The 54756-nt window shown below is 66.9% G+C and carries 58 protein-coding genes and 2 tRNA genes (1 of these 60 only partly in view); 15 read left to right on the top strand and 45 right to left on the bottom strand.

The window, feature by feature from the left end; all coding sequences use genetic code 11:
- The 6 genes in view from ACLD7X_RS04635 to ACLD7X_RS04610 are tightly spaced (at most 19 nt apart) and all read right to left on the bottom strand, a layout consistent with a single transcriptional unit that may run on beyond the window.
- A protein-coding gene (locus ACLD7X_RS04635; RefSeq protein WP_412006836.1) for a GMC oxidoreductase crosses the window boundary here: on the bottom strand, positions 1-762 show its 5' portion. Its footprint begins 759 nt before the window's first position; 762 of the gene's 1521 nt are visible here — the first part of the coding sequence; its start codon is at positions 760-762; its stop codon lies beyond the left edge, outside the window.
- 19 nt (positions 763-781) lie between these two features.
- A complete protein-coding gene (locus tag ACLD7X_RS04630) occupies positions 782-1381 on the bottom strand; it encodes a cytochrome c oxidase subunit 3 (protein WP_411422314.1) in 600 nt (199 codons plus the stop codon).
- A 4-nt stretch (positions 1382-1385) separates the two neighbouring features.
- A complete protein-coding gene (locus ACLD7X_RS04625; RefSeq protein ID WP_411422313.1) occupies positions 1386-3089 on the bottom strand; it encodes a cytochrome c oxidase subunit I in 1704 nt (567 codons plus the stop codon).
- Between the two features lie 2 nt (positions 3090-3091).
- The gene (locus ACLD7X_RS04620; protein ID WP_411422312.1) at positions 3092-4048 is read right to left on the bottom strand and encodes a cytochrome c oxidase subunit II; all 957 of its coding nucleotides are present in this window, start codon (positions 4046-4048) and stop codon (positions 3092-3094) included.
- Positions 4045-4659 carry a DUF2231 domain-containing protein gene (locus tag ACLD7X_RS04615; protein ID WP_411422311.1) on the bottom strand — a complete coding sequence of 205 codons (615 nt, stop codon included), beginning with the start codon at positions 4657-4659 and terminating at the stop codon, positions 4045-4047. The genes ACLD7X_RS04620 and ACLD7X_RS04615 overlap by 4 nt, the downstream gene beginning before the upstream one ends.
- Entirely contained in the window at positions 4659-5156 is a 498-nt protein-coding gene (locus tag ACLD7X_RS04610) for a DUF2231 domain-containing protein (protein ID WP_411422334.1), read from the bottom strand. Before ACLD7X_RS04610 ends, ACLD7X_RS04615 begins: the two co-directional genes overlap by 1 nt.
- A 189-nt stretch (positions 5157-5345) precedes the next feature.
- Here ACLD7X_RS04610 and ACLD7X_RS04605 point away from each other — a divergent pair, with 189 nt between their 5' ends.
- The gene (locus tag ACLD7X_RS04605) at positions 5346-5861 is read left to right on the top strand and encodes an HdeD family acid-resistance protein (RefSeq protein WP_412006835.1); all 516 of its coding nucleotides are present in this window, start codon (positions 5346-5348) and stop codon (positions 5859-5861) included.
- An 18-nt stretch (positions 5862-5879) separates the two neighbouring features.
- Here ACLD7X_RS04605 and ggt read toward each other — a convergent pair whose 3' ends face one another.
- The gene (gene ggt / locus ACLD7X_RS04600) at positions 5880-7712 is read right to left on the bottom strand and encodes a gamma-glutamyltransferase (protein WP_412006834.1); all 1833 of its coding nucleotides are present in this window, start codon (positions 7710-7712) and stop codon (positions 5880-5882) included.
- A 111-nt stretch (positions 7713-7823) separates the two neighbouring features.
- Between ggt and ACLD7X_RS04595 the strand changes: the two genes are divergently transcribed.
- The gene (locus ACLD7X_RS04595) at positions 7824-7997 is read left to right on the top strand and encodes a hypothetical protein (RefSeq protein ID WP_412006833.1); all 174 of its coding nucleotides are present in this window, start codon (positions 7824-7826) and stop codon (positions 7995-7997) included.
- Positions 7998-8177: 180 nt separating this feature from the next.
- The gene (locus tag ACLD7X_RS04590) at positions 8178-9086 is read left to right on the top strand and encodes a polyphosphate kinase 2 family protein (RefSeq protein ID WP_412006832.1); all 909 of its coding nucleotides are present in this window, start codon (positions 8178-8180) and stop codon (positions 9084-9086) included.
- Positions 9087-9148: 62 nt separating this feature from the next.
- Here the strand turns inward: ACLD7X_RS04590 and ACLD7X_RS04585 are convergent, their stop codons facing one another.
- The 11 genes from ACLD7X_RS04585 to ACLD7X_RS04535 all read right to left on the bottom strand — a co-directional run bounded on the left by ACLD7X_RS04585 (position 9149) and on the right by ACLD7X_RS04535 (position 23288).
- Positions 9149-11017 (bottom strand): V-type ATP synthase subunit A, encoded by a 1869-nt coding sequence (locus ACLD7X_RS04585; protein ID WP_411422306.1) that lies wholly within the window; start codon positions 11015-11017, stop codon positions 9149-9151.
- The gene (locus ACLD7X_RS04580; RefSeq protein ID WP_411422305.1) at positions 11014-11811 is read right to left on the bottom strand and encodes a DUF2764 family protein; all 798 of its coding nucleotides are present in this window, start codon (positions 11809-11811) and stop codon (positions 11014-11016) included. Before ACLD7X_RS04580 ends, ACLD7X_RS04585 begins: the two co-directional genes overlap by 4 nt.
- A complete protein-coding gene (locus tag ACLD7X_RS04575; protein ID WP_411422304.1) occupies positions 11808-12509 on the bottom strand; it encodes a hypothetical protein in 702 nt (233 codons plus the stop codon). Before ACLD7X_RS04575 ends, ACLD7X_RS04580 begins: the two co-directional genes overlap by 4 nt.
- Positions 12510-12559: 50 nt before the next feature.
- A complete protein-coding gene (locus tag ACLD7X_RS04570) occupies positions 12560-13015 on the bottom strand; it encodes an ATP synthase subunit C (RefSeq protein WP_411422303.1) in 456 nt (151 codons plus the stop codon).
- The gene (locus tag ACLD7X_RS04565; protein WP_411422302.1) at positions 13012-14829 is read right to left on the bottom strand and encodes a V-type ATP synthase subunit I; all 1818 of its coding nucleotides are present in this window, start codon (positions 14827-14829) and stop codon (positions 13012-13014) included. The genes ACLD7X_RS04570 and ACLD7X_RS04565 overlap by 4 nt, the downstream gene beginning before the upstream one ends.
- Complete coding sequence (locus ACLD7X_RS04560) at positions 14826-15461, bottom strand: V-type ATP synthase subunit D (RefSeq protein WP_411422301.1); 636 nt, start codon at positions 15459-15461, stop codon at positions 14826-14828. The genes ACLD7X_RS04565 and ACLD7X_RS04560 overlap by 4 nt, the downstream gene beginning before the upstream one ends.
- The gene (locus tag ACLD7X_RS04555) at positions 15458-16846 is read right to left on the bottom strand and encodes a V-type ATP synthase subunit B (RefSeq protein WP_411422300.1); all 1389 of its coding nucleotides are present in this window, start codon (positions 16844-16846) and stop codon (positions 15458-15460) included. Before ACLD7X_RS04555 ends, ACLD7X_RS04560 begins: the two co-directional genes overlap by 4 nt.
- A gap of 107 nt (positions 16847-16953) precedes the next feature.
- Positions 16954-20844 carry a hydantoinase B/oxoprolinase family protein gene (locus tag ACLD7X_RS04550; protein WP_411422299.1) on the bottom strand — a complete coding sequence of 1297 codons (3891 nt, stop codon included), beginning with the start codon at positions 20842-20844 and terminating at the stop codon, positions 16954-16956.
- Between the two features lie 84 nt (positions 20845-20928).
- Entirely contained in the window at positions 20929-21468 is a 540-nt protein-coding gene (locus ACLD7X_RS04545; protein WP_411422298.1) for a hypothetical protein, read from the bottom strand.
- 257 nt (positions 21469-21725) lie between these two features.
- Complete coding sequence (locus tag ACLD7X_RS04540; protein ID WP_411422297.1) at positions 21726-22217, bottom strand: YajQ family cyclic di-GMP-binding protein; 492 nt, start codon at positions 22215-22217, stop codon at positions 21726-21728.
- A gap of 45 nt (positions 22218-22262) precedes the next feature.
- Positions 22263-23288 carry a class I SAM-dependent methyltransferase gene (locus ACLD7X_RS04535; protein ID WP_412006831.1) on the bottom strand — a complete coding sequence of 342 codons (1026 nt, stop codon included), beginning with the start codon at positions 23286-23288 and terminating at the stop codon, positions 22263-22265.
- 64 nt (positions 23289-23352) lie between these two features.
- Between ACLD7X_RS04535 and ACLD7X_RS04530 the strand changes: the two genes are divergently transcribed.
- Positions 23353-23784, top strand: a complete 432-nt coding sequence (locus ACLD7X_RS04530) for an MAPEG family protein (RefSeq protein ID WP_412006830.1) — start codon at positions 23353-23355, stop codon at positions 23782-23784.
- A gap of 19 nt (positions 23785-23803) precedes the next feature.
- On the opposite strand, the gene ACLD7X_RS04525 is transcribed toward ACLD7X_RS04530, so the two are convergent.
- The 3 genes from ACLD7X_RS04525 to ebsA all read right to left on the bottom strand — a co-directional run bounded on the left by ACLD7X_RS04525 (position 23804) and on the right by ebsA (position 25944).
- Positions 23804-24316 carry a DNA-processing protein DprA gene (locus ACLD7X_RS04525; RefSeq protein WP_411422294.1) on the bottom strand — a complete coding sequence of 171 codons (513 nt, stop codon included), beginning with the start codon at positions 24314-24316 and terminating at the stop codon, positions 23804-23806.
- 36 nt (positions 24317-24352) lie between these two features.
- Positions 24353-25450, bottom strand: a complete 1098-nt coding sequence (locus ACLD7X_RS04520; protein ID WP_411422293.1) for a phosphotransacetylase family protein — start codon at positions 25448-25450, stop codon at positions 24353-24355.
- Between the two features lie 92 nt (positions 25451-25542).
- On the bottom strand, positions 25543-25944 hold the full coding sequence (gene ebsA, locus ACLD7X_RS04515; RefSeq protein ID WP_411422292.1) for a type IV pilus biogenesis protein EbsA: 402 nt from the start codon (positions 25942-25944) through the stop codon (positions 25543-25545).
- 190 nt (positions 25945-26134) lie between these two features.
- On the opposite strand from ebsA, the gene ACLD7X_RS04510 reads away from it, so the two are divergent.
- Positions 26135-26902, top strand: a complete 768-nt coding sequence (locus ACLD7X_RS04510) for an NAD-dependent epimerase/dehydratase family protein (protein WP_412006829.1) — start codon at positions 26135-26137, stop codon at positions 26900-26902.
- Here ACLD7X_RS04510 and map read toward each other — a convergent pair.
- On the bottom strand, positions 26883-27740 hold the full coding sequence (gene map / locus ACLD7X_RS04505; protein ID WP_411422290.1) for a type I methionyl aminopeptidase: 858 nt from the start codon (positions 27738-27740) through the stop codon (positions 26883-26885). The two genes, ACLD7X_RS04510 and map, sit on opposite strands and share 20 nt — an antisense overlap.
- 54 nt (positions 27741-27794) lie before the next feature.
- On the opposite strand from map, the gene ACLD7X_RS04500 reads away from it, so the two are divergent.
- The 6 genes from ACLD7X_RS04500 to gltX all read left to right on the top strand — a co-directional run bounded on the left by ACLD7X_RS04500 (position 27795) and on the right by gltX (position 30892).
- Positions 27795-28226 (top strand): hypothetical protein, encoded by a 432-nt coding sequence (locus ACLD7X_RS04500; protein WP_411422289.1) that lies wholly within the window; start codon positions 27795-27797, stop codon positions 28224-28226.
- Positions 28227-28445: 219 nt separating this feature from the next.
- Positions 28446-28802 (top strand): 50S ribosomal protein L19, encoded by a 357-nt coding sequence (gene rplS / locus ACLD7X_RS04495; RefSeq protein WP_411422333.1) that lies wholly within the window; start codon positions 28446-28448, stop codon positions 28800-28802.
- Between the two features lie 57 nt (positions 28803-28859).
- A tRNA-Trp gene (locus tag ACLD7X_RS04490) sits at positions 28860-28932 on the top strand.
- A gap of 36 nt (positions 28933-28968) precedes the next feature.
- Entirely contained in the window at positions 28969-29157 is a 189-nt protein-coding gene (locus tag ACLD7X_RS04485; protein ID WP_006043540.1) for an SH3 domain-containing protein, read from the top strand.
- A 156-nt stretch (positions 29158-29313) separates the two neighbouring features.
- Positions 29314-29387: transfer RNA gene (locus ACLD7X_RS04480), tRNA-Asp, on the top strand.
- 65 nt (positions 29388-29452) lie between these two features.
- The gene (gene gltX, locus ACLD7X_RS04475) at positions 29453-30892 is read left to right on the top strand and encodes a glutamate--tRNA ligase (protein ID WP_412006827.1); all 1440 of its coding nucleotides are present in this window, start codon (positions 29453-29455) and stop codon (positions 30890-30892) included.
- Here gltX and ACLD7X_RS04470 read toward each other — a convergent pair.
- The 3 genes from ACLD7X_RS04470 to ACLD7X_RS04460 are packed head-to-tail and all read right to left on the bottom strand — an operon-like array spanning position 30824 to position 32972.
- Positions 30824-32143 carry a cation:proton antiporter gene (locus ACLD7X_RS04470; RefSeq protein WP_411422287.1) on the bottom strand — a complete coding sequence of 440 codons (1320 nt, stop codon included), beginning with the start codon at positions 32141-32143 and terminating at the stop codon, positions 30824-30826. The two genes, gltX and ACLD7X_RS04470, sit on opposite strands and share 69 nt — an antisense overlap.
- Complete coding sequence (locus ACLD7X_RS04465; RefSeq protein WP_411422286.1) at positions 32140-32385, bottom strand: hypothetical protein; 246 nt, start codon at positions 32383-32385, stop codon at positions 32140-32142. Before ACLD7X_RS04465 ends, ACLD7X_RS04470 begins: the two co-directional genes overlap by 4 nt.
- Complete coding sequence (locus ACLD7X_RS04460) at positions 32343-32972, bottom strand: DUF1643 domain-containing protein (RefSeq protein ID WP_411422285.1); 630 nt, start codon at positions 32970-32972, stop codon at positions 32343-32345. The genes ACLD7X_RS04465 and ACLD7X_RS04460 overlap by 43 nt, the downstream gene beginning before the upstream one ends.
- A gap of 54 nt (positions 32973-33026) precedes the next feature.
- Between ACLD7X_RS04460 and ACLD7X_RS04455 the strand changes: the two genes are divergently transcribed.
- Complete coding sequence (locus tag ACLD7X_RS04455; RefSeq protein WP_411422284.1) at positions 33027-33485, top strand: hypothetical protein; 459 nt, start codon at positions 33027-33029, stop codon at positions 33483-33485.
- On the opposite strand, the gene ACLD7X_RS04450 is transcribed toward ACLD7X_RS04455, so the two are convergent.
- Together ACLD7X_RS04450 and ACLD7X_RS04445 are read right to left on the bottom strand one after the other, a co-directional pair.
- Positions 33474-34016 (bottom strand): pyocin knob domain-containing protein, encoded by a 543-nt coding sequence (locus ACLD7X_RS04450; RefSeq protein WP_411422283.1) that lies wholly within the window; start codon positions 34014-34016, stop codon positions 33474-33476. The genes ACLD7X_RS04455 and ACLD7X_RS04450 overlap by 12 nt on opposite strands.
- Positions 34013-34960, bottom strand: a complete 948-nt coding sequence (locus ACLD7X_RS04445; protein WP_411422282.1) for an archaeosortase/exosortase family protein — start codon at positions 34958-34960, stop codon at positions 34013-34015. The genes ACLD7X_RS04450 and ACLD7X_RS04445 overlap by 4 nt, the downstream gene beginning before the upstream one ends.
- 131 nt (positions 34961-35091) lie before the next feature.
- On the opposite strand from ACLD7X_RS04445, the gene ACLD7X_RS04440 reads away from it, so the two are divergent.
- Positions 35092-37482 (top strand): polysaccharide biosynthesis tyrosine autokinase, encoded by a 2391-nt coding sequence (locus tag ACLD7X_RS04440; protein ID WP_411422281.1) that lies wholly within the window; start codon positions 35092-35094, stop codon positions 37480-37482.
- Positions 37483-37489: 7 nt separating this feature from the next.
- On the opposite strand, the gene ACLD7X_RS04435 is transcribed toward ACLD7X_RS04440, so the two are convergent.
- Entirely contained in the window at positions 37490-38272 is a 783-nt protein-coding gene (locus ACLD7X_RS04435; RefSeq protein WP_411422280.1) for a hypothetical protein, read from the bottom strand.
- Between ACLD7X_RS04435 and ACLD7X_RS04430 the strand changes: the two genes are divergently transcribed.
- A complete protein-coding gene (locus ACLD7X_RS04430; protein ID WP_411422279.1) occupies positions 38262-38480 on the top strand; it encodes a hypothetical protein in 219 nt (72 codons plus the stop codon). The two genes, ACLD7X_RS04435 and ACLD7X_RS04430, sit on opposite strands and share 11 nt — an antisense overlap.
- A 380-nt stretch (positions 38481-38860) precedes the next feature.
- On the opposite strand, the gene ACLD7X_RS04425 is transcribed toward ACLD7X_RS04430, so the two are convergent.
- The 11 genes from ACLD7X_RS04425 to ACLD7X_RS04375 form a co-directional block, all read right to left on the bottom strand.
- On the bottom strand, positions 38861-39589 hold the full coding sequence (locus tag ACLD7X_RS04425; protein ID WP_411422278.1) for a hypothetical protein: 729 nt from the start codon (positions 39587-39589) through the stop codon (positions 38861-38863).
- A 130-nt stretch (positions 39590-39719) separates the two neighbouring features.
- Positions 39720-41060, bottom strand: a complete 1341-nt coding sequence (locus ACLD7X_RS04420; protein ID WP_412006826.1) for a glycosyltransferase family 4 protein — start codon at positions 41058-41060, stop codon at positions 39720-39722.
- Between the two features lie 478 nt (positions 41061-41538).
- Entirely contained in the window at positions 41539-42171 is a 633-nt protein-coding gene (locus ACLD7X_RS04415; RefSeq protein ID WP_411422276.1) for a class I SAM-dependent methyltransferase, read from the bottom strand.
- Positions 42164-42967 (bottom strand): glycosyltransferase family 2 protein, encoded by an 804-nt coding sequence (locus ACLD7X_RS04410; protein WP_411422275.1) that lies wholly within the window; start codon positions 42965-42967, stop codon positions 42164-42166. The genes ACLD7X_RS04415 and ACLD7X_RS04410 overlap by 8 nt, the downstream gene beginning before the upstream one ends.
- Before the next feature lie 230 nt (positions 42968-43197).
- Positions 43198-43389, bottom strand: a complete 192-nt coding sequence (locus ACLD7X_RS04405) for a PIN domain-containing protein (RefSeq protein ID WP_411422274.1) — start codon at positions 43387-43389, stop codon at positions 43198-43200.
- Between the two features lie 97 nt (positions 43390-43486).
- Positions 43487-43825, bottom strand: coding sequence for a PIN domain-containing protein (locus tag ACLD7X_RS04400; protein WP_411422273.1), 339 nt, complete (start codon positions 43823-43825; stop codon positions 43487-43489).
- A gap of 30 nt (positions 43826-43855) precedes the next feature.
- Positions 43856-44071: an AbrB/MazE/SpoVT family DNA-binding domain-containing protein gene (locus ACLD7X_RS04395; RefSeq protein ID WP_411422272.1), complete on the bottom strand. Its 216-nt coding sequence runs from the start codon at positions 44069-44071 to the stop codon at positions 43856-43858.
- Between the two features lie 88 nt (positions 44072-44159).
- On the bottom strand, positions 44160-44702 hold the full coding sequence (locus ACLD7X_RS04390) for an LbetaH domain-containing protein (RefSeq protein ID WP_412006825.1): 543 nt from the start codon (positions 44700-44702) through the stop codon (positions 44160-44162).
- A gap of 19 nt (positions 44703-44721) precedes the next feature.
- Positions 44722-46125, bottom strand: coding sequence for a hypothetical protein (locus ACLD7X_RS04385; protein WP_411422270.1), 1404 nt, complete (start codon positions 46123-46125; stop codon positions 44722-44724).
- A gap of 30 nt (positions 46126-46155) precedes the next feature.
- Positions 46156-47295: a glycosyltransferase gene (locus tag ACLD7X_RS04380; RefSeq protein ID WP_411422269.1), complete on the bottom strand. Its 1140-nt coding sequence runs from the start codon at positions 47293-47295 to the stop codon at positions 46156-46158.
- A gap of 123 nt (positions 47296-47418) precedes the next feature.
- Positions 47419-48474 (bottom strand): exostosin domain-containing protein, encoded by a 1056-nt coding sequence (locus ACLD7X_RS04375; RefSeq protein ID WP_425625091.1) that lies wholly within the window; start codon positions 48472-48474, stop codon positions 47419-47421.
- A gap of 64 nt (positions 48475-48538) precedes the next feature.
- On the opposite strand from ACLD7X_RS04375, the gene ACLD7X_RS04370 reads away from it, so the two are divergent.
- Positions 48539-48754, top strand: coding sequence for a hypothetical protein (locus tag ACLD7X_RS04370; RefSeq protein WP_411422267.1), 216 nt, complete (start codon positions 48539-48541; stop codon positions 48752-48754).
- 32 nt (positions 48755-48786) lie between these two features.
- On the opposite strand, the gene ACLD7X_RS04365 is transcribed toward ACLD7X_RS04370, so the two are convergent.
- The 6 genes from ACLD7X_RS04365 to ACLD7X_RS04340 form a co-directional block, all read right to left on the bottom strand.
- A complete protein-coding gene (locus ACLD7X_RS04365) occupies positions 48787-49824 on the bottom strand; it encodes a glycosyltransferase family 4 protein (protein WP_411422266.1) in 1038 nt (345 codons plus the stop codon).
- Positions 49825-49948: 124 nt separating this feature from the next.
- Positions 49949-50710, bottom strand: coding sequence for a class I SAM-dependent methyltransferase (locus tag ACLD7X_RS04360; protein ID WP_411422265.1), 762 nt, complete (start codon positions 50708-50710; stop codon positions 49949-49951).
- 373 nt (positions 50711-51083) lie between these two features.
- The gene (locus tag ACLD7X_RS04355) at positions 51084-52001 is read right to left on the bottom strand and encodes a hypothetical protein (protein ID WP_412006823.1); all 918 of its coding nucleotides are present in this window, start codon (positions 51999-52001) and stop codon (positions 51084-51086) included.
- Positions 51985-52911 (bottom strand): glycosyltransferase family 2 protein, encoded by a 927-nt coding sequence (locus tag ACLD7X_RS04350; RefSeq protein WP_411422263.1) that lies wholly within the window; start codon positions 52909-52911, stop codon positions 51985-51987. Before ACLD7X_RS04350 ends, ACLD7X_RS04355 begins: the two co-directional genes overlap by 17 nt.
- A 1-nt stretch (position 52912) precedes the next feature.
- Positions 52913-53869, bottom strand: coding sequence for an exostosin domain-containing protein (locus tag ACLD7X_RS04345; protein ID WP_411422262.1), 957 nt, complete (start codon positions 53867-53869; stop codon positions 52913-52915).
- A gap of 13 nt (positions 53870-53882) precedes the next feature.
- On the bottom strand, positions 53883-54656 hold the full coding sequence (locus tag ACLD7X_RS04340) for a class I SAM-dependent methyltransferase (protein WP_411422261.1): 774 nt from the start codon (positions 54654-54656) through the stop codon (positions 53883-53885).
- Positions 54657-54756 lie beyond the last annotated feature (100 nt).

Here is a 54756-nt window from a genome sequence, read left to right as displayed (position 1 = left end):
CGCCCCGGCCGCCAGCACCACCTGGTGCCCCTGGAACAGCCAGCGGTCGCCTGCGATCCGCGCCTCCACGCCCTTCACCTCACGGCCGCTGGGGTCCACATGCAGCGCCTCCACCACCGCGCCGCTGCGAACCGCCGCCGGGGTCACCGCCGCCAGGGCCCGCTCCACGCCGAACAGCTCCGCGTCGCCGATGGGATCGGCGCTGCTCTCGCTCCAGCTCAGCGGCAGGTGATAGGGCCGCAATCCCTGGCGCGACAGGTCGGCGTGCAGCTGCTCCAGCACCGGCTCCATCGGCCGCGGGCCATAGGGATAGGCCGCCGCGCGCGGCGGCGCCGTGGGATCCTCGCCGGCCTGACCGTGCACCCGGTAGAGGGCCTCGGCCCGGTCATACCAGGGGGCCAGATCGCCGTAGTGCAACCCCCAGGCCGGCGAGCGGCCGTCCTGCATCGCCACGCCCTCGAATTCCGCCTCCCGCAACCGCTCCAGCACCGCCGCCCAGATCTTGGTGTTGCCGCCCAGGGCGTACACCATCTGGGGGTTGAAGGGATCGCCGTCGCTGCCGAACCAGGGCTGCTCCGGGTGGTAGCGCGGCCTGCGGAACAGCTCCACATCGCCCACGTTCTGATCCACCAGCGGCAGCCGCTCGCCGCGCTCGAGCAGCAGCACCCGTCGGCCCGCCTGGGCCAGCTCGGCGGCCAGCGTGGCGCCGGCCGCGCCACTGCCGATCACCACCACGTCGTAGAGGGTGTCGTCAATGATCATCGCGATGGCCCCATCAGCATCAGCGCTGCCACACGTAAATCAGCACGAACAGCACCACCCAGATCACATCCACGAAGTGCCAGAACAGCGACACGGCCGTCACCCCCACCGAGCCGGCGTCGTAGTTGCCCGGGCGAAAGGAGCGGGCCAGCATCAGCCCCATCAGCAGCACGCCGGTGAGCACGTGCAGGCCGTGGAAGCCGGTGAGCAGATAGAAGCTGGCGCCGTACACCCCATCTCCCAGCCCGAAGGGCAGCCCGGCCCACTCGAGCCCCTGCCCCACCAGAAACACCACCCCCATCGCCATGGTGAGCAGCCACCAGGCGCGGAACTGCCGCAGCCGGCCCCGGTGCAGGGCGCGCTCGGCCAGCCAGATCACACCACTGCTGCTCACCAGCACCACGGTGAAGCGCAGCGGATCGGCCAGCTCCAGCCCCTCCACACCGGGCGGCAGCCACAGGGGTGAGGAGGTCTTGTAGATGGCGTAGCCGGCGAACAGCGCCAGGAAGATCACGCTCTCGGAGAGCAGGAAGATCACGAAGCCCGTGAGGGTGTGATCGCCGTGGCCATGGTCGGCGTGCACGGGGGCGTCGGCCGGGTTGGGGGTGATGGTGGTCATGGGGTCAACCTCCCTGGGCCGCCCTGGCCACGTAGCGCGCCTGATCGAGCACCAGCGGCCGCTCCAGCCCGTAGCCGTAGGGGCCGCTCACCACGGTGGGCACGTCGTGCTCGAAGTTCTCCGCCGGTGGCGGCGAGGGCAGCAGCCACTCCAGGCCGATGGCATGCCAGGGGTTGGGCGGTGCCTTCTCGCCCCGCACCCAGGAGCTCACCAGGTTGAGCAGAAACGGAATCGTGGCCACCCCCAGCAGGAAGGCGCCGAGGCTGGCGAGCACGTTGGCGAAGGCGAACTCCGGGTCGTAGGACGCCACCCGGCGCGGCATGCCCAGCAGGCCGGCCGCATGCATCGGCAGGAAGGTGAGCTGACTGCCGATGAAGGTGAGCACGAAGTGCAGCTTGCCCAGGCCTTCGTACATCATCCGGCCGGTGAACTTCGGGAACCAGTGGTAGATGCCGGCAAACACGCCGTAGGTGATGGTGGAGAAGATCACGGTGTGGAAATGGCCCACCACGAAGTAGGTGTTGCCCACGTGGATGTCCACCGGCACCGTGGCCAGCATGATGCCGGTGATGCCGGCGAAGATGAAGTTGAACACACCGCCGAGGCAGAACAGCATGGCCGTGGTGAGGCGCAGCTTGCCGCGCCACAGCGTGGCGATCCAGGCGAACACCTTGATGCCGGTGGGCACCGCGATCAGCATCGTGGTGACCATGAACAGGTTGCGCATCCACTGCGGTGTGCCGCTGTAGAACATGTGGTGCACCCACACGATCAGGCTGAGGAAGGTGATCCCGAACGAGGCGATCGCCACCACGTGGTAGCCGAACAGGGGTTTGCGGGCATAGACCGGAAACAGCTCGGAGAAGATGCCGAACACCGGCAGCGCCATCACGTACACCGCCGGATGGGAATAGAACCAGAAGAAGTGCTGATACAGCATCGGATCGCCGCCCCCCTCCGGCCGGTAGAAGCTGGTGCCGAAGCTGAGGTCGAACAGCAGCAGCACCGCCCCGGCGGTGAGCACCGGCAGGCCGATCAGCTGGATCGTCTGGGCGGCCACGGCCGTCCAGCAGAAGATCGGCATGCGGAACCAGCCCATGCCCGGCGCCCGCAGGCGGATCACCGTGGTGATGAAGTTCACCGCCCCCATGATCGAGGAGATGCCCGAGAGCGCCACCGCCAGGATCCACAGAAACTGGCCGTTGATGAAATGCCCGAGCGGGTTCTGGATGCTCTGGGGTGGGTAGGCCCACCAGCCGGAGCCGGAGGGGCCGCCTGGCACCAGGAAACTCGCCATCAGAATCACGCCGAACACCGGCACCATCCAGAAGGCGGCCGCGTTCAGGCGGGGGAAGGCCATGTCCGGCGCTCCGATCATCGGCGGGATCAGCAGGTTGTTGAAGCCGTTGAGGATCGGGAACAGAAACAGGAACAGCATCACCGTTCCGTGCATCGTGTAGAGCCCGTTGTAGACGGAGGGATCCACCAGATCTGCCGCCGGCGTGATCAGCTCGCCGCGCATGATCATCGACAGCAGGCCGCCCACCAGCAGGAAGAACAGCGCGGTGATCATGTACTGCAGGCCGATCACCTTGGCGTCGGTGTTGAAGCTCAGGAAGCGCCGCCAGTTGTTCGGCGCGCCGGGCACCGGATGGGGCGCCCGCAGCACGCGGGGATCGAAGGCCGGAGCGGGGGTGGTGCTGGTCATGGTCAGCCCTCGTGACTGGCGGTGGGATCGGCACTGACGTGCACCAGCGGCGGGGGCGCCGGCGGCACCGTCGCCCAGCCCCGGTCGCCGCGGGCCAGACGCTGGGCGTAGAGGTCGGTGGCGGCGTTGGCGGCCGGCTGCAGCGGCTGGCGCAGGGCCTGCTTGAGCCAGGCCGCGTAGGCCTCAGGCGGCTCCACCACCACATCGGTCTGGTTGGAGGAGAAGTAGCCGCCGCTGAACATCGAATCGCGCAGCCGGTAGCGGCCCGCGCGGGTGGGGATGAGGCTGTAATCGATCACGCTGCCGGGGATCAGGTCCTGCTTGAGCCGGAAGGCCGGCACGTAGAAGCCGTGGATCACATCGGTGGCGCTGAGGCGCAGGAAGCTGCGCTGGCCCTCGGGCAGGTGCAGCTCGCTGCTGTGCACGCCGTTGGGATAGATGAACTCCCAGCTCCACTGGCGGCCGATCACCTGAATGGGCATCGCGGCGGCCGGGTCGTCTGCGGCCAGCACCCTGGCCGCGGGGCCCTCGACGCCGTGCATGGCGGCATGGCCGCCGCTCACGCGGATCTTGCCGCCCAGGGTGGAGAGCGTGTCGCTCACGTCGATCGCCTTCCAGGCAATCAGCATCACGATCACCAGTGGGATCAGCGTCCAGATGATCTCGAGCTTGAGGTTGCCTTCGATCGGATCGCCGTTGTCCAGGTCGTACTTGGGGGCTCGGTTGAACAGCAGCGTCCAGAGGATCACGCCGCTGCAGCCCAGGAAGATGAAGCTGCCGATGCCCACCTCCAGGGCGAACAGGTCGTCCACGGGGCCAGCGGCCGCGGAGGCCGGCACCGGAAGCCAGCGGTGCGACTGGGCGGCCATCCAGAAGCTGGCGGCCAGGTCGCTGAGCACCGCAGCCAGCAGCAGCGCGACGGACCAGAGCCTTGGGGATCGCGCGGCAGAGCTGGTCATGGCAGGGCCTCCCGCAGGTTCAGGCCCGCCGCCAGCAGCTGGTCTGCCGTGACGTGCACGCCGAACTCACCGGCCAGCTGGGCACCGAGGGTGCCGTGCACCCCGATCAGCACGAACAGGCCCAGGCCGGCCAGCAGGTAGCTCCACTGCACCTCGCGGCCCAGGTCGCGGCGCCAGCGGAACCGCTGCAGGCCACGCCACACCACCATCGCCACGATCAACAGCAGCAGAACAACACCCCCCACGCCGTGCCAGAGCATGGTGGCGGCGCTGCCGAGGCCGAAGTCGCTGCGCCCCCCCGGGATCGGCACCGCCAGCAACATCTCGTAGAAGCCGGCCGCGACGGTGAAGAAGCTCACCACGACGCAGGCCAGCAGGTTGAACCAGCCCACATCGTGGAAGCTGCAGCGGGTCACCGGCAATGCCAGGAAGCGGAACAGCCGCTTCTCGAGCGGAAACAGGGCGCCGGCGATGTCGAAGACAATCGCGATCACGAACAACCCGATCGTGAAGTGCACCAGGTTGGGGTGCAGCGGCATGGCGTAGGGCAACTGGTTGGGGCCCAGCTGCTCGGCCACAGGGGCAGCGGCCAGGGGCACCAAGGCGTACATCACACCAGCCCCGCGCGCACGGCTTCGACCACGGGCACCGTGTGCAGCCCGTACACCCACACCAGCTGATTCCCCAGCAGCACCTGCACCACCACCAGCACGCTCAGCAGCGCTCCGGCGCCCAGGAAGGCCGGCGGCAGCTGCAGGGGGTCACGGCTGCGGATCACGTAGCGCCAGCCGGAGAGCAGGGCCAGCACCCCGGCCAGCGACCAGCCGAGGGTGCTGTGCAGGTTGAGGATCGTGCTGGCCTCGCCGTAGGGACTGGCCAGGCCGGCCTCGATCTGGCCGAAGATGATCGCCACGAAGATGGCCACCGTGGCCACCAGCAAATTCCAGAAACTCACTTCAAACAGGGCAGGTCGGCGGCCGAAGCGGCCGATCAGATCGAACACCACACTGATCAGCGCCATGGCGATGACGAAGTGCACCACGATCGGGTGGATGGTGTCCATCCACGGCAGGTTGCGGTCGTTGAGCGGGGGAAGCAGCTCAAACATGGAGACCGGAACGGCTGCGAAGCTGCCCATACCCTGGGGGATTCCATCCGGGCGCTGCGGGGGTTGTGATGGATTGCGACAGCCCTGTGGGCATTCGCCGATCAAAGGACAGGCAGAACGAGCTGCACTTCCTGCTGGTGAGTCCCTGCTGGTGAGTCTGCGTAGGGTGATGGCCATTGCATGCACTCCGTGGCCGCTCCCTCCTCCCCCGCGCTGCGCTGGCTCACCGCCGGCCTGCTGCTGGCTGCGGCGGGCCTGGCCATCGCCCTGCCGTTCGTGTCGGCCACCCTGCTCACGATCGCCATCGGCGGCGTGGCCATCGCTGCCGGCCTCTCCCAGGGGCTGCGCCTCACCGGTGAAGCCGATCTGAAGGGCAAGCTGTTCCGCCTGCTCTCCGCCCTCCTCTATGCCGGCGGCGGGATCTACATCCTGCTCTACCCCCTCGCCAGTGAGGTGAGCCTCACCCTGTTCGTGGGCTTCCTGCTGGCCTTCCAGGGCGTGATGGAGCTGGCCGCCGCGGCCGCCGGCCAGGGCCCCGCCCGCAGCCTGGTGCTGCTCGATGGAATCGTCACCACCGTGCTGGGCGGGATGCTGATCGCCGAATGGCCCAGCGACAGCCTCTGGGCGATCGGCACCCTGCTGGGCATCGGCCTGGCCTTCTCGGCCATCAACCTGCTCACCACCCCGAGCCCCCAGGCGGGCTGAGGACCGGGCCGGGCGGCGTCACTCCCCCGCCGCGAACCCCTCGGCCTTGCGGGGATCCACCACACCGAGCGTGCCCTCGGCCGTGATCTCCACGCTGTTGGCCGCTCCCATGGCGGGGCTGCGCACCAGCTGGTGGCCCTTCGCCTCCAGCAGCCGGCGGGTGTCGGGGCTGAGGCCTTCCTCATGGAAGAAGCGATCGGGCAGCAGCTGGGCATGGATGCGTGGAGCCGCCACGGCACCGGCCAGGTTGAGGCCGTGCTCGATGCGGTTGAGCAGCACCTGCAGCACGGTGGTGAGGATGCGGCTGCCGCCGGGGCTGCCGGTGGCGAACCAGGGCCGGCCGTCGGCGTGGAACACCAGGGTGGGGCTCATCGAGCTGAGCGGCCGCCGGCCCGGGGCGATGGCATTGGAGGCGCCCTGCACCAGCCCGAAGGCGTTCGGGCTGCCCAGCTGGGCGGTGAAATCGTCCATCTCGTTGTTGAGCAGGAAGCCCGCCCCGGGCACGGCGATGCCGCTGCCGAAGGGGAAGTTGAGCGTGGTGGTGAGGGCCACCATGCCCCCCTGGCGATCGGCGGCGGAGAGGTGGATCGTGTCCTCGCTCTCGGGCAGGGGCGGCGGCCCCTGCTGCACCTGCGCGGCGGGCCGGTGCCGCTGCAGATCGAGGGAGCGGCCCATCGCCGCCACGTAGGCGGGGGCCAGCATCCGGGCCAGGGGGATCGCCACCTGGTCGGGATCACCCAGCAGGGCGTTGCGGTCGCGGTAGGCCAGGTTCATGGCCTCGGCCATGCGGTGCAGGGTCGCGGCTCCGTTGGCCCCCAGGCTGGCCAGCGGCATGGGCTCCAGCAGGGCCAGCAGCTGCAGGATCGTCACGGCGCTGCTGGGTGGCGGCGGCACCAGCACGGTGGTGCCACGGAAGCGGCCCGTCAGGGGTCGCACCAGCTGGGCCCGGTAGTCCGCAAGATCGGCGGGGGTGATCAGCCCGCCGCCCCGCCGCATCAACCCCGTGAGAGCCACGGCCGTTGGGCCCGCGTAGAAGCCGCGCTCGCCCTGCTCCGCGATCCGGCGCAGGGTGGCCGCCAACGCCCGCTGACGCAGCAGGGCGCCGGGCCGGGCCGCCGCCAGGAACAAGGCCCGGGCGGTGGGGTCGGCCGCCAGCCGCGGGCGGGCGCGGCGCAGATCTTCCGCCAGCACCCGACTCACCGGGAACCCCCGCTCGGCCAGGGCGATGGCGGGGCGGAGCACCTGGCGCAGCGGCAGGCGGCCATAGCAGCGCTGGGCCAGCACCAGCCCCGCCACCGAGCCGGGCACGGCCGTGCTCAGCAGGCTGCCGGTGGCCAGCTTGCGATCCACGCGTCCATCCGGCCCCACGAACAGATCACCGCGGGCGGCGGCCGGCGCCGTCTCACGGAAGTTCACCGCCACGGCCGTGCCCCGGCCGATCCTCAGCTCAGGGCTGCCGGCCCTGCCCTGGGTGCCGGCCTCCGGCAGACAGCCGCGGGAGCGGGCCGGCGAGGCGCCGGGCAACCACAGCATCAGGAAGCCGCCGCCGCCCAGGTTGCCGGCCTGGGGGTGGCTCACCGCCAGGGCGAAGGCGGTGCCGACCGCCGCATCCACCGCATTGCCGCCCTGCCGCAGCAGCTCCACCCCGGCGACCGCGGCCAATGGCTCCTGCACCGCCACCATGCCCCCAGGCGACCACACCGGATGGGAGCGCTGCTCCCGCTCCTGCAGCACATCGGCGCGCAGGGGGCCGGGGAGTGCCAGCAGGGCGGGAGCGAGCAGCACCGGCAGCAGCCGCCTCAGGCCCGGAGCAGGGCCCTGGAGGGATCGTCGCCGGACCAGGGAGGACATGGGGATGGGCAGGGTCTGCGTTGATCCCATGGTGGAGGTCCATACGAAGTCGGCGGCGTGATCGCCAAGGAGCTCGGCGTGTAGGGCACCACCTAGCTCAAGCGCGCCGTGGTGGCCGCCTTCGGCTGGCCGGCCAACCTGCAGGGCGAGGCGTTGTATCCCTTCACCAAGCTGGACAGCAAGGGTGAAACGCTGACAGGAGCCAACAACGACACCCTCAGCTTCACCAAGGGGGCAACACCCCCCGATGCCGAAGCGGCCCGTGCAGCACGCTCAGAACCCTGAAACGCCCCCTGCCTCGCCCGGAGACAGGCCTGCGCCAGTCCCCCCGCTGATCGCACGGACCACTCCCTTGCTGCAATGTCGTCGCGCGCGATGGGAGGCATCGCAACGATCATGAAGCGGATGATCCGATGCACCAACCATGCTTACAGTGCACCCAGAAAGAGGATCCTGAAGACCAGCATGAATCAACAGCAGAAAGCCCTGATTGAACGAGCACGGGAACTGGCCAGGCCCTTTCGCATCGAGGATGGCGAATCGTTTCGCCTCAAGGATGTGGACCCTGGCGATACGCTCCACTTCGACCAGGAAGACAAACCCCAGGCCAAGGAAGCCCTGGCGTTGGGTGTGGAGCTGCTGGCGGAATTTCAGGACATGCTCTATGCCCAGGATCGCTGGGCCGTGCTCTTGGCCTTCCAGGCCATGGATGCCGCCGGCAAGGATGGCACCATCAAGCATGTGATGAGCGGGGTCAATCCCCAGGGCTGCCAGGTGAGCAGTTTCAAGGCACCTTCCGGCATCGCCCTGGATCACGACTATCTCTGGCGCTGCAACATCGCCCTGCCCGAGCGGGGGCGGATCGGCATCTTCAACCGCAGCTACTACGAGGAGACCCTGGTGGTGCGTGTTCACCCCGAGTTTCTGCACAAGCAGACACTCCCGGACGAACTGATGGGCAAGGACATCTGGGAGAAGCGCTTCAAGGATATCCGCAACTACGAGAAGTACCTCAGCAACAACGGAACAGTGGTACGAAAATTCTTCCTGCATGTCTCCAAGAAAGAGCAGAAGAGGCGCTTCCTTGAACGGCTGAACAATCCTGAGAAGAACTGGAAGTTCTCCGCCAACGACATCAAGGAGCGGGCCTACTGGGACGACTACATGCAGGCCTACGAGGACATGATCCGGAATACGGCCACCAAGCGCGCGCCCTGGTATGTGGTTCCGGCCGACAACAAGTGGTTCACGCGCATCGTGGTGGCGGCCGCCGTTGTGGAAACCCTCGACTCCCTCAACCTCCGCTATCCCACCGTCAGCGACGAGGACCGGGCCAGGCTGGAGCAGGCGAAGCAGGAGCTCCTGAACGAGTGACCGCATCCACCCATGCATCCACCTGAGCCCAAACTGCCGCCTTGGCCCGAGCCCGCCTCGGACTAGGCGGCTTTGGCGGTTGCTTCCGACGACGAGGGCGACGCCGCGGAGGCTGGCGCGCCAGTCTGGCCTGCAGCCAGATCCTGAATCTGCTTCAGATAACCCGCATAGGTGGGTGATTCACCAGGGGCGTAATTGAGGTTCTTGAACAGACCCGTGAGACGGGTGAAGAACTCCCGCACCGCCCCCTTGTCAGCGAAGTGATAAGGGCGGTTCAGCAGATCGCAGACCAGATCAAAGGATGTTTTCTGGCGTTCAATCGAGCAGCTGGAATCCACCGCATCAAAGGCATCCTGCTGCAGATACACCATATCGAGGAAAAGCGCCTTCTGATGCAGGATGAAATCCTCGATGGTGACGCCTTCCTCACCAGTCACCTGGATCATCTGATTCACGGCATCACCACGGCGCAGCAGGTCGTTCATCGACTGAACCCGTTGCACCCAATCTGGCGCAACATGCTTGGCGAACCAGTCTTCCAGCTGGCCGAAGTAGCGCGACCAGGAAAGCAGAATGTCCACGGCGGGATAGAAGCGCTTGTAAGCCCGATCGGCACTCAGCCCCAGGAAGGCCTTCACCGTGCTCAGGGTCGACTGGGTGACCGGCTCCTCGAAGTTGCCGCCAGCCGGCGACACCGTGCCGATCATCGTGAGACTGCCCACACTGCCGTCGTTGGTGCGGATGATGCCGGCCCGCTCGTACACACTCTTGATCGAGGAGTCGAGATAGGCCGGGAAGGCTTCCTCCCCGGGAATCTCCTCAAGCCGGCCGGAGGTTTCGCGCATCGCCTGGGCCCAGCGGGAGGTGGAATCGGCGATCAGCAGCACGTTGTAGCCCATCTGGCGGTAATACTCACCCAGGGTGAGACCGGTGTAGATCGAGGCCTCCCGCGCCGCCACCGGCATCGAGGAGGTGTTGCAGATGATGATCGTGCGATCCATCAGCGATCCACCGGTCTTGGGATCGGAGAGCTTGGGGAACTCGGTGATGGTTTCCACCACCTCGCCGGCCCGCTCGCCGCAGGCCACCACGATCACCACGTCCACATCCGAGTGGCGCGAGATCATGTTCTGCAGCACCGTCTTCCCGGCACCGAACGGTCCGGGGATGCAGCCGGTGCCCCCACGGGCAATCGGGAGGAACGTGTCCACGATGCGCTGGGTGGTGATCATCGGCTCCTCGGGATAGAGCCGCTCGCACAGGCGCCGCTCCAGCAGGCCCTGGGGCAGGGGACGCCGCACCGGCCACTCCTGGGTGAGGGTGAGGGAGCGGGTGTTGCCTCGGGCATCCTGAATGCGGGCGACCGCCGTGTCGACGGTGAAGCTGCCCTGCTGGATCCACTCGAGTGTGACCTCCCCGGGTTCGGCGAAGGGCACCATGATCTTGTGGGTGAAGCGGCCCTCCTGGACGGTGCCGATCACATCGCCGGCCTTGAGGCGATCGCCCATGCGGGCCGTGGACTGGAACGACCACTTGCGCTCGGTGTCGAGCGGAGCCACGGTCGCTCCGCGGGGGAGGAAGGTGCCGTACCCAGCCGCCAGGCCGGCCAGGGGATTCTGCAGGCCGTCGTACACCTGGCTGAGCAGGCCGGGGCCGAGGGTCACCGAAAGCAACTCACCTGTCTGCTCCACCGCATCGCCCACCCCGACGCCCTTGGTGCTCTCGTACACCTGGGCATCGGCGGTGGTCCCATGCACCCGCAGCACCTCGGCCTTGAGCCGCTCCTGGCGGTCCCCCTGCCGGCGGCTCGGCAGGATGTAGATCACCTCGTTCTTGAGGATCGGCCGCGGATCGGTGTCGGCCATGGCGATGGTCACCAGGTCGTCCTGAACGGCGACCACGCGGGCGGGATTGAAGGAGGCGTCGGTCATCGGCCGGCTGCGACGGGTTGTTGGGCTGACTCAGGGGCGGAAGCAGGGACTGGAGGAGGAGGCTGCTGGGGCGAGGCCACCGGAGAGGGGACACCGGCGCCGATGGCGACGCCCTCCAGCGCGGCCTTCACCAGTTCACCGAAGCGCTGCTGCGCCTCCTGGGCGTCGTAGTGCGACCAGCGGTCCACCAGAGCCCAGCGGGCCACGTAGATCACCACGGCTTCGAAGTCGAAGCGGTGGCCGAAGGAGAGTCGCTCGAGCCCGTTCCAGATCACCTGAAACAGGGAGCGTTCGAGCGCCACCAGATCGCCGGACTCCAGCAGGCGGCTCACCTCCGGGATCCAGGGGAACACCACCTCGAGCCCGAAGGCCGGTTGCTTCCAGCGACGTTCGATCGTGGCCACCCAGGGACCGAAGCCCCAGGCCTGCCCGATGGGTGGCTCCTCCTCACCGCGGTGGCGGCGGCGCAGGGCCGCCAGGATCGTGCGCAGATCGAGCCGCTGCGCCACCAGCTCCCGCAGGGTGGGATTCGACACCTCCTGGAAGAACCCCTGCGCCGCCTGCAGCACCCGCGCATCCGCAGGACCCGCCAGGCTGTCGTCATCCCGAACCGACTGGGCGAGCAGGCCGACGATCAGATCCAGGGTGTGCCGATCGTCCGGATGCAGCAGGGACAGCCGACTCTGCAGCTTCAGCAGCGAGATGGCTGGCGTGCCGGCCTCGAACAGTCCCCCCAGGGGGGGCAGGCTGGCCATCAGCACCGTGTAGCGCGGAGCTGTGAAGCGGGGGCTCATTTCACGACACCCTCCAGGAGGGCGCGGAAGCGAGGTTGCAGGTGCTGCAGGATCGCCTCGGCGACAGACTGGTCGCTGAGATCGAGCACCACGTCGCGATCCACGAGCCGCAGGCGGAGCCCGGCCTGCTGATCGCTGCCGATGCCGAAGCTCACCCCCTCCCGCAGCATGCCGCGGGAAACCAGCTGCACGAAGCGGGTGAGCACCCCGTGTTCGAGTTCCTCGGGGTTCTGACTGAGCTCCTCGAGGCCGGCGATGTGACGGGGCAGCAGCACCTCGGTGTGGTCGGAGCGGTCGGCCTGCTCCCGCACGCGACCCACCACCTCCAGGATCATCTTCTCGATCAGCTCCTGCTTCTGCTGTTCCTCGCCCACCAGCTGGCGGACCTCCCCGCGAAAACGCTCCATCAGCTGGGACTTCAGGGCCAGAACCGCATCCCGCAACGCCAGTTCGAGGGCCTGCTTGCCGGAACTCTCCAGGGTCTCGGCTTCGGTGCGGGCCTGCTGCACGATCTGGTCGGCCTGCTGGCGGGCCTGGGCGAGGGTGCGCTGGGCCTCGGCCCTGGCCTCGGCCACGATCTGGTCGGCCTGGCTGCGGCCGGCGGTCACCCCCTGATCACGCAGGCGGGCGATCAGCTCCTCCACCCCCGAGGCCACCTGAGCCGGGGTGTCGTCACGGTTGGCGCGGGACTTGGGCATCGCGGGGAGGGGGCGAGGGGAGAATCAAACGGTGGGATCGAGGGAAGGGTTCACGGTTTGGGGATCCCCCCCGCCGCCACGAGGGCGAACACGAAGGCGAACACGGCGAAGCCCTCCACGATCGCGGCAGGGGCCAGGGCCAGACCGAAGATCTCGGGCTTCGCCTTCGAGCCCGAGATGGCCGAGGCACAGCAGAGGCCCTGATAAATGGCCGCCAGCAGGAAGGTGAGTCCGGAGAGCACACCCAGACCGAAGAGGGCGCCGGAGTTCTCCGGCGACACCGGCCTGTTGAGGATGAACATCACCACGATGCCGTAGATCGACATCGAGGAGGGAAGGGCGGAGAGGCCAACGAAACGGCCATAGCCGCTGTTGACTTCCATCATGGCGCCGATCGCCGCCTGGCCGGCAATCGTGCAGCCGATCGCCGCCCCGATGGCCCCGAGGGCGACCGGGGCGTAGATCCCGATCCAGCCCAGCCCGAGAAGAGAAAAATGGTCGTTCAAGAGGCAAGCTCCTTTTTGATGAAAGGCCTGAAGGGGACACCTTCCCCGGAAAGTCCCCAGTTGAAGAACTCGATATAGTTCAACCGGAGACCATGCACAAAGCCACTGATGATGGCCAGCAGCAGATTGATGCCATGGCCCAGCACCAGAATCAGCAGGGCGATCGGAACTCCAAGAGCCAGACCCGATCCTGACACCTGACTGGCCAGCTGATTGAAGGTGATGGCCAGGGACGCACTCGCCAGCCCGAGGGCAAAGAGGCGCAAATAGCTCATCACATCACCGAACAGTTTGGAGATGGCGGTGAGCGATCCAGCACCATCGAGAAGACGCAGCAGGAGATCGGCCGGGTGGCGGATGGGGCGTTCACTGCTCAGCAGCAGAACGGTGATCAGTCCGCCGGCGATCAGGCCAATCCCCAGATGGAGGTAAGGCGCGGCGGCATTGCCGAGATAGAGCGTCAGCCCCCCCAGAATCACCGCCATCCAGCCGATCGGTGACGCCCTGCTGGCCACGGAATGGCCCCGCAGGGCCACCACGGTGTTGGCCAGCAGCAGGTGGGCGCAGCCGACCAGCAGGGAGAGTTTCATCATCGCCGCGAAATCATTGAGATCGAGCAGCTTGAGATGCCCCAACAGGGAACCCTCCGGAGGCTCCACACCGAAATAGCTGCCGGCGAGGATTCCATAGAGGAGCGCCATCAGCAGGCCGAAGGACGCCAGGATGCGGAAATGACGTCCGCCTGGCGAGCGTCCCATCGCCTTCCACTTCAGCCCGAGCAGCAGACCCAGCACCAGGGCATAGCCGGCATCGGCCATGATCATGGCGAAGAACAAGGCGAACGAGAAAAACACCACGACCGAAGGATCCCAGTCGCGATAGGCCGGGGTTTCGTAGAAGGTGACCAGGTCCTGACCTCCGCTGAGGACGGAGGGATTGCGCAAGAGGGTGGGGGGACTGTCCTTCGGGGTCGGCACCTCGGCCAGGTAGGCGAGGCCCTGCTGGGCCGCGAACGCCTCCAGGCGCGGCAGAAGGGGGCGGGGGATCCAACCCTGAAGCTGCACCAGGGTGCTGTCGTCGTGGGCGAGGCCCGCGGCCTGCTCCCGCGCCTGGGCATCCTCGGCCCGGTTCAGGTGCTTGGAGAGGAGAAAGATCCAGCGGCTGAGCGATTCGTGCTCCGCCTCCACATCCTCCAGGGCCGTGCGCGCGACATCGAGCTCCTGCTGCACATCCCGGTGGGACTGGGACCCCACATGGGAGCGAGGCACCGGCAGAAGGGCGGGATCCGGCTCCTGCTCGGCGATCAGCACGACATAGGCATTGCGGGCGCTCTGATACAACAGCTGCCAGGGCAGATCGAGCGTGGCGAGAGCCTGGCGGAAGGCCCGTCCCTTGGCATGGGGCACGCGGTAGAACCAGAGGCGACACCCTCCCAGAACCTCGAGATCGGGAAGCTCGAAATCTCCCCAGGGTCTGAGCTCCTCGAGCCGCTTGCTGAGGGCCAGCACCTGATCCTCCGCCTCCTGCTTCTGGTGGCGATTGGCCAGGGCCTCGGCCACGATGCGCTCGAAGTCGAAGTCGGCATCCACCCGGCTCTGGTGGCGCCGTCGCCGCACATCCATCAGATAGCGCAGGGCCTGGCGGGCGTCCTCGCTGGGCTTTGACACCACGAAGCCCTGGTCGTCGGCCGTGGCGGTGTCGCCCTCCAGTGCAATCAGGTGCAGACAGCCGAGGCCCTGCAGACCATCCAGCAGGGCCTCCCGATCGGCGGACAGGCCCAGCAGGGTCACCTTGGCGAGCGGAATGATCGTCATGCCGCCACCAGGCTCGAAGGGTTCGGGTTCTGGCTCGAAGGGTTCTGCTTCTTGCGCTTGGCGATCTTCGAATTCACCACGGCGGCACGCTCAGCATCCGCCAGGTAGATCGTGATCTTCTTGATGTTGTGGCGGGTTCGCGGGATCAGCACCTTGTCAAAGAGATTGAAGCGCTGGGTCACCTTGCGCTCAGCCTGCCGCAGCAGCTCAAGCCGTTGTTCGGCCACGCGGAGCTGCAGCTGGTTGCGCAGCGCCTGCTGCAGCCACACCACCACGGCATCCACCCAGAAGGGACGGGTGAGCAGGCCGTAGTCGGCGACCTGGAAATCCACCCCCTCGAGCTTCGGCAGGCGCGTTCCCATCAGGTTCTCCTCCACCTGATGGACGGCCGCAATCGTCACCAGGCCCGAAAGATCGATCCGCTCATGGGCCAGCATCGGGCAGGACTGGCCCACCTCCGCAGCGATCGCGGCGGCACGGGCCCTGGCCTCCTCCAGCTGGCGTCGGGCCGCTTCGCGCTCGGCCCCAAGCTGACGACGCTTGAGATCCAGGGACGGCAGCACGTCGTGGTAGGTCTTCAGCAGACCCTTCTGCCGGCTCAGCGAAGCCTTGGTGAGCGGCAGCCGGCTCATGCCACGGCCTCCTGCTTAGGTGCCTCCTGCTGGGGGGCCTCCTGCCCAGCTTTGCGGGGAAAGTACTTGTCGATCAGCTCCTGCTTCATCAGCAGTTCCTGTGGCTCGAAGCACTCGGCAAGGGTCTGCCAGGCGAGATCCAGAGCGGCCTCCAGTGGCAGGTCCACGTTGATGTCCATGAACCGCTGGCGGAAGAGATCGCCAAAGCGGATCAGCTTGCGGTCGTAGTCGGAGAGTTCGAAGGCCATGGCCAGCTTCTGCTGGGCATCCCGGGCGCCCGCATACAGCCGGATCGTGGTGTTCATGATCTGGTTGTGGTCCTCGCGGGTCACCTTGCCGATCACGTTCTGCTTCAGACGCGACAGCGAACCGAAGGGATCGATCATGCCGTCGTGCAGGTAGAACTGGCCTTCGGTGATGTAGCCGGTGTTGTCGGGAACCGGGTGGGTCACGTCATCGCCGGGCATGGTGGTCACCGTGAGCACGGTGACGGAACCACCCTTGGCGTAGTCGGCGGCCTTTTCATAACGGCGGGCCAGCTGGGAGTAGAGATCGCCCGGATAGCCGCGGTTGGCCGGCACCTGGTCCATGGCGATGCTGATCTCCTTGAGGCCATCGGCAAAGGAGGTCATGTCGCTGAGCAGCACGAGCACACGCTTGCCTTCCTCCACGGCGAACTTCTCGGCCACGGCGAGAGCCATGTCGGGAATCAGGATCCGCTCCACGATCGGATCGGAAGCCAGATTCACGAACATCACCGTGCGTGGAAAGACGCCGGCATCCTCGAAGGCCTTGCGGAAGGCGTAGTAGTCGTCGAAGATCAGACCCAGCCCGCCGAACACCACCACATCCGCATCCGCCTGAATGCCGATCCGGGCGAGAAAGGGATTGAAGGGTTCACCAGAAATGGAGAAGATCGGAATCTTCTGGCTCTCCACCAGGCAGTTGTAGATGTCGATCATCGGCACATTGGTGCGGATCATCTTGGAGGCCAGGATGCGGCACATCGGATTCACCGATGGTCCACCGATCGCCACCCGTGGATCCTGAGAGAGGTCGGGTCCTCCATCGATCGGCTCCCCCGTGCCGCGAAACACCCGGCCAAGAATGTTCCCTGAATAGGTGGCCGTCATCGGATGACCCAGAAAGCGCACCTGGGAGTTGGTCGACACTCCCTTCGTGCCCCGGAACACCTGCAACGCCACCGATCGCTGCTTCAGATCGATCACCTGGGCCAGCGAGGAGCTGCCATCGGCGTTCTGCAGCACCGCCAGATCGTTGAAGCGCGGTCCATCGGAGGCACCCTCTGCCCCGGCCGGCACCTCCACCCGGATGATGTCTCCCACGATTTCAAGAATCCGGGAGTAACTGATCAGCGAAGACATCAGGGCAGGGCCTCGATGGAGAACATCAGGCTGGGCTCCAAAGCCCAGCCCGTGCACCCGTCATGAGCCGAACATAGCCCGCAGGGCAAGGCTTGTCAGCCCGCAGCTCAGGCAATCAGACAGTCGTTGACAACCTCCTGTTCAACAGCCTCCTGCCATGGCTCGGCGGCCCCGTAGCCACCTCCGCCAGGCGTCTCGATCACCAGCACATCGCCCGGCTGCACCTTCAGCTCCACCCGGCCACCCAGCGGCTCCCCACGGCCATCGGCCCGCTCGATCCGGTTGGTTCCGGGCTGGGCGTCACCGCCGCCCGCCAGCCCCGCCGGCGGGATCCGCCGGGATCCGCTGAGCAGGTCCACCGTCATCGGCGCCAGGAAGCGCAGGCGGCGCACCACCCCATCCCCCCCGGGCCAGCGGCCCGCCCCGCCGGAGCCGCGGCGGATGGCGAAGCTCTCCAGCCGCACCGGGAAGCGCTGCTCCAGCACCTCAGGATCGGTGAGGCGCGAATTGGTCATGTGGGTCTGCACGGCTGAGGCTCCGGCGAAGCCGCGGCCGCGGAGATCGCGGCCGGCGCCGCTGCCGCCGCAGATCGTCTCGTAGTACTGGAAACGCTCGTTGCCGAAGCTGAGGTTGTTCATCGTGCCCTGGGCCGCCGCCTGAACACCGAGCGCGGCAAACAGGGCATTGGCCAGGGCCTGGGAGGTCTCCACGTTGCCCGCCACCACGGCCGCCGGCGGCCTCGGGTGCAGCAGCGAGCCCTCCGGCACCACCAGCTCGAGGGGCTCGAAGCAACCGGCGTTGAGGGGAATGTCCTCACCCACCAGGCAACGGAACACGTAGAGCACCACGGCCTTGGTGATCGCCAGCGGGGCGTTGTGGTTGCCGTCCTGCTGGGGCGAGGTGCCGCTGAAGTCGATGCGGGCGCGGCGGCGGCGGTGATCGAGGCTCACGGCCACGCGGATGTGGCTGCCGTCATCGAGCTCCACGGCGGCATGCCCCGGCTGGAGGCGCTCGATGGTGCGGCGCACCGCCTCGGCGGCATTGGCCTGCACATGCCCCATGTAGGCCTCCACCTCGGCCTGCCCCGCCAGCCGCAGCAGCCGCAACAGTTCCCGCACCCCGAGCCGGTTCGCGGCCGCCTGGGCCTTGAGGTCGGCCAGCAGCTGAGCCGGATCGCGCACGGGATGCTCACCCTCGCCGAAGCGCTCCAGCCAGGCCCGCTCATCGAGCCGTCCGGCGCGCAGGAAGGAACAGTTGTCGAGCAGCAGCCCCTCCTCCTCGATGCGGCGGCTGAAGGCCGGCATCGAGCCGGGGGTGATGCCGCCCACGTCGGCGTGATGGCCGCGGCTGGCCACATAGAACAGCGGCGCGCCGGCATCGGCTGCGTCGTCCACGTACACCGGCGTGATCGCGGTGATGTCCGGCAGATGGGTGCCGCCGTCGTAGGGGTTGTTGGAGAGCACCACGTCCTCCGGCCCCAGGGGCGGCCGGCGGCCGGCCGCGATGGCGGCCAGCAGGGCGGCGATGCTCTCGCCCATCGAGCCCAGGTGCACCGGGATGTGGGGCGCATTGGCCACCAGACGGCCGCGGCCGTCGAACACGGCGCAGGAGAAATCCAGCCGCTCGCGGATGTTCACCGAGCGGGCGCTCTGCTGCAGCTGCACCCCCATCTGCTCGGCGATGGCCGAGAAGCGATGGTTGTAGAGCTCCAGCAGGGTGGGATCGGGGGGCTCGGCGGCCGCAGCCTGCGGATCGGACAGCTGCGGAGTGCCCGAGCTGGTGCCGGTGCCAGTGCTTGACGGGATGGTGGCGCTGTCCGGACCGGGTGGCTGGTGCCGCAGCAGCAGGGCGCCGTCCTCCAGCACCCGCCCGCTCCAGTGGGTCTCCAGCAGGGTCGTGCTGGTGGGATCGAGCACCAGGGCAGGCCCCTGCAGCTCCTGGCCGGGCCGCAGCTGCGAGCGTTGCCACAGGGGCACCGGCTGCGGCCCCTGATCCGCATCCAGCCACACCGGCACGGTGGGCACACCGGCCTCTGGCTCTCCCGGCCCCACCGGCTCCCCCGGCCCGGGCAGCGCCTCACCAGCGTCGGCCGCCACAAGGGGCGGCGGTGGGCTCCTCAGGGGTTCGGCCAGCTCCACCAGCAGCCGCTCCACCACCAGATCGGCGGCGGTGAAGGCCGGCCGGTAACCGAAGCGCCGCTGGTGGCTGCGGCCGAAGGCCTCCAGCAGCTCCTCCAGCTCGGCGGACGGCTCCCAGGCCACCACGAGCCCCTGCTCGCTACCGGTGAAACGCAGTTCCAGCCGCCACCACACCCGGCCCGACTCGCCGGGAGCCAGGTCTCCGGCCCGGTGCAGATCGGCGCGGGCCTGCGCGGTGAGCGCCTCCGCCCGGCAGCGCAGGTCCTCCAGGGTGCGGCCATCGAGGGGCAAGCGGGGGGAGCGCTCCAGCAGCAGCCGCTGCTCGGCGCGTCCGATGCCATAGGCGGAGAGCACCCCGGCCAGGGGATGGAGCAGCAGCTGGCTCACCCCGAGGGCCTCGGCGAGGCGGCAGGCGTGCTGACCGCCAGCCCGGCCGTAGCTCACCAGCAGGGCGCCGCGCAGGTCGTGGCCGCGCTGGATCGAGATGCGGCGGATGGCACCGGCCATGGTTTCGATGGCGATGGCCAGGGCCCCGGCCGCCACCCGCTCGGGCGAGATGGCGGCCCCGCTCTGCCCGGGCGCGGCGCCCATCCGGGCCGCCAGGGAGGCGAAGCGGTCCCGCGCCGCCTCTGGATCGGCGCCCTGGTCGCCGCCGGGGCCGAACACCGGCGGCAGGGCGGCGGCAGGCAGCCGGCCCAGCAGCAGATTGGCATCGGTGATGGTGGCCGGGCCGCCGCGGCGGTAGGCGGCCGGGCCGGGGTCGGCACCGGCGGAGTCAGGACCCACGATCAGCCGCTGGCCCTCGAAGCGCACGATCGAACCGCCACCGGCGGCCACCGTGTGGATCGGCAGCATCGGCGCCTGCAGCCGCAGGCCGGCCACCTCCGTTTCCGGCTGGCGCTCCCAGGCCAGGGCGCCGAGGGCCGGATCGAAGTGGAACACGTCGGTGGAGGTGCCGCCCATGTCGAAGCCCACCACCGGCCGGGGCGCCTCCCCCGCCGCCGCCAGGGCCTGCTCGGCCACCGCCACCGCCCCCACCATGCCGCCGGCGGGGCCGGAGAGGATCGTGTCCTTGGCGTGCAGCAGCTCCGGGGCAGCCAGGGAGCCGCTGGAGCGCATCACCCGCAGCCGCGGCCCTGCTCCGAGGTCCCGGCGCACCTGCTCCAGGTAGGCGTCGAGCACCGGCGCCACCGCCGCCTCCACCAGGGTGGTGTGGCCCCGGGGCACGAGCCGGGGCTGGCGGCTGAGCTGGTGGGAGAGCGCCAGCCGCGTGACGCCCAGGCCCTCCAGCCAGGCCCCCAGCCGGCGCTCATGCTCCGGATTGCGGCAGGCGTGCAGCAGGGCCACGGCGCAGCTGCCGTAGCCAGCCGCGCGGGCGGCCCTGAGCTCGGCTGCCAGCGTGTCGTCGAGCCGCAGCGGCTCGAGTTCGCTGCCGTCGGCGGCCAGGCGCCCTTCCACCTCCAGCACGCGCACCTGCAGGGGGCGGGGCCGCTCGATCGCCAGGGCGAAGATGTCGGGACGGTGCTGGTCGCCGATCTGCAGCAGATCGGCCAGGCCACGGTTGATCAGCAGCAGCACCGGGGCGCCGTGGTGCTCCAGCAGGGCATTGGTGGCCACGGTGGTGCCCAGCCGCACCTCGTCGATGGAGGTCACCGTGAGGATCGCGGTGGGGACCTCGGTGGGGACCTCGGTGGGGATCGCTTCCTGCCCGATCAGCTCCCGGATCGCCCGCACGGCAGGGTCGCCGGAGCGCTCGGGCTGGCGGGAGAGCACCTTGCGAACGTGAAGCCCGTCCAGGGGGTCGAGCCCCACCACATCGGTGAAGGTGCCCCCCCGGTCGATCCAGAACCGCCAACCCATGGACGCGCAGGCTCTCCAACCTCAGGGCTGCTGGTGGCCCCGATCAGAGCATGGCTCAGCGCAGGGATTCAGGCTGCAGGGGGATCAGGCCTGATCGGGCGTGAGGGTGATGCGCAGCTTGTCGAGCGGCACACCGTTGAACCCGTACACGCCGTTGCCATAGCTGCGCAGGTCCTTGAAGCGGAGGGTCTTGCCGATGTTGTTGAGCTTGACCACATCCTGCTTGCCGAAGTTCCTGATCACATACCTCTGCATGTGATTGAAGGGACCGTGGAAGCGGGTGTTGTTGGTGAAGGCGAACGTGTCGCGAACCTTGTCATTGCCGAAGTCGATGACGCTGTTCGTGCGCTTGGTGATGGCACCAGCCTGGGCACCGAAGATGATCGTGTCCTTGTCGGCATTGCCCTTGTAGGTCCAGCTGGCCGCCATGGCCCGATTCACGACGACCCTGTTGACGTCGCCATCGCCATTTTTGCCTTTGGCCTTGATTTTGACTCTGGCGACCACAGGCTGCCCGGCCCAGGTACGGGCATTGCCCAAAAGTGTCAGCCTGGACGCTTTTCGAGATTCCTTTTCGGATTTGCTGATCCAGCCGGGAAGACCGCTGATGACGAATTCGCTCATCGATGAACTCAAGGGATGCTTGGCGCTCACCGTACCGAACAGGCCAACGGAACTGTGGCCAGGAAGAAAAAAAAGCGGCACTGATCAGCTTTTCCTAATTCCCAATGGCGCTGCGGGCTTGACGCGCGCGGTAGCCAAGAAACACTCCGAAAAGTATTGTCAAGAGGCCTTACCTCTTAACGCCCCCACCGCAAGATGCCGCAGGGTCAGTGCGTGAATCGTCCGCAGCCCCTGAGGCTGGGCAGCCCTGGCCTGGCTCAGCGGTAGTTCTCGAACTGGAGCGGCACCTCCACGTCCTGCTGCTTGAGCAGCTGGATCGCCGCCTGGAGATCATCCTTGCTCTTGGCGGTGATCCGGAGGCTCTCCCCCTGGATCGCCACCGACACCTTCTTGAGGTTGTCGCGCACGGTCTTGCTGAGTTCCTTGGCCAGCTCCTTGCTGAGGCCCTTGCGCAGGGTCACCACCTGCCGGACCCGGTTGCCCCCCACGGCTTCCGGCGACTGGAAGTCGAAGATCTTCAGCGACAGGTTGCGCTTGGTCGCCTTCTGCCGCAGCACGTCCTCCACGGCCTGGAGCGTCATGTCACTGGCCGTGGTGATCGTGAGGCTGGTCTCCTCCAGCTCGATCTCGGTACCGGAATCCTTGAGGTCGTAGCGCTGGCCGACGTCCCGGCGCACCTGGTCGATGGTGTTCACCAGTTCCTGCCGGTCGAAATCCGAGACCACATCAAAGGAAAAGGTGTCAGCCATGGGCTCCGGCATCAGGGGCGCTCGGTGCCCACCCTAGAAAACGGCTCAGGACCCCGCCCCCCTGGTCGCCACCAGCACCCGATGGCGCGGATCACAGGCCTCTCGGCGCACGGCCTCGAAGCCGGCGGCCCAGAGTTCCGCGGCGAGATCGAGCCGGAAGTAATCCTCCAGGTAGGGCTCGGTGCTCTTGAGCAGGGTGGCGATCGGGGCGGGCAGGCGTCGGATCACGGCCGAGTCCGGATCCTGGTCCACCAGGGCGATCACCCCCCCGGGCCGCAGCAGGCGGGCCGACTCCCGCAGCACCGCCCGGGTGGCCTGCGCCGGCAGCTCATGGCAGACGAACTGCAGCGTGATCAGATCCACGCTGGCGCCGGGGAGCCCGCTGGCCTCCGCCGCCGCATGGTGCCAGCTGCAGACAAGGCCCTCGGGATCCCGAACCCTGGCCACCGCCAGCATCTGCGGCGAGAGGTCCAGCCCGCTGACGGCCACGGGGCGCCCCTCACGGGCATCCAGCCAGCGCTTGAGCGCCAGGGTGCCGACCCCCACGGAGCAGCCCATGTCGAGGACCTCGCTGACCCTGCGCCCGGCCAGGCTCGGCTCGATCGCCGCAAAGATCGCCTGGCGCAGGCGGGTCTGGGCCTGCTCCGGGCTCAGCTCCTCCCGCGGCCAGACCCGCAACGCCATCGCATCCGTGGCCTGTTCGGCTTCGCAGGCCGCCGCCCAGCAGAGATTGCCCTGCTGGTAGGCGTGGAAGCGGGCGTGGTAATAGGCCGGCGCGGTGGTGGCACCGTTGCGGCTGGGCGCGAGCAGGGGCTCGGCCAGGCGTTGGAGCTCGTCCCGGCGCGCCCGCCAGGCGATGCCCCGCCGCTCCGCGGTGCGGATGATCAGCCGACGGGCCTGGAGAAACAGCAGGCGGCGCAGCGGCTCGACCGCGAGCAGGCCGGCGATTAGGCGCCCGAGGGGGTGACGGTCGTCGACCCAGTTGGGAGGGGCGGCCGCAGGAAGGGCGGATCGGCTGGTCATCGCAGGAGGCACGGGCAGACCCGCAGCGGTCTCGCTCACCGGGGTCATCCCCATTGTGCTGGGGGGGCTGAGATCATGGTCACTCCCTGCCGGGCTCTCCGGACCCACCGCCATGCTCTCCAGCACTCCCAGCGCCGCCTTTGCCTGGTCCCTGCTGCTGTCGGGAGCGGTGGTCGTGCTCAGCACGGTGCCCCTGGGGGCGGCCCGCTCGCAGGCCGACTTCACCCTGGCGGACCTGCAGGCCCCCCGCGCGATGTTCGATCGGCTGCCCGCCTGGGGGCAGCGGGCCAGCTGGGCGCACCAGAACAGCTTCGAGGCCTTCACCCTGCACGCGCCGGCCACCCTGCTGTGCCTGGTGGCCGGCGCGATGGGCCCGCTCGCCGTGGCCGCCGCCTGGCTCCATCCCCTGCTGCGGGCGGCCTACCTGGGCGCCTACATCGCCAACGTGCCGCCGCTGCGCGGCGTGCTGTGGGCCGGGGGACTGGTCTGCTCCGCCCTGCTCTACGGCGAGGGCCTCAAGGCCGTGCTGGCCGGCGCGGGCTGATCGGTCGAAGAAGAGCTGATCAGTCGAAGAACATCAGGCTCACGACCTTGCCCATGTCCTCGGCGAGCCGGACGCTGGAGAGCAGCGTTTCGCTGTCGTGGAAGGCGTAGCAGATCAGCTGGTCACAGCGGCTGATGATGTCCTGGTTGCAGAGGCTGCTGGCCATCGGCAGGGGCAGCTCGTCGTGTTCCGGCTTCTCCACCAGGTGGAGCACCTGATCGAGCTGGTCGCGCGACTCGCGCGGCTGGCGATCCAGGCTCTGGGGCAGCAGCACGGTGAGCCGGGCGGCATCGATCTCCAGCACGCTGCGGATCACGGCGGCGTTCACCCCCTGGGATCCGGAGGTGATCAGGTTGTGCCCCTCCTGGGCCAGGGAGCGCGCCACGAGCTCCACGAGGTGGATCGAGACAACCGGAACGTGGCGGCTGCCGAGAATGGCGATGCGCCGTTTGCTGCGGTCCTGGAGCATGGCCAGCTCCTGAGCAAGGGTGTCGATCCGATCCAGAGACGGCAAATCCAGAGATCGGGTCACCAGGAGACCGCAGGCTGCACCGTGAAACTAGCAGCGTTAGAGGGACATCGCGGGCAGTTGTAGACGGGTGAAAAGTCGACCGAAATCACAGTGTTCCTCGACGAGTCGGAAGGCGTAGGTGGCCTTCACGGCCTCATGCAGACGCACATGGCCAAAGGCCTGCTCGATCACCTCCACGGTGGTGAGGGTGTCGTGCTCCACCTTCAGCAACGGCACCTCCAGCTCCTCGGCTCGGGTGAGCAGCTGGGGCAGCGGATCGCCGGCGCCGGTGAGGATCAGGCACTGGGTGGAGGCCTCCAGGGCCGCCAGCTGGATGTCGGTGCGGTCGGCCCCGGTCACCACGGCCATGTTGCGGCGGCGGCGGAAGAATTCCATCGCGGAATTCACGTTCATGGCGCCGATCGAGAGGGTCTCCACCAGAAGATCGAGCCGATCCCGGCAGCAGAGCACCTGGGCCCCCAGCCGGCGCGCCAACTCCTCCACGGTGACACTGCGCAGCAACGGGCTGCGGGGCATGACCCCGAGCACGGAAATCCCCAGCTGCTCGAGCGCCGGGACCGTGTCTTCGCGCAGCTGCGGCACCGCGTCGGGGTTGACGGCGTTGAGCACCACGCCGACCAGATGGTCTCCGAGCTCGGCCCGGGCGGCCAGCAGGGAATCCACGCTGCGGCTGTCGGCCCAGGGCTGGACGAGCAGCACCGGAGCATCGAGGCCCCGGGCCAGCTGGGGCAGGCTGAGGCCATAGAGCAGTCCCTCGTGGAGGCTGCCGGCCGCTTCCAGGAGGGCCATCCCGTCCGGGGCCTGCTCGAGCTGCTGCCGCAGGGCAGCGAAGCCCGGGCCGGGCTCCAGGCGACCCTCGAGCAGCCGGGCCCGCGCCAGCGCGGGATCGAGGGCATCGAGCGAGGGAATCAGCTGGTCCTCGGCCAGGCCCAGGGTGGTCCCGACGAAGCGCACGTCGGCATCGACCAGGGGTTCGCCGGGCGGAGGGGGGGCATCGGTCTCCAGGCTGGTGGCCAGGGGCTTGCCGAAGCGCACCTCGATCCCCCGGGCCCGCAGCTGACGGGCCAGCCCGAGCACCACGGCCGATTTACCACTGAACGGTTCACAGGAGCCGACCAGCAAGGTGGGGGCCATCGATCAACCTCGCTGCTGACTGCTGTCCGGCGTCAATTTAGGGGGCGTCAGGGGGGTGCCTCAGGCCGGGGTCCTCTGCGGAGGGCAGCGGCTCAGCTGGCCTGACCCGCCTCGCTGACGTGGCCGGGGGGAACGCCGAGCAGCAACCAGCGCCAGAAGGTTTCCGGCAGCTCCTGATCCTCGCGGAGCATCAGCCACTGCACCAGCTGATAGGCCTGGAGTTCGAAGTCGTAGGCCACCGAGGGAACTTCCGGGAAGCGAATGTGGCAGGTGAGCTGCTCCAGGGGCGCCGGCTCGCCGGTCCAGCGCAGCCGGTAGAGATGGCGCCGGCCGCCGACCAGCTTGCGCTCACCGGACCACTCCCCGTGCAGCAGCAGGGCAACGGCCTCCTCCAGGGAGGTCTGCTGCGACACCCCGCCGCAGTAGGGGGCGAACAGGGGAATCAGGGGCTCGGAGTTCGTGCTCGTCAGAGCCTGGTCATCGGTGGTGGCCATCAGCACGGCAGGTCACTCGGTCGGGGGGAACGGTTGGGGGGAACGCTCGCAGGGAACGGGATGCAGCACGCAGCTCTGCTGAGGAAGGCGAGGACACGGCAGGTCGGAATGCTGGTCATGGTGGCGCACGATGCCGGTGTCGTGCCAGTTTCGGCAAAGTTCTGCGGTCGATGGGGCCGGGGATCAACGGATGGATCCTGAGCACTCCCGGGCCTTCTCCAGCGGCCGACGACCCACCGTGGCGATCACCGGAGCCAGCGGGGCCCTGGGCCAGGCGCTGCTGCGCCAGTGGCACCGCCGGGGTGCCGATCTGATCGCCCTGCGCAGCTCGGCGGCGGCCCTCGAGCTGGGCGATGACGGCGGCGAGTCCCTCAAGCTCCGCCAGATCTGCTGGCAGGTGGGGGAGGAGGAGGCCCTGCGGCCCCTGCTGGCCGAGGTGGATGTGCTGGTGCTGAACCATGGCGTCAACGTCCACGACCGCCGCAGCCCCGAGGCCACCCGGGAGTCTCTGGAGGTCAACGCCCTCAGCAGCTGGCGGCTGCTGGAGCTGTTCGCTGCGGTGACGGCCGAACGCCGCGGGCCCAACCCCGACCGGGACCAGGCGGATCGTCCCCCGCCGGAGGTGTGGGTGAACACCTCGGAGGCCGAGATCCAGCCGGCGCTCAGCCCGCTCTACGAGATCAGCAAGCGCCTGCTGGGGCAGCTGCTCAGCCTGCGGGCCCTCGATCTGGCTCCGGCCCTCAGGATCCGGCGCCTGGTGCTCGGGCCGTTCCGCTCGGCCCTCAACCCGATCGGCGTGATGTCACCGAACTTCGTGGCGGGTCAGGTGATGCTCCAGGCCCGGCTGGGATGCAACCTGATCATCGTCACGCCGAACCCGCTGACCTACGTGCTGATGCCCCTGGCCACCCTGACGCGATGGCTCTACGTCCGGGCCATCACCCATCCCGGTCGGTGAGGATCTCGCAGCCATCGGTCGTCACCGCGATGGTGTGCTCCCACTGGGCCGAGAGGCTGCCGTCCACGGTGACGACGGTCCAGCGGTCCCGCAGGGTGCGGCAGGCCTTGCTGCCGGCATTGAGGATGGGCTCCACCGCCAGGGTCATGCCGGGCCGCAGCTTCATGTTGGGGAGGTCTCGGGTGCGGAAGTTGAACACCGAGGGCTCCTCGTGCAGGTTCCGGCCGACGCCGTGGCCGGTGTAGTCCTCCACGACGGCGTAGCCGTGGGCCTCGACGTGATCCTGCACGGCGCCGGCGATGTCCATCAGGGTGTTGCCGGCCTTGATCTGGGCCAGCCCCCGCATCAGCGACTCCTGGGCCACCCGGGCCAGGCGGCGGGCCTCCTCGGGGGTTTCCTCGCCGACGCAGATGGTCACGCAGCTGTCGCCGTGGTAGCCGTCGAAATAGGCGCCGGTGTCGACCTTGAGCAGGTCACCGGGCTGGATCACCCGCTTGGTGCTGGGGATGCCGTGCACCACCTCGTTGTTGATCGAGGCGCAGATGCTGGCCGGGAAGCCGTGGTAGCCCTTGAAGCTCGGCGTGGCTCCCATCTCGCGGATGCGGCGCTCGGCGTGGGCGTCGAGGTCGCCGGTGGTCATCCCCGGTGCGGCCATTGCCAGGATTTCCCGCAGCACGGTCGCCACGATGTGGCTGGCCTGGCGCATCGTGGCGATCTCCCGCGCCGACTTCACCTCCACGCCACGGCGGCCTTTCTGGATCCGGGGCCCGGTGGCGACGACCGGTGGGCTGGTGGGGGCCGCCTTGGTGCTGGCCAGCAGATCGGCAAACAGGTTCATTCGGATCGACTGGCGAGGCGGAACAACGCGGGACTGTCAACCTGCAAGTTATCAATGCCGCCACCCTTTCTGCCGCCCCGCTCGCCGGCCGTGCCTCCATCCCCACCCCCCGCCGATGCTCCCGAGGCCTCAGCGCCCTGCGAGGCCTCAGCGCCGCGCGAAACCTCCAAGAAACGTCGGTCCCTGAGCCAGCGCCTGCGCCAGGCCCATGCCGCGCTGGCCCCGGTGGTGCTGCTCCCCCTGCTGCTCACGGTGAGCACGGGCCTGGGGTACCGGCTGCTGCGCGACTGGGGAGGACTGGGCCGCGACCAGGCCCACGGGCTGATGGTGCTCCATGAGGGCGAGTGGCTGCGCCAGTGGTTCGGCCCCAACGGCGAAACGCTCTACGTGCTGCTCAACGGCCTGGGGCTGCTCTGGATGCTGGTGAGCGGGGGCGGCATGGCTGTTCAGAAGCTGCGCCGGAGCTGGGGGCGCCCGAGGGGGTGACCCCCCAGCCGGTACACTGGCGGTTTGGCCAGGCGACGCGGAGCTGAGATGGCAGCTGAGGACAATCAGACAGACGAAGCCCAGACCAACGGGAGTGCCCCGGCGGAGGCCGTGGACGCGGTGACCGCCGAGACCGCTGGCGCTGAAGAGGCCACGACCGCCGCGACGGCAACGGCGACAGCCGTGAAGGAGCAGCCCGTGAAGGCGACCACCGGCAAGCTGAGCGCCCACGACCTGATCCGTGCCTTCGAGGCGGAACAGCTCAAGAGCGAGCTCCCCGAGATCTACGTGGGCGACACCGTGAAGGTGGGCGTGCGGATCCGCGAGGGCAACAAGGAGCGGGTCCAGCCCTACGAAGGCGTGGTGATCGCCAAGCGCCACGGCGGCCTGAACGCCACCATCACCGTCCGCCGGATCTTCCAGGGTGTGGGCGTCGAGCGGGTCTTCCTGCTGCACAGCCCCCAGGTTGCTTTCGTGAAAGTCGAGCGGCGCGGTAAGGTTCGCCGGGCGAAGCTTTTCTACCTGCGCGATCGGGTGGGTAAAGCCACCCGGGTCAAGCAACGCTTCGACCGCTGAGGACTTCTCCGCCAGGAGCATCCCTCATCATCTTCAATCCCTGGGGACATCGGCCCTGCGCCGTTAGTTCAGTTGGTAGAACGCAGGTCTCCAAAACCTGATGTCGGGGGTTCAAGTCCTCCACGGCGCGTTCGATGTCCCCACCTGCTGTTTCGTGGTTCCGAACATGGAGTTGGATCTACAACCCGGTGACGTGGTCAAAGTGCTTGAGTCCGCAGCGCTGGGCTGGGTCCGCGCCCGGGTGATCCGGGTGAAATCGGGTGGCCGTGTCGTGGTTCAAAGCGACCAGGGTCGTGAGTTCACGGCCCGGGGCAATCAGGTTCGCCTGATCGAACCGGCGGGATTCCGCCCCTAGAAACGCCTGGTCCTGGCCCCGTCGTCACCGGTCGGTTGACGACGGGGCCAGTGATCACGGATACTTTCCGAGTCGCACCACCCGGCCGATCCCTCTTCGGTTTCCCGCCAGGGTTCAAGCGCGACGCCCAAGGCCTGAACGGCCAGAAGGCAGCCTGGGACTGTAGTTCAATCGGTTAGAGCACCGCCCTGTCACGGCGGAAGTTGCGGGTTCGAGCCCCGTCAGTCCCGTTCCAACCCTTCCCCAACCCACCAATCCCTTGGCAGGATCCCGGCAGGTGACAACCGGCGAGGCCGTGCGCGTTCGCCTCGCCCCCAGCCCCACCGGCACCCTGCACATCGGCACCGCCAGAACAGCGGTGTTCAACTGGTTGTTCGCCCGCCACCAGGGGGGCAGGTTCCTGCTGCGCATCGAGGACACGGACCGCGAGCGCAGCCGGCCCGAGTACACCGAGAACATCCTCGACGGCCTGCGCTGGCTGGGTCTCGACTGGGATGGCGAGCCGGTGATCCAGAGCGAGCGGGTGGAAGTCCACCGCTCAGCCATCCAGCAGCTGCTGGATCGGGGCCTGGCCTACCGCTGCTATGCCAGCGAAGCCGAGCTCACCGCCATGCGCGACGAGCAGGCCGCCCGCAAGCTGGCCCCCCGCTACGACAACCGCCACCGCGACCTCAGCCCCGAGCAGGAACGGGCCTTCATCGCCGAGGGCCGCGAGGCGGTGGTCCGCTTCCGCATCGACGACGGGCGCACGATCGGCTGGACCGACCTGGTGCGCGGTGCGATGCGATGGTCGGGCTCCGACCTGGGCGGCGACATGGTGATCGCCCGCCGCGCCCCGGCCGACCGGATCGGCGATCCCCTCTACAACCTGGTGGTGGTGGTCGACGATGCCGCCATGGCGATCAGCCACGTGATCCGCGGGGAGGACCACATCGCCAACACGGCGAAGCAGCTGCTGCTCTACGAGGCCCTCGGCGTGGAGGCTCCGGTCTTCGCCCACACGCCGCTGATCCTCAACCAGGAGGGCAGGAAGCTCTCCAAGCGGGATGGGGTGACCTCGATCAGCGATTTCCGCGGCATGGGTTACACCCCGGAGGCCCTGGCGAACTACATGACCCTGCTGGGCTGGTCCCCGCCGGAGGGCATGGGGGAGCGGTTCTCCCTGGCCGAGGCGGCCGCGGTGTTCGGCTTCGAGCGGGTGAACCGGGCCGGTGCCCGCTTCGACTGGGACAAGCTCAACTGGCTCAACGGCCAGGTGCTGCGGGAGGCGGGGCCCGAGGCGCTGCGGGATCAGCTGCGTCCCCTCTGGGCGGCGAGGGGCTGGGGGGAGCCGGGCGGCACCAGCCCGGCCCTGGCCGACGCGGCCTGGCAGGCCGACCTCTGCGAGCTGCTGGGTCCCTCCCTGACCCTGCTGGCCGATGGGGTGGCCCAGGCCGAGCCCTTCTTCACGACGCCGGAGCTCAACGAGGCGGCCCAGGCCCAGCTGGCCAGCGACGGTGCACGGCCGGCCCTGGCCGCGCTGCTGGAGCAGCTTCCCGAGGGTGCGCTGGAGGCCGGGCAGGCCCAGGAGCTGCTGAGCTCGGCAGCCAGCAGCGCCGGCGTGAAGAAGGGCGTGATCATGAAAAGTCTGCGGGCCGCCCTGCTCGGCAGCCTGCAGGGCCCGGACCTACTGGCCACCTGGCTGCTGCTCCACCGCAGCGGCGACGATCGCGCCCGGATCAGCCGCTGCCTCTGAAGCGTCTGCCCCTGAAGGCGCGGGCTCGCCAAGGTTCCGACGGGGTTCCTCGCCGTCCACCAGCACCAGCCCGAGCCGCTGGGCGATCGGCCCGGCGCTGAGCCCCTGCAGGCCCACGGTCAGCAGGATGGTCAGAAACACCAGCCCCTGGAGCCGGCCGGCGCCCACCACGCCGGCCTGCTCGAGGCGGATGGCGAACAGACTCGCCACCGCGGCGGTGACGATGCCGCGGGGGGCCAGCCAGCTCAGCAGGGCCTGCTGCGGCAGGGTGAAGCCCATGCCCCAGGTGGCCAGACCGATCGCCAGGGGACGGACCAGCAGCATCAGGCTCAGCACGCAGGCCACGCCGCCCCAGCCGAGCGGACTGAGCTGGGCGAAGCTCACGTCGGCGGCCAGGAGCGGGAAGAGCATGGTGATCGCCAGCTGGGCCAGCTGGCGGATCAGGGCGTCGAGCTCGGCCGCATCGGTCTCGGGGCGGCGACCCACCACAACGCCGGCGGCCACCGCGGCCGGAAGGCCCGATTCCGCCAGCAGCTGCTCACAGCCGGTGAACATCAGGAAGAGGGTGCCGAGGGTGAGCTGGAGGCGCAGAGCGCCGGTGGTGGGAACGGCGGGGATGCGGCGGAGCGCCTCGGAGAGCAACCAACCGCTGGCGGCACCGATCAGCACGCCGCCCCCGAGCCGCAGCAGCAGGCCGTAGGCGAGCTCCCGCCAACCCTGCAGGTTGCCGAGCACCAGTTCGAGCAGCAGCAGGGCCAGCACCGCGCCGATCGGCTCGAGCACCAGGCCCTCCCCCTCGAGCACTTCGCCCAGGGGTGGCGCCAGGCCGATCTGCCGCACCAGGGGGTTGACGACGGTGGGCCCGGTGGCGAGCACGATGGCGCTGAACACCGCCGCCAGGGGCCAGTTCAGACCCGCCAGGCCATGGGCCACCACCAGCCCCCCCAGCAGGGCGAGCACCAGCCGGACTCCGGCAATGCGGAGCACCGCCTGGCGGGTGCCGTCGGCGGGGAGGCGCAGGTTCAGCCCGCCGTCGAACAGCACCAGGCTCACCAGCAGGCCCACGATGGTCTCGAGGCCGTTGCCGAGGTCGAGGGGCTCCACCAGCCCCAGCCCGGCCCGGCCGATCAGCAGGCCGGCACTGAGGAGCAGCACCACCCCGGGCAGACCGGTCGCCCAGGCCAGGGCCTGGGCCGTGGCACCGGCGAAGACAGTGATGCCCCAGAGCAGGCCCAGCCGCTCAGGGGTCATTCATCATCGATGGCGTTGAACCGGGGCTCCACATGGATGCCGATCACCGCGGAGGGACGGACCACCAGGTACTCCCCCTCCATGTCAGCGATCGGCACGTTCACGAAGGTGTCCGACGTGGAGGCCGTGAGCACGCCGCCGTACCACTCCTGGAACGCCTCGAGGGTGGCGAAGGTGACCGACTGGGTCTGGCCGCCGCTCATGTGCAGATGGACGGCATAGCGCCGGGGGATGCGGGACATGGGGGAGCGGCCGGACGCTGACGACGGGTGAGCCCAGGATGCCCCAGCAGCCAGGGATCGCGCCAGCACCAGGGCTCCAGCCTGGCGCTGGCCGGGGCATAGAGGGGATGGCGGGGCTGGCCGGATCGGGTGCGGCCGATGGCCCGGAGCTCACGGCCGTTCAGCAGGGCCAGCACCTCGGTGCTGCGGCCGCTGCGATCGGCCTGGGCTCCCCAGCCGAGCCATATGGGGGCCTGCGGATGGCGGGCGAGGCTGCGGAGCAGCCAGCTGTCGGCCTCGGCACCCACCGGATCCGCCTGGCGGCAGAGGGCGGCGGGGGTGGGGCTGATCCAGGCGAACAGGTTGAGCACCTCGAGGCTCCCGTACCCCCAGCCGCGGGCCAGGCCCACCAGGCGCCGCAGGGTGGGGTCATCGCGGCGGTGATCGGCGCGGGAGGGGTTCAGGCCGATGAAGATCAGCCGCGGCCCGCGGGGATCCCAGTGGCGCTCCAGCCACCAGCGGTAGCGGCCGCAGGGGCTGAAGGCGGCGGCAGGGGCCTCGCCCTGGGGCCCGCCGGCGCAGCTGGAGCATTCGGTAGCCGCCGTCACACCTCCGTCTCCCGTGTCTGGGGAGGATCCATCCAGAATCCCGATACCAGCCTGATGCCACCGGAGCGCGCCCTGCCGGCGCCCGCCACGCGACAGCGGCGTCGCCCCCGCCGCCGCGAACTGTGGTGTCCGGCCCATCCCGATGAACGGCTGCTCGGCAACGGCCGCAAGTACTTCCTGCATCTGCTCACGGCCGAGGAGCTCAGACAGCGGGGATTGACGGAGAAGAAGGCCCGGCTGGTGCTGCAGGCCTACCCGGTGCTGGTGCTGAGCAACGAGTGGCTCGAGGAGCTCTTCTGCGCCGGCTGCGGCCAGAGCCGCTGGTGCCATGTGGTGCAGCCGGAGCAGGGCCACCACCGGGTCCGCTGGGCACCGCCGGAGCTCTGGCAGCAGGTGGCCCATGTGGATCCGGCGGTGGCCAATCCCAGCGTGAGCGAGTTCAGCCGCCGGGAGGCGCGGCGCCAGCGCCACCGGCGGCAGGACGGCGGGCGCTATGTGGATCTAGGGAGCTGAGGCGCTCTGCCAGAGGCAGCTGTTGGCGCGGTAAGGGCGCAGGCCGGCCAGCCAGGCCAGGCGTTCGTGGAGGGGCACCGGGCGGGAGCGAACCCAGGTGGTGTGCTCCCACTCCGAGCTGAAGCGCTGCGTGACCATCCCGCTGGCATCGAGCACCACACAGGCACCCGCTCCGTCCGCCGGAGCGTTCAGGGCCTGGCTGATCGCCGCCAGCGGGAAGACGCCACTCTCCCCCGTGCGGCTGTGGCCCAGGAGGCGCAGCCGGATCAGCGGCTGCGGCGCCGCCGCGGTGAGGGGGCGGTAGTCGGCGGCCTCGAGCAGCACCACCCCCGGCGGCAGGGGAAGGGATGGCGGCGGAGGGGCCGGATCGAGCCGCCCGTAGGCCACACCATCGCGCCGCAGCTGCTGGGGCAGCGCCGCGCCGGGGTGAACGGCCGCGGGCCGGATCAGGGCATCCAGCGACAGCAGGGCGGCCCAGCCCGCCAGCAGCCACAGCAGCCCGAGCCGGACCCTCGCGCGAGGAACGCTCACGGGGCGGACCCTCCCGAACCGGTGCGGCGCCGGCGCCGGCGCCGCAGGTTCCACTCGAGCAGCAGCACGTAGGCGCCGCACACCAGGCCACTGGCCAGCAGGGCGAACAGCTGGGCACCGGCGCCGCTGTGCCAGAAGTCGAAGCTCTGCCAGGCGCGCCAGCCCTGCAGGCCGGGGTCCTTGAGGGTGTAGGCGAGCAGGGCGATGCGCACGGCGTTGATCAGCATCACCCCGAGCAGGAGCAGCGCCACCGCCAGCGCGGCCAACCCCAGGCGTGACCAGCGCCCCGTGAGCCTCCCGGGGGGTAGCCCGAGGTTCCCAAGGGGAAACAGCACCACCAGCACCACCAGGGTGGCCAGGCAGAAACTGAGGGTGGTGTGGCCGGTGCAGCCACCATCCACCACCAGGATCTGGTTGTCGAGCATCACCTGGCGGCCATCGGCAAAGGCCGGCCGGCCGACCAGCCAGAGCAGGAAGGCCGTGAACCGGGCGGTGATCAGCGCCAGGGGCTCCACCGGCCAGAGGGCGTTGACGATCCCCTGCAGGGGCAGCAGCGCGCCGATCAGCAGCAGCTTGCCGAACAGGGCTGCTCTGCAGGGCACACCCGCCAGCAGGGCCAGGCCGGCCAAGCTGGCCAGGGGGAGGCCCCAGAGCAGGGGGTCGTAGAGCCGGGCGGCAAAGCTGAGGGCCAGCAGGGCCCAGAGCAGCAGCAGCACACCAGCGCTGAAGCGGGACCAGGGAATCGCCGCCAAGGGCGGCACCTGGCCTTGCTCCTCCCGCTCGAGCAGGAGCAGACCACCGGCCAGCCAGGAGAGGGCGGCCATGACCACGAAATCCCCCACCCCAGCCCGCTGCGCCAGGGTGAGCTGGGCACCGGCCAGCGCGGCCAGCAGGGTGAGACGGGCCAGGGCCGGACCGCGGGGCGGTTGGGGGGTGAACGCCATCGAGGCTAGATACCGCCCGGGACACGGAAACCGCTTCGAGGGTCAGGCTGGGTTCTGGTGATCATCACTTCTGCTCAATCCCGCCAGGGTCCATACACTGCAGCTGATCGGCAGCTGACTCGGTTGATCTGATGGCCACCAGCAGCGGACCAGCGCCGACACCGGCAGCCAAGGGGGCTGCCCTCTATTACGTGCCTACCCCCCCCAGCCTCGATGAGGGGGATGGCGAAGGCGGCTTCAAGCTGCAGACCCTGCTGAAGGTGCTGCGCCGGCGGCGGCGCACCTTTGTGCTGGTGGTGGTGGCGGTGACGGCGATCGCCGGGGCACGGGCGCTGGCCAACCGGGTGCTCTCGCCGGTGTATGCGGGGGGCTTCACGCTGCTGATCTCCGATCCGGTGAACGAGGCCAGCACGGCAGGGGGCGGCAGCGGTGAAGGCGGGGCGATCTCCTCGGTGGCGCGCAACGAGAGCCGCATCGACGTGCCCACCCTGATCCAGGTGCTGCAGAGCCCGGTGGTGCTCGAACCGGTCTACACCCAGCTGGCGAAGCAGTTCCCGGACAGGAGTCCCCCCTCGATCAATGTGTCGCTGGTGACCTCCGGCGCCGGTGGTCAGAGCTTCGTCTCCGGTGGCGTGCTGGCGGTGTCCTCCCGGGGCGGCGATGTGGCGATGGTGCGCAAGGCCCTGGAACTCAGCGAGGCCAGCTTTCTGGAATGGTCGCTGGATCAGCGGCGCCAGAAACTCACCGAGGGGGTGAAATTCCTCGACGAGCAGGCTCCGCTGCTCCAGGCCAGGAGCAACAAGCTGCAGGAGGAGCTCCAGAAATTCCGCACCCGCCACAACGTGCTGGCACCCGAGGAGGAAGCCCAGGCGGTGCGGGGCCGGGTGGAGGAGCTGCGCGGCACCCTGCTGACCCAGCAGGCCGAACTGCAGCGGCTGCAGCAGGTGCGCAGCGCCGTGGCCGGCGGCACACTCACGGCCCGCAGCTTCAGCAGCAGCGCCGGGGGTGAGAGCGGTGCCGGGGGCGGCACTGGCCTGAGCCTGGATGTGCCGAACCAATCGGAACTCTCCGTGCTCACCAAGCTGGAGGAGCAGATCGCCGCGGCGCGGGCGGTCTACCAGCCCGGAGCCCCGATGCTGGCGGATCTGGTGGCCCTGCGGGATCGTCTGCGGCCGGAGCTGCTGCGCAAGGAACTGCAGGCCGTGGATGCGGCTCTGGCACAACAGAGCAAGGCGATCGCCTCCACCAGAACCCAGATCGTAGAGCTGGAGGGACGCTTCAAGAGCCAGCCGCCGCTGCTGCGGGAGTTCCAGGAACTCAAGGGAAAACTGGACATCGCCGAATCGAACCTGGCGGGCTACCAGCGCACACGGGAACAGTTCCAGCTGGAGATCGCCCAGAACAACGTGCCCTGGAAAGTGATTGCGCCGGTGGGGGTGAATCCGACACCGGTGGAGCCCGATCTGAACCGCGGGCTGATGCAGGGTCTGCTGCTGGGGCTGCTGGCCGGCACCGGGGCGGCCCTGCTGCACGACCGGCTCGACCATGTGTTCCACAGCCCGGGGGAGGTGCGCGAAGACCTCCGCAAACCGCTGCTGGGCCACATCCCCCACATCAGCTTCTTCAAGGGGGTGCGCCGCTCGAAGCGCTTCCTGCTCAAGGAGCTCGACACCGAAGCCGCCGGCCTGGCCGGTTACGAACGCTTCTCCTACCAGGAGGCCTTCCGCAACCTCTACACGAGCCTGCGCTTCCTGAACAGCGACCGGCAGGTGCGCTCGGTGGCGGTGAGCAGCTCGATCCCGGGCGAGGGGAAGAGTCTGGCGATCGTGCTGCTGGCCAAGACCCTCTGCGAACTGGGCCAGCGGGTGCTGCTGGTGGATGCGGATCTGCGCAAGCCGCAGATGCACCTGCGGCTCGGGCTGGACAACATCGAAGGGCTCACCACCCTGCTCACCGACGACCAGAGGCACTGGCGCGAGGTGGTGCAGACCCTGCCCGACTACCCCAGCTGGGATGTGCTCACCGCCGGCCGTCGGCCACCCGATCCACCGCGGCTGCTCAGTTCGGCGCGGATGGCCGAGCTGGTGAAGGAGATCGCGGCCACGGGGAACTACGACCTGATCCTCTACGACACCCCGCCGACCCTGGGTCTGGCGGATGCGGCGCTGGTGGCCGAGCAGCTCGACGGGATCCTGCTGCTGGTGAGCCTCAACCGGGTGGATCGCTCCCTGCCGGCCCAGGCGCTGGAGCGGATCGAGGCAGCCGGGGCACCGCTGCTGGGCGTGGTGACCAATGCGCGCGTGGCCCGGGATGAGCTGCAGCGGCCCTACACCGGCGGGTATGGCTATGGCTACGGCGGCTACGGCGGCGACGATCCCTACGATCCCGCTGTGGCCTACAGCTATTACCAGAGCGAGGCGGCCGAGGGCGTGGAGCAGCGATCAGCGCTTCAACGGCTGCTGCCGAACCAACGCAACCGCCGGATGTGGGCCCAGGGCCTGCGCCGCTGGCTGAACGGCTGAAAGGGGCTCAGGGGGAGGGATCAATGGCCTCCTCCTGCTGCTCGAGAGCCAGGGCCTGGCGGCGCTCGACCGCCCGCTCAAGGGTGAGGGCCAGGGAGGGTGGCCAGATGAAACTGGCCAGCAGATGGAAGCCGGCGTAGCAGAGGGCGACCAGCACCAGCCGCACGCTCTGGCGGGTGAGGTTGCCGCTGGCATCGGCGCGGCGCCGCTGGCCTGTCTGGCGCAGGTTCCCCTCGGCGCGCTCCAGCAGCTGCCGGGCGAGGGCCTGCTGCTGGGGGAAGGTGCGGGCTTCGCCCACGGTGATGCCGGCCTGCTGCATGGCCTGGATGAGGCGGGGATCCTGGGCCAGCAGCGTTTGCAGGGTCTGGGCATCCCCGGCCTGATCCACACCCCGGCGCAACCGCTCCAGGCTCTGCAGCGAGGTCTGCAGCTGGCCGGAGAGCAACTGCACGCCGTTGGCTTCGATGCGATCGGCCAGGCCCAGAACGGCGAGGGCCAGCAGCAGATAGGCGAGGGCGGCCAGGCGCAGCAGCGGCCGCAACCCGCGGGCCAGCATCACTTCCCAGATGGCCGGCTGAGCGTCCTCGGCAAAGCCGAAGAAGAGCGCCAGCACGCCGATCAGGGGGAGTGGGGAGCGCTCCAGCACCTCGTTGAGCAGCAACATGGCCCGGTCGGGATCGCCGAGCGGCAGGGGCAGGGCCGAGCCGAGCAGACTGAGCAGAAACACCAGCAGCAGCACGTAGGCAGCCAGCCGGGCAAGACTGCGGGTGCGACGGCCGGTGAACTCCATCGCCTCAGGCTATCGACGCAGCGGAATGAAAAACAGGGGAAGACCGAAGGGTGCTGGCACAGCCCTCACATTGCCATTGAAATATGGCAGGGTCAGCGTCTTCCCCTTGGGACAGGAGACGCTCGTCAGTGGCGGCTCCGTGCTGTCACAGCCTCCCGACAACAAGGTTCATTTGGGCGAGGTGAGCGAAAAGGTGGTGATGTCCTGATAGCACTAGGATCCGCCTTTGAAATAGATCCAAGCCCCCATCGTAAGTCTCTCAATCGGTCAGACCTGTCGTCTGACCGGAAATAGGTCAGACAATCCTGGGCGGAGGCCGCATAGCCGCACTCGAGGGCGAAGCTGCCGGTCAATCTGCCGCCAGGAGTGGTCGTGCCATTTCTTCCGCCGCAAGAAAAGCTGACCCCCGATCCAAAGGTGTAGCCAAGATTATCGACGGCTTGGACAGTAGAGGCATCCAAGAGCCATCCAAGAGTCGTTCGCGCAGCCGGCCATCGGCTCGAAAGAAGCTTTGTCATGAGCCGGAAAGCATCCCATCAAAAGCACCCCGACCCAGGTACCCTGACGAACCAGCCGCTGGGTACGGGATCAGGATACTGGGGTGCGCACTGTGTAGCGGCGCCGTAGACGCGAGATCAGAGCGGCAGGAGCCAGGAGCAGCAAAGAGAAGGGAGCTGGAACGATCTTGATACTCACCAAGTTCACACTGGCCCCAGGAGAAAACCAAAAGATTTGCCCCGTCTGACCAGTAGATGGATTGTCCTGGCCGGGGCAACCAATGTTATTATCAGTGCTCTTGCAGTAAAAACTCCCAGTTGTTATCAAACCGATCGATGAGTAAGGAGCCGACTGACCCTCTCCAGGGGGAAGCGCGTTGGCCAAGGCGATCCTCAGCGCCTGTCCTTTTCCGCCGGTATCAAGCTCTTTTGTTCGGAATTCAAGAAAATAGGAATTCGCCGCTGTATCGAAGTAGTAACCGGCCGTGAAAGTAGTAGCGGGCTGATTGATTTGCACATTGGTCAATTCAACCTGGGTTGGATCGGCCGCAGTTCCCGGGCTGGTCACACACTCCAGTGCCGACAGGGGACCGCAGTTCAACGAGAAGGATCCAGAAAGCGAACTCGTCTCAGGGTTATTTTGACTATCCTTGTAATAGCTAAAAGTAATATCTTGACTGAAGCTATACGACAACACCAGATCGGCCCCCTTGGCCTGGCCCTCCCATCCGAGCGCCAGTCCTGTGGTAAGGAGGGCACCGCCCAGAATGGACGCCAGGCGAAACCTGGCTGGCCGCGGTGGCAGAAGGGGATCAGCCACCCGCGAGCCGGCAGGAGTTCACAGCGCCCAGCAGCCCGATAGCCTGGAGGCTCGATCGTTGAATCCTGGTCAGTTGTACCCAAAAGGGGTACGTGACGATGTCCATGGACAAGACAGCTGAGTCTTCATCCTAGTGAGTCACCGCGGAAAATTCGTCCACCACTGCAGCTGAACTCACAAACCCTTCGCAGCGGAGCACCTCGCGCTTGCGGGCCGGCAGATGGCGCAGGATCAGGCTCAGGTAGGCCGCGCTCACCTTCTCCAAGCTGGCCGTGGCCAGCAGCAGCTCCCGGGCCGCTCGGCCGTACGCCGCCACCTGGGGCGGGTCGGCGTGAAGGGCGCGGATCCAGGCCGCCAGACCCACCGCATCGCCATTGGCGAACCAGCGGCCACAGCCCCCGTTCTCCACCAGCGGGCGGAGGTAGGAGGTGGCTGGTGTGATAGCGGCGATCGGCGTGCCCGCTGCCAGATGGCCATAGAGCTTGCTGGGAGCCACCAGACCCTCCCCCTGGATGCCCACGCTCACCACGGCCAGATCGGCGGCCGCCAGGGCGAGCGGCAGCACGGCCGGGTCCTGCCAGGGCAGAAAGCGGCAGTTGGCGAGATTGAGATCGGCAACGAGATGGCGCAGCCGTGTGTTCTGCGGTCCATCCCCCTGAATCAGAAACACGATGTCACGCTCGGCCTGGAGGATGGCCGCTGCGGCCACCAGGGTGACCAGGTCGTGGCAGCGGCCCTGGTTGCCGGAATAGAGCACGGTGAAGGCCTGCTCGAGGCCGTGTTCGCGCACGAACGGGTTGGCCAGCTTGGCCAGCGGCCGGATGGTTTCGGGGTCAGCCCAGCTGGGAATCACCTGCAGCTTGTGCCGCACCGCCGGTGCCAGAGCCGCGATCCGATCCGCCATCGGCTGGCTGAGCACCACCACCTCCTGGGCCGCGGCGAGGGCGAGCCGGTTGCCGTGGCGCCAGAGCCGGCAGAGCCAGTGATCGGCCGGCAGCACCTTCAGCTCCACCAGCACCTCGGGGTAGAGGTCGTAGATGATCAGCAGGTAGGGGGTGGCGGTGAGACGGTGCACCAGCCAGCCCACGATGGGCAGGTACGGCGGCTCGGTGGTGTAGCAAAGGAGATCACCGCGCCAGGAATAGCGCATCAACCGTGCCGCGATGCGCAGACAGAAAAACAAGCCGTTCACGGCGCGGCCGCGGATCCGCCGGGGCCAGAAGCGGGTGACGCGGGTGCGGCGGATGCAGCGGTTGGGCTCGAACTCCAGACTCGCCGCTTCCCTCGCTCCACCGGCATAGTTCGGCATGCCGGTAAGGATCTGGCTCTGAAGGCCGCTGCTTGCCAGGCGCCGGGTGAGGTCGTCGAGCAGCTGGCCGGTGGCGGCGTAATCAGGCGGAAAGAACTGATTCACCAGCGTGAGCCTGGCCTTGCGGCTGCGCTGCTGACGCCAGTGGAACCGCTGCCTCAAGCGGAGGCACACACCCTTAGCCAGGCGAAGACCGGGAAAGCTTGTGAGGGTCACGCGAAATCGAGGCGACCGCTGGCCAACACTCTGGGTTCGTCCCGTGAAACTATGAGGAAGATAAACGTGAACGCCACCGCGTCAACGGTGGTCAAGATGACGGCACCCACACCATGAGGCGGTCTGCCAAGAGGATGGCTTCCGGACTCTGGTCACGCTGCTGCCGATGATCGGCAAGCTCCCAGCCACCCTTGAAACAGCTGAGTTATCAGGGGGTGATTGGCATCAACGGGTCGCGTTGCATGAACTGCCAGCTCCTCAGAGCCACTATCACCATATCCCTTGAGGCAGCGGAGATGTGCCTGGATGATCTGCAGATTACTGGTGTCGTATTGAATGACCAGATGGATCATGTCGGGTTTATGTCCTCGATCGCCTAGGTAGGGGTGCTGCTGTCTGGGAGTGAACAGGGCAGCATCTCTTTTCAGGGCCGGCGCCCAGCCATCAACATGGACTTCCAGAACCATGGGCAGCGGCCGGCACCCATGAACTTCAGATCCACGAATCCGGCCTCCGACAACAGCTCGGTGAGGGTGGGGCGTGAGAAGAACTTGATGTGGCCACCGTCCCAGAGGGCCGTGAAGTGACCGTCGAGCTTCCCGCTCAGCGCCAGGGCCAGATTCTTCCAATAGCCGTGGTAGGGCGTGGAGCAGATGAATCGGCCACCGGTCCTGAGGCTTCCGAAGGCCGCTGTGGCCCACTGACGGGGGGCGTAACAGTGCTCCACCACCTCGGTACTGATCACCACATCGAAGGGCGGCAGCTCCAGTGCCTGGAGTGCATCAGGCGCAGCAGGAGCCTGATGAAAGGCCACCGCAGGAAAAGATCGACGCGCCACAGCAATGCCGCTGACACTGGGATCCACACCCACCACCTGGTAGCCAAGGCGGCTGAGGTGGGCACTAAGAGCGCCGTTGCCGCAGCCCAGATCGAGGATCCGACAACCAGGAGCTGTGCCCTCCTGCAACAGGCTCAACAGCGGCCTGATCAGATAGGCGAGGGTGTGGGGAATCTCCTCTGACCAGCGGTAATCGAAGTGGGAGATGGGATCAGCCACGCGGAACGTCACCCACAACCTCCGACTGCCGCGCCTCCCAGAGCATCAGGCTGAGCATCAGCTCCACCAGCATCCGCTGGAAGGCGTAATACCAGCCGCGCCAGCCATCGAGCAGGCCGCGGTGCCACACCAGGCAGAGCAGCAGCACCGCGAAGGGAGCGATCCCATGGCGCAGGCGCAGCCGGTCGGCGCGAGAGAGCTGGTGGCGGGGGGTGGTGCGCAGCTTGTGCACCTCCTGGGGCAGGTAGCGCCGTTGGGCTTCCAGCCAGCGATCCAGCGATTTGCGGTCGTCGTGGAGGATGGGCTCAGCCAGCTCCACAACGCGGCCGTGGGGCAGGAAGCGGTGGGCGTGGCCATCGTTCACGTAGTGGCCCGCACCGGGACGCATCAGATTGATGCGAGGAGGCAGCAGCGCGCCACGCAGGGGGCGGCCATGCACCAGGTAGCGAAACGGCGTGCGCACAGCCGCCACATCCGTCTCCAGGGTGGCGATCAGCGCAGACAGAGCCGCGCCAAAGGCCGGGGTGATGCCGTGATCAGCATCCAGGCTCAGACACCAGGGGGTGCGGATCAACCCGAGGCCAACGTTGGCCTGCGCCGCGAAGTTGTCGAACTGCCGCATCACCACCTCCACCAGGGGGAAGCCATGGAGGATCTCCAGGGTGTGGTCGGTGCTGCCGCTGTCGATCACCACGATGCGCCGTGCCCAGCGCAGACCCTCGAGGGTGCGGCCGATATTGTCCTCCTCGTTGTACGTGAGGATCAGCGGGGTGACCTGATCGAGTGAATCAGCCACGGTATCGGGCAGCGAAGATGGCGGAGCGGGCTGGAAGCATGGCGTCTAAAGATAGTGAGATGACCCTCTGATCCTCGACATGTGCAGCATCAGGCAGGCTCGACTGAGCCGATCGCAGCCCAGCCCAGGTCTGGGTTCAACCTGGCGGCATTCCTCCTTCACGATCCATTCCAGATGCGGCGCATGACCAGACCCCCTTGGATGAATCACGGGACGTTGAATGGAAGCTTTCAGCCTTGTTTCGCAATCGCCTCAACGTCGTTGAGGCCCTTGAAATCGGTGTCCACGGTGTAGAACCGGGCCTGATGGATGCGGGCCGCGGCGAAGAGGATGATGCCTGTCATCGGCAGACGCAGGGAGTGGCTGAGCTGGACAGCGGCGATGGCCACCACAGCCTGGGTGGTGATCGCAGGCACGATCAACGCGGATTCGGCATCCAGAACATCAAGACAGCGGCTGGCCGGACACGCACAGGCGATCAGCCTCCCGATTCACAGGGTGGCCTCAGGCTGAGCAACTTCAGAGCCGAGCCACTCCTGAGAAAGCTCGGCGATGGCACGGAACTCCGGATCTTTGTGCAGCAGGGTGGCAGGCCTTGAGACTGGCGGCCCGCTCCAGCAGCGGCTCGCTAGCTTCGATCCAGTCGAGCGGCGGAGCCTTGAGTTGCTCGTAGGACAGACGACCAGCCCGCTCGCCTTCGTCTTTCCACACCCGGTAGAGCACCTCCATGCGGCTGAGGAAGCAGGCGCAACATCGGTGAGAGTCCCCGAGAGCCTGCTCCACCCGGTCGGCACCGGGCTCATCGTCGCGTAGGGTGAGCAAGGCGGAGGTGTCGAGCAGCAGCAGCAGGCCAGCCATCAGGCTTCGCCGACACGCTCGTCATGGCGTTCAGCCTTGCCGCTCGGCCACCAGGCGGTCTGCGGAACCACCGCAGCGGCCCTGACCGCGGAAGGCCTTCACGGGCGACGGATCCACCGGCACCACACGAATCGAGCCATCGGCCTCCACGATCCATTCGAGCCGCTGCGAGGGGCCAAGCGAGAAGCGCTCACGGATCGGAGCAGGAATGACCGTCTGGCCGCGGGCGGTGATGGTGCTGCGCATGACGGAGGCGAGGGGCGGAAAACCCAGAGGTGAATTACCAAGTCCTAAGTCAGATAATTCCGAGCGCTGGGCACAGCCTGCTTGCCCCCTACCGCTGCCCCATCACCACGGCCGGGTTGCCCCGCAGGAGGGCGCCGGGCGGCACCACACCGCTCACCACCGCCGCCAGGGCGATCACGGCGCCGGGGCCCACCACGGTGCCGGGGGCCAGCACCGCCCGGGCGGCGATCCACACGTCATCGCCCACGGAGATCGGCGCCAGCCGCTGCTCGAAGCCGGCCGAGCGGAAGTCGTGGTTGCCGGTGCAGAGGTAGGCCCCCTGCGACACGCACACCCGGTTGCCGAGCGTCACCAGGGCGAGGTTGTCGAACCAGGCGTGCTCCCCCAGCCAGCAGTGGTCGCCCACCACCAGCCGCCAGGGCAGCTGCACGCGCACGCCGGGCTTGAGGCGGCAGCCTGCGCCGATGCGGGCCCCGAAGGCGCGCAGCAGCAGCACGCGCCAGGGGGACCCTGGCAGCCAGCGGGCCGCCAGCAGCGGCGAGCCCAGGCAGAACCAGACGGTCTGCACCAACCAGGGCCGGCCCGGATGCCAGTGTGGCGGGGTTTGGTAGGCATCGAGGCGCTGGATCACGCGGCGCTGCGGGAGTGATTCAGGATGCGGCAGCGATCGCCGCCTGGGGAGGGCCATCCATGACTGGTTCGGCGGCTCTCAACCGCCAGGCCAGGCGCGTGAGCGACAACTGCATGCCCATCATCAGGCCGATGAAGCAGGCGATGAACGGGTCGGCCAGGATCTGGCCGGAGATGGCCAGGCTGGCGATGTTGGCCAGCACGAAGGCGAGCAGGGCGATGGAATAGCGGCCAAAGGGAGCGTGTGCCGCAAACTGCCAGCGGGCACTGCGCAGGCCTGCCATGAGCAGGTTGCCAATGAATACCAGCATCATCAACAGGCCAGGCACACCGAGCTCCACCATCAGTCGACTCATCCCACTCTCCTGCCAGACCCTGGGCCTGGGGAACGGAATGTTCTGGGCGCCAGGAGTGGCGAACCCCAGGCCCGAACCCCAGAATCCCGTCTGCTGAAACGTGCCGATCACAGCCTCCCAGCCATGCCGCTGGGCCTGGACAGCTACATCATTGGGGTTATCGGTGTAATACCGAACGAATTCAGATTCCGCGCCCAGCCAGTTGCCTACTGAAAACGCAATGAGCAGGGGCAATGCCAGCAACACCAGGCTCTGCAGATCGAGGCCACGCTTGCGACTTTGCAAGATCAGCAGAACCACCATCAACAGAAAAAAGGGCAGCATGTACACCATCTTGCGGCGACCCGATACCGCCAGGGCGGCGATCGCAATTCCTGTGACCGCCAGCCAGCGCCAGCGCCCGGGATCGCGCCCGGCAAAAACAAGCACCAGAGAGAGCATCGCCGCGGCCGCCGCATGCCAGCCCATCACATCGGGGCTGCGGTAGAAGCCCGCCAGGAGCTGCACGGTGTAGCCGGAGCCATAGCGGATCCAGTCAAAATCCAGTGCTTTCGTGCCAACAATGTCGGCAAGGGCATCGACCTTGAAATACTCCAGGAAGGTGCCAGTCAAGGCCACAGCGGTGATCAGGCAGTAGATCGCCAGCAGGCGCCTGAGCTCACGTTCGGAGCGAAGGTAATAGAAACCGATCAGGATCGAGCTGAGAATGATGCCGTAGGAGAGCACGCCAAAGGCCGTGAAGGCCCACGAACCCGGGCCATAGGTGAGCGAAAGGAGCGCCGCGGGAAGGCAGGCCACCACAAACCAGCCCAGGCTTCGGGCCACAGCCGGGAAGGAGGATTGGAAGCCCAACCACACATGCCGGCGGGCACTGATCAGGCCGAAGCCCGTGGCCAGAAACACCGGGATCACAATCAGCAGGAGGCTGCCTGGGGCCCCCGGCACCAGCTTGCGCAGGGGATCCTGCACGGCAGCGATCACCAGCATCCAGATCAAGCCCGAGCGCCAGTTGCCCAAGGCCGAAAGCGTGGCGACAGCACCGAGGGTGAGCAGAACGAACAGTGCCATGGCCGCTGGAGCAAGCGCCGTTGGCTGACGTTAGCCAGGGTCAACCGAGCCGCTCTGATTCCATTGCTCCAGGCAGTGAACCAGTGGTCGGGAGACGGTGCTCCAGCGAAACCGCTCGGCATTGGCCACGGCACTGGCCGACGCCTGCGCCCAGGCGTTGGCATCACAGAGCAGGCTCTGCAGGGCGGCAGCAGCCGCGGCGGGATCCTCCGGTGGCACCACAAGCCCACCGGGGCCCGCAATCTCCGGTGGGGCCCCGAGATCGGCCACCACGCTGGGGGTGCCGAATGCCTGCGCCTCCACGGCGGGCAGGCCAAACGACTCACAGCGGCTGAGCAGGACGAACACCCGGGCCCGGCGGAAGAAACCGTGCAACTCCACCTCAGAGACCCGGCCCTGGATCAGCACTGCATCGGCGAGGCCGAGCGCGGCGATCTGCCGCTCGATCCGGCGCCGGTAGGACGCATCGGCCCAGGGCCCCACGAGGCGCAGTCGCACTGCCACACCCCGGCCCCGCAGCAGCGCGATGGCCTCCACCACCAGTTCGATCGCCTTATGGGGGGCCATCACCGACACGGTGAGCACCTCCAGCAGCCGCGCGTCGAAGCGAGCAATCGGCTGTGCAGCGAGGAAGATGGCTTCATCGATGCCGTTGGCCAGGATCGGTTCCGGGCGGGGTGGGGTGCCGGCATTGCGGGCATAGAGCCGGACCAGGAAGGCCGAATTGCAGAAGAGCAGCCGGGCCCGGCGCTGGGCCCGGCGGTAGGCGTGACGCTGCAGGGCCGCCTTGAGTCTGGCCGCGGGCCCGCGATGCAGAGACGCCACGAGGCACCAAGGGTTCTGCGCCAGCACGATCTGCGGCAGGGCCGTGGCGGGGGTGAGCCCGCCGGTGGGGCTGAGCACCGCGTCGATGTGGTGGCGGCGCAGCAGCAGCGGCAGCAGCGTGTGCTGCCACAGCAGGCGGCCGGTCCAGTGGCGGGTCAGGCCCGGGCATTGCAGCCAGCGCACGGGAGCGCCGAGATCCCGGATGAGATCGCGGTTGCCCCAATGATGCAACACAACAAAGCGATGCTGCTCATGGTGAGCGGCGATCAGCTCGGCGAGATGGCCCAGCAGCACACGGCGTCCCGATAGGTTGGTCACCGCCAGGGCGTCAACGCAAATCTGCATGTCAGTGCGTATATCTCAAGGAGGCCTGCATCTGGACACAGCATGTCGTACAGACAAGCATGCATCAATGACCTATACAACCATTGTGGAGCGCACTTGGGCGCCACCAACGGCATCCATCGCTCAGCGCATGGATTGATAGTGCTCAAGCAGACGTGGATAAAAGGCCGCATGGGAGAGATGCGTAAGCCACAGTTCCCGGTTGCTCGCCTGAATCTGTTCCAGCTGCTTGGCGGTTCGAGAATAGTGCCACTCAGCAATAATCTCAGCGGCCGCTGAAATCTCCGCAGGCTCAATGAAAATGCATCGTTCTCTATAATTAATCTTGCCATCAAACGGCAGAACGATGTCAGAATCAACAAGTATCGGGATCCGCCCTAGGCACAATGTCTCATAAAAACGAACCGAGTAGTTCTCGGTCCCCCGAGTGCATATGGTGTAGAGATTATTATTAATGCAATCAAGATACTCAATTATATATGGGCTATCATCGGTCATCCTATAGTAGGCATTGCTAACCAGGCCTCCGCGATCGCGAAGGATGAATGAAGTGTTAAAAGACTTTTCCCTTGCCAGATTTCTGATCAGCCTTGCCCTGTAAGCGTGCTTGCTATTATTCCGAATTCTTCTTAAGAGTCTATCCGAGTTGATACCGAGAAATGAGAGATAGGTAGCACCAAGCCGCGCCATGTCAGTGAGCTTGGTAAAATTAAAAGGGGTTTTCAGCGGCGCGGCAATTCCGCAAAACCCTATGGAAGGCGTATCCATCTCTCCAACTGGAGACCATGAGCCCTGGACAAGATCAGGAATAAAGAATGGCGAAGCCATAGCATTCTTCGGCTCACACCCCTTGATCAGGCAAGGATTCAGATAAGTATAGACGTCAAAGGGTATAATCACTTCGGATGGCGACAAGATATCAGCGGTGGAACCATGGAGCAAAACCGGTGGCCAAAGCCCGCTACACACACTGGCCTGGGAAATACCAGAAGAGAAGACATGTTGGCAATCATCGTTTCTCCAGTGATAAGGATAGAGCAAAAAATCTGACTCATAAAGATCCGTGGATACCGAGCAAGACTGCGTAAAGTCCATGCCCAGATCAAAGGCAAGTCGTTGACTAGCGCTAGATCCCACTGCAGGGTTTAAACCGAGCAGACTTGTTGCCAAAGGCAGCATCCTGCGACCCTTACTGGCAGCAGTCCACTCTTTTGGAATATGAATCCTGATTCGAGGAACCGCCATGCCCATCAAAGCCAAGAGAATGCTAAATCGAGCAGAATCGGCCAGAAGTATTACGGTTTACGTGATGTGCAAGAAGCATGAACAGGCAGACACCTCGAAACCGCCAGTCACCAAAGGCATTGAGGCTTCAAGAGAGCCAACGCCATCCTCAATGCTCATCCAAGGATCAAATACAAACATTGCAGATTCAGCCAAAGCGATTCAACACGGCTGATTCAAGCATGCCACGAACAATGACTGACAACCTTAGCCATAGTGCATCTTATCCACCTTCTCCCTGTAAAGCCTCCCATAAAGACTTGCATAGGCGTGACCCATACGATCCAATGAAAAACGTGCCGTGTTTGTACGGCCTTGCTCGATCAAATGAACCCTCAGACTTCGATTGCATAGCAGTCTCTTCGCAGCGTGGATCAATCCTTCATGATCTTCCGGTGAGCACGTCAGTGCGGCGGATCCCACCACCTCAGGCAGCGACCCGGCGTTGGAGCAGACCACCGGACATCCCAGCGCCATCGCTTCGAGCGGCGGCCAGCCGAAGCCCTCATAGAGGCTGGGAAACAGCAGCAGGCTGGCCTGGCGGTAGAGCAGCACCAGCTCGGCGTCGCTGGGCGCAGAGTGCCAGTGCACCCGTTCAGTGAGGCCGAGGCGATCGATCTGTCGCCGCAGTGCATCGGTGGCAGCACCGCCGGCGAGCACCAGCTGCAGCTGCGGGAAGGAAGGCGCCAGCGCCGCGAACACGGCGATCACGGCCGGGCGGTTCTTGTAGAAACCGCTGTGGCCCACGTGCAGGATGTAGGGCCGGGGGAGCGGGGCCGTCGCGACGGCCGGGCTCGGCAGGAGCCGCAGGCAGAGGGGCACCACCGCATCCACCTGGCGACCGCCGAGACGCTGAAGATCAGCGGCGGTGGCCTGGCTCACGGCACACACCGCCCCGGCTCGGCGCAGGGCCCGCAGGCTGGCGGCCACGAGCTGGCGAGCCGCCCAGCCGGGAGGCTCGACCCCGGGGAAGTGCCCCTCGGCCTGGAGAGCGGGGATCAGGTCGTGCACGGTGATCAGCGTGCGCGACCAGGGCAGGCCGGCAGCCTGATAGGCATGGCTGCCATCGAGCCAGTGCACCACATCGGCCTTAACCTGGCTGGAGCGCCAGCGGGCCGCCGCGACCGCCGCCAGGCGCTCCGCTGCACCGCGGGGTTGCCGGCGCAGCAGATGCACGGTGCGCAGCTGGACATCTGGAGCCACCGCCTCAACGCTCCGACGCACCAGCTCGGCGTGAATAGACATGCTGCCACAGGCAGCTTGTGGAGCCGCCGAAAGCAAGGCAACTCGCATCATCTCTGTGCCATATAGGAATCTGGAGCCTGATCTTCGACGTCCACAATCTGCTGGATTGGGATGCGTCGCCTAGTTAGCGGCGAATGATGACGAGAAATGAGTCAGGGTGCCCGGAAAGCATGGTCGAACTTACAATCTCAGGGGAACACCCGAGATGACGAAGCCGATCGCAGAGAGACACTGCATATTCCCAAAGCATATCCTCAACTACATAAACGCCACCTTGCCTGAGCTTCGAGAATGAGTTGTTGAAAAGGGTTTCTGCCGCAGCCACAGTGTGCAAGCCATCATCGATAATGAGATCAAAATCAGCAACACCTATATCAAGCCACATCTTCTCTATCAAGTCAATCGACATCTGATCGACAAAATAGGTCTTAATGCGGTCTTCCTGAAACAAAACAGTCTGATCGATGTCGGCACCATAGATCTGTGCATTGGGGAAATAGTCTCGCCAGACTCGAAGGGAAGCCCCTGCGCGCGCGTTCGGACCCATGCTGGAAGAGATCGCTGCATTGCTAGAACCAATGCCACATTCGAACACCCTCCCAATACTGAAGCGACAGTGATCGAACATGCGCGCATAGAACTCACAGTAACGGTGCGGCGGCCACTGGTAAGAATGACCACTCGCCATGCGAGATCCCTTATCTGATCCATGCATATCGCACAGTTCCGCGACTTGGTTACGCGCTTTCATGTCGACCTGCCATGAGAGCGTACCGTTCAGACCGACCCGCACGCCGGACCTGTTCATGCGATATGCGCGGCGGGCAGACGCCAAGGCTGAGCCGAGGATTCGGCTATCAAGTTCCTTGACCCAGGATTGCAGCATCGAAACTCCCATCTTTAGCGAAACGATCCAGAACGCGCTATACGTCGTCTTTACCGAGAATCCAGCTTAGCAATTTCAATCTACACACTATCTAGGCGCACGCCAATAGACAGCCGACCACGAAAACTGATTGATCCCAAATCAAGAAAGAAGCGCCAGATAGATTTGCAATCATCTTCAAAGGTCAAAAGCTCTATAGATACAATGCCAACCGCCTCAGGAAAACCATTCCATGAATTCAAATTTGCCACACCAAGTCCGGATGACGAGGAATATGCACATTGGCCATTCCTCGACTTGCGGAGATATCTGAGTTCTTGCTGGAGGGCCCGACGCGATCTACGCGCATCATATCTTAGACAATCCCATCAAGTCATTGGTGATCAGAGTACGATTGCAAATTTGAGTCGGCTGAGGCGTGAGCGAAAGCCCAGCGAAACACTCTTGAGTTCATATGGCGATCGTATTGGTGATAGATCACGGTCTTCTGCCGTGCACGTAGAGCCAAGGAGTCTCTCACCCATCCCAACATAAAGCGGCGCTTGGGTAGCAAACCAATTGTCTTAATTCCACCGGCCTCTGCTGTACTAACTTCATACACAGGCAATCGCCCGCTGTACGCCAAATAGTTGTGGACTGGCTGATCACCAAACTCCGTGATGCGCACGATACCGACGCGCATGAACTCTTGAGACATCTCCCGGACATAGACCAGCAGGGCATCGCTGGGCCCGTACACTGTTCCGGCACAGAGTATCCTCCTTTCATGCAGTCTCTCCATCTCTTCTTGTCCGTAACATTTCACGATCCAGCTCCGATTTGTGGGCTCTGAGCCGAGAGATAGCGTCACATTCTCTTGCGCCAAGAGCAGATTTCTTCCAGCGCCAAGAGCACTCAACTCTCCAGCAACAACAACATCGCGTGTATCAGTCAGCAATACATGGCGTGAAGCCATCTGCTCAAGAGCATGGGCGTAATGCAGATGTCTCTTCGCGTAGAGCGACATGACCCACTGCTTGCGCAGCTGACGATGCTCTGGATCAGCTTCATGTCCCACAGGAGAGGGGTCGGCAAGTGGCAGGCTTGACACACCATGACGTTGGAATTCGGCGCGGTCGCGCGACCCCAAAGGTGAGGTGATCAAGACGATTTCACTCGTCGGCGAGTTTCGCCGCGCACTGGCGACGAAAGCAACTACATTCGGCCAGACCTGATTTTCGGGGTAGACCGCTAAGCCCAGAAATGCTGTCGGTAGTGTAGACAGAGTTCTGCCTCTATTGAAGATTGCCAAGCGCTACAGGGTCGCGCAGATCCACATGCCTCGGCCCCTTCAGGCGCAGCCACGCTGCCCAACCCATCCCAAGGAGCTCAGCCAGCAGAGTCGCCGGGATCCACCACGGGGCGGCCAGGTGATGGTGGGTGCGGATCGAGCGCAACGGGTAAACCAGCACAGCCTGGAACGCTTGCCACAGGCCGCCAAGGAAGGCGAAGTAGTACTTGCCCACCGAGTGGTGGGGCCGCCAGGTGGTCAGCTGTGTGCCCTTGGCACGCGTGCCGCCCCGCTCGGCCCTCAGGTGGTGCATGCTCACCTCGGGGCGGTATTCGATCGTCGCGCCCGAGGCGCGCACGCGGCGAGCGAACTCGCTCTCGAAGCGCAGGGCGGCACCGCGGAAGTTCTCGTCGAAGCCTCCGATGTGGATGGCCGATTCACGATGGACACACAGGTTGCCAGCCATCACGTCGTCGATCATCGCCGGCTCGGCGCTGTTGAACGGGAACCAGCTATGCCGCCAGCTGCTGCGCGGGATCACGGCTTCACCTGGCTGAAGCACCTGGCCGGCCACGCAGGTGGTGCGCGCATCGAGGCTGTTCAGCACCTGGGCGAGAGAGGCGACCATCGCCGGGGCGGGCACGATGTCGTCGTCCAGGAACAGCACGTACGGGGTGCGGGCCAGCAACAGGCCAAGGTTCATCGCGCGGGGGATGCTGGGCGGCGCGAAAAACACGTGGCGCAGCTCTCCGCTGGCAGACCACCGCTGCAAAGACTGGACCGTCTGCGGTTCGTGCTGCGGGGTCTGGTCGACCACGATGATGTCGGCAGCCCTCACGGGCTGCGCCATCAGAGCGCGCAGTGTGTCCACCAGCACGGCCTCGCGGCCGTAGGTAGGGATCACGATGCTGATGTCGTCAGCCCGGGTCATGTCATGCAGCAGCCCTCAGGCGGCGCCGCCAGTGACGGCCAGCCCACTGCCAGCGCAGCATCGACGGCCGCCAGCGGCCCAGGCGGTAGTGGCGGTCGTCCCATCGGCGCGATGCGGGCTGGTGCCGGGCGAGGTCGAGGCACCACTCCACGGTGCGGTGAAAGACGACATCTGTGGCGAACCACTCGGCCCAGGCCCGGCGGGCGGCCTGCTGCATTTGCGCATACTGAGTCTCGGCCTTCTCGAGCAGCGCCGGGAGGGAGCTGATCTTGTCTTCGCGCACCATCAACGAGAAAGACGGCCAATCGGGCCCCGAGCAGGGGATCCACTCGTCCGACACGATCACCGGCACGCGGCCGGCCCTCAAGGTTTCGAACAGGCGGAAGCTGGAACTGCCGTAACCCCGAGGGCAGAGCACGAAACGGCTGCGTGCCAGCAGGCGCCGAAATGCGGCCGGTGCCAGGCCCCGGTCGGGAAGGCACGCATCGATCACCACGCCTCGGGGATGACGCAGCCTGGCGATGCGTTCGCGAACGGCCGCCGTCTCGGTGCGGCCCACGAACGAGAACAGCAGCTCCTCGGCAGGTTCGGAGGGATGCAACCCTTCCGCTTCGTCGGGCGCCGGCGGCTCGAAGGCCACCCTGAGGTAGGGACCGGTGCGGCTGCGGTGGACAGGATGAGTTGTCTTTTCGGGACAGGCGAAGAGGCCCGGCACGAAGGGCAGCACGCGGTCGCCGGTTGCCATCACGAAGCATCGGGATGCGTGCTGCCTGTAGAGCGGGTGCTGCCGAATGTCGGCCATGTCGGGCACGGCAGGGTCGGTGAACAGGATCAGGTCGGCGTCTTCGGGGCGGCCGGTCAGCCAGTGCTGGCGCACACGGTCACGCTCCGCGGCGACCTGCATGCGAGGCAGGTCGGTCGCGTCCTGGCGGGTCGACAACAGGTAGACCTGGGCCATGGCTCGTCGCCCGTCAGCCCGTGGGCTTCTGGGCCAGCAGGTAGATGTCGGAGCACAGCTGCGGGCGCAGGCGCAGCGGGTGGTCGAACAGCGCCGCGCCCAGACGCACCCAGCGCCTGGACGAGAGGTGGCCCAGCCAGTTGCGGCCGATGATTTCGGAGCGCACCAGCCCCATGTCACGGCAGATGTAGTGCAGGTCGGCCACATCGGGCTCGCGGACGTGACCGCGAAACACCGGCACCTCATACCAGTCACGCATCGTGCTCCACTGGCCGCGGCCGAACAGCAGCGTCAGGCGTTTGCGCAGGTTGGCGCAGTTCGGCACGCCGAGCAGGAAGGTGCCCCCGGGCTTCAGTCTGGCCACCACCTGCGCGAACAGCGCCCTGGGGGAGTGGTGCCAGTGCTCCATGCTGTCGAACGAGGTGATGATGTCGAACGTGCCCGCGATGTCGCCGATGCCGCAGGTCACAACATCGCGGGAGTGCACCTCGATGCCCATCGAGCGGTGTAGGTCCAGGATGGTGCTGCCGGTGGCCTGGTTGACCTCGTCGTTGAAGTCGTCCACCAGCACGACGCGCCGCATGCCCAGCGCCGCGCAACCGATGGAGAAAAGCCCCACGCCGCCCCCCAGGTCCATCAGAGACAGGTTGCGCGGATCGGCACCGGCATGGCGGCGCAGGGCGAAGCCGATGTTGGACGCGATGCGTGGGATGTCGCGGAGTTGGCCTTCGATCAGGGGCGGCGGGTAGCGCCAGGCCTGGGTGCGCAGCAGAGCTTCGGTGATCATCAGGAGCCTGGCGTGTTCAGGGTGGGGCGGGTGCCGCCAGAGGCGTTCTGGCGCAGCAGCTGCTCGTAGAACGCAAGCGTCTCGCGGCCGACACGATCCC

Source organism: Aphanothece microscopica RSMan92, from assembly GCF_046613545.2.
In the GTDB taxonomy this organism is placed as follows: domain Bacteria; phylum Cyanobacteriota; class Cyanobacteriia; order PCC-6307; family Cyanobiaceae; genus NIES-981.
Note: the sequence above shows the minus strand (reverse complement) of the source record. Positions and strands in the feature narration are given on the sequence as shown.

Coding starts and splice junctions, on each gene's coding strand:
- ACLD7X_RS04610 (WP_411422334.1), bottom strand. CDS start 5,156: ATGTTTGAGCTGCTTCCCCCGCTCAACGACCGCAACCTGCCGTGGATG.
- ACLD7X_RS04555 (WP_411422300.1), bottom strand. CDS start 16,846: ATGTCTTCGCTGATCAGTTACTCCCGGATTCTTGAAATCGTGGGAGAC.
- ACLD7X_RS04350 (WP_411422263.1), bottom strand. CDS start 52,911: ATGACCCGGGCTGACGACATCAGCATCGTGATCCCTACCTACGGCCGC.
- ACLD7X_RS04615 (WP_411422311.1), bottom strand. CDS start 4,659: ATGTACGCCTTGGTGCCCCTGGCCGCTGCCCCTGTGGCCGAGCAGCTG.
- map (WP_411422290.1), bottom strand. CDS start 27,740: ATGAACCTGTTTGCCGATCTGCTGGCCAGCACCAAGGCGGCCCCCACC.
- ACLD7X_RS04375 (WP_425625091.1), bottom strand. CDS start 48,474: ATGCTGCCTTTGGCAACAAGTCTGCTCGGTTTAAACCCTGCAGTGGGA.
- ACLD7X_RS04560 (WP_411422301.1), bottom strand. CDS start 15,461: ATGAGCCGGCTGCCGCTCACCAAGGCTTCGCTGAGCCGGCAGAAGGGT.
- ACLD7X_RS04365 (WP_411422266.1), bottom strand. CDS start 49,824: ATGTCTATTCACGCCGAGCTGGTGCGTCGGAGCGTTGAGGCGGTGGCT.
- ACLD7X_RS04470 (WP_411422287.1), bottom strand. CDS start 32,143: ATGACCCCTGAGCGGCTGGGCCTGCTCTGGGGCATCACTGTCTTCGCC.
- ACLD7X_RS04340 (WP_411422261.1), bottom strand. CDS start 54,656: ATGATCACCGAAGCTCTGCTGCGCACCCAGGCCTGGCGCTACCCGCCG.
- ACLD7X_RS04510 (WP_412006829.1), top strand. CDS start 26,135: ATGGATCCTGAGCACTCCCGGGCCTTCTCCAGCGGCCGACGACCCACC.
- ACLD7X_RS04445 (WP_411422282.1), bottom strand. CDS start 34,960: ATGGCGTTCACCCCCCAACCGCCCCGCGGTCCGGCCCTGGCCCGTCTC.
- ACLD7X_RS04395 (WP_411422272.1), bottom strand. CDS start 44,071: ATGCGCAGCACCATCACCGCCCGCGGCCAGACGGTCATTCCTGCTCCG.
- ebsA (WP_411422292.1), bottom strand. CDS start 25,944: ATGGCCACCACCGATGACCAGGCTCTGACGAGCACGAACTCCGAGCCC.
- ACLD7X_RS04535 (WP_412006831.1), bottom strand. CDS start 23,288: ATGACCCCGGTGAGCGAGACCGCTGCGGGTCTGCCCGTGCCTCCTGCG.
- ACLD7X_RS04620 (WP_411422312.1), bottom strand. CDS start 4,048: ATGACCAGCTCTGCCGCGCGATCCCCAAGGCTCTGGTCCGTCGCGCTG.
- ACLD7X_RS04500 (WP_411422289.1), top strand. CDS start 27,795: ATGCCGCCACCCTTTCTGCCGCCCCGCTCGCCGGCCGTGCCTCCATCC.
- ACLD7X_RS04380 (WP_411422269.1), bottom strand. CDS start 47,295: ATGCAGATTTGCGTTGACGCCCTGGCGGTGACCAACCTATCGGGACGC.
- ACLD7X_RS04565 (WP_411422302.1), bottom strand. CDS start 14,829: ATGACGATCATTCCGCTCGCCAAGGTGACCCTGCTGGGCCTGTCCGCC.
- ACLD7X_RS04540 (WP_411422297.1), bottom strand. CDS start 22,217: ATGGCTGACACCTTTTCCTTTGATGTGGTCTCGGATTTCGACCGGCAG.
- ACLD7X_RS04400 (WP_411422273.1), bottom strand. CDS start 43,825: ATGGCTGGCCTGCTGCTGCTGCTCGACACCTCCGCCTTGCTCACCCTA.
- ACLD7X_RS04360 (WP_411422265.1), bottom strand. CDS start 50,710: ATGCTGCAATCCTGGGTCAAGGAACTTGATAGCCGAATCCTCGGCTCA.
- ACLD7X_RS04545 (WP_411422298.1), bottom strand. CDS start 21,468: ATGAGCGAATTCGTCATCAGCGGTCTTCCCGGCTGGATCAGCAAATCC.
- ACLD7X_RS04520 (WP_411422293.1), bottom strand. CDS start 25,450: ATGGCCCCCACCTTGCTGGTCGGCTCCTGTGAACCGTTCAGTGGTAAA.
- ACLD7X_RS04465 (WP_411422286.1), bottom strand. CDS start 32,385: ATGTCCCGCATCCCCCGGCGCTATGCCGTCCATCTGCACATGAGCGGC.
- ACLD7X_RS04435 (WP_411422280.1), bottom strand. CDS start 38,272: ATGGAGTTCACCGGCCGTCGCACCCGCAGTCTTGCCCGGCTGGCTGCC.
- ACLD7X_RS04590 (WP_412006832.1), top strand. CDS start 8,178: ATGAATCAACAGCAGAAAGCCCTGATTGAACGAGCACGGGAACTGGCC.
- ACLD7X_RS04630 (WP_411422314.1), bottom strand. CDS start 1,381: ATGACCACCATCACCCCCAACCCGGCCGACGCCCCCGTGCACGCCGAC.
- ACLD7X_RS04580 (WP_411422305.1), bottom strand. CDS start 11,811: ATGAGCCCCCGCTTCACAGCTCCGCGCTACACGGTGCTGATGGCCAGC.
- ggt (WP_412006834.1), bottom strand. CDS start 7,712: ATGTCCTCCCTGGTCCGGCGACGATCCCTCCAGGGCCCTGCTCCGGGC.
- ACLD7X_RS04550 (WP_411422299.1), bottom strand. CDS start 20,844: ATGGGTTGGCGGTTCTGGATCGACCGGGGGGGCACCTTCACCGATGTG.
- ACLD7X_RS04575 (WP_411422304.1), bottom strand. CDS start 12,509: ATGCCCAAGTCCCGCGCCAACCGTGACGACACCCCGGCTCAGGTGGCC.
- ACLD7X_RS04345 (WP_411422262.1), bottom strand. CDS start 53,869: ATGGCCCAGGTCTACCTGTTGTCGACCCGCCAGGACGCGACCGACCTG.
- ACLD7X_RS04370 (WP_411422267.1), top strand. CDS start 48,539: ATGCCCATCAAAGCCAAGAGAATGCTAAATCGAGCAGAATCGGCCAGA.
- ACLD7X_RS04440 (WP_411422281.1), top strand. CDS start 35,092: ATGGCCACCAGCAGCGGACCAGCGCCGACACCGGCAGCCAAGGGGGCT.
- ACLD7X_RS04385 (WP_411422270.1), bottom strand. CDS start 46,125: ATGGCACTGTTCGTTCTGCTCACCCTCGGTGCTGTCGCCACGCTTTCG.
- ACLD7X_RS04625 (WP_411422313.1), bottom strand. CDS start 3,089: ATGACCAGCACCACCCCCGCTCCGGCCTTCGATCCCCGCGTGCTGCGG.
- ACLD7X_RS04485 (WP_006043540.1), top strand. CDS start 28,969: ATGGAGTTGGATCTACAACCCGGTGACGTGGTCAAAGTGCTTGAGTCC.
- ACLD7X_RS04530 (WP_412006830.1), top strand. CDS start 23,353: ATGCTCTCCAGCACTCCCAGCGCCGCCTTTGCCTGGTCCCTGCTGCTG.
- ACLD7X_RS04585 (WP_411422306.1), bottom strand. CDS start 11,017: ATGACCGACGCCTCCTTCAATCCCGCCCGCGTGGTCGCCGTTCAGGAC.
- ACLD7X_RS04455 (WP_411422284.1), top strand. CDS start 33,027: ATGCCACCGGAGCGCGCCCTGCCGGCGCCCGCCACGCGACAGCGGCGT.